The sequence below is a fragment of the Candidatus Poriferisodalis sp. genome, from assembly GCF_965237655.1.
In the GTDB taxonomy this organism is placed as follows: domain Bacteria; phylum Actinomycetota; class Acidimicrobiia; order Acidimicrobiales; family Poriferisodalaceae; genus Poriferisodalis.
Genome location: NZ_CBDEGB010000001.1, coordinates 1,533,926 through 1,590,618, shown reverse-complemented (window position 1 = coordinate 1,590,618; position 56,693 = coordinate 1,533,926). Strand labels below are relative to the sequence as shown.

Genomic DNA, 56,693 nt, shown 5'->3' with positions numbered 1-56,693 from the left:
TTCAGCAGCGACCCAGTCTGACCGGCGGCTCAGCGGCCTACTCGGCGCGCCGTGTTCAGACTCGAGCTTCGGCTGCGTAGATCTTGTTGTATCGCTCGCGGCAGATGTAGAACTCGTCGACGCTCTGAAAAGCGTTGTGCGCAATCAGTGTGTCCAGATTGCGCCGCACCAGGCGATCAGGTGCAACGCGGGTTGCGAGCACTTGAATCGCCCCGTATCCCACGGGGCCGGTTCCCTCTGCGGTGTCTCGTCCGTGCGTCACGCCAAGCAAGTACTCGATCTCGTCGAGCACGGCGTCAAACAAGGCGTCTTCGGGAGTCCTGGGGATGAACTCGTCAGTTATCGAACGCAGTGTCATCCACAGACGAAGCGAGGCCTGGATCGGAGCTTCGTCCGGTCTCTTGAGCTGGGCGCAGTTGACCAGGTAGGTGACGCGCCCGATGCTGCCGTCTTCCTCGGCTCGCACCGTCCCGATGATCCTCGCGAGAGGGTCGATCCGATCAGCAGCAGCGGCGCCGAAAGCGACTGCGTACATCGCCAGCAGCGTGACGTGGTGCTGCAGATTGATGACCGTGCCATGGGCAGAACTGGTGTACGGAATCCGATTTGCCAGCAAGCGGACCGCATGTGCCCACGCTTTGTCGTGGTCGGCGCAGTCGGAGAAATACGAACCGGTGACGAGCAGCTTGATCAGACCAGCAGATGCATGCTCGTAGGCCCGCAAGCACTCGTCGTACCCCTCGCAATCAGCGTTTCGAACGGCGTCGATCGTTCGCATCGTCTCGTCGCTGATGGCGTCGTGGAGCTTGATGCGGCTCGCTGGATCGGCGAGAAGGCTCTTGAGTTCGGCAAGAGTGACCGTTTCGGGCTGTGACGTCACGCGTCAAACAGTACTGTGCTGCGTCCCGAATCAACCCCCGCCACACACTCCGCTTTCCTCGACCATGGCCTTGAAGAGTCTGAGTTGTTTGCCGTCCGAGAGTCGGACAGCGACGCGAAGCAGAGGCGAGACCAAGCTCCACCACAGCCCCGTGATCTGACAGTTTGCGACCAAGGTGACTCGAGCCGAACCTTCGCCGAGTTCGTGGACTTCGTATGCGTAATCCGCCGTCACGCCACCCTGGATCGAACGCAGCACCATGGACCGACCAACGTCACATTGAACGATGGTGCTCGAGCGATCAGCGCCGCGAGCACGGAATGTCAGCCTCGTCCCTTCAGCGGTTTCTCCCTCGGCCGTCATCGATTCGACTCCGGGCATCCACCGGTGGGCGTTCGGCCAATCGGTGAGGGCCTCCCACACCTGGGGAGCGGGTCTCTGAACTACTTCTTCGACTGCGAACGCTTGCGCCATGGCCTGCCCCTCGCTGCCCATCGGTTTTAGCACCGCCGATCTACGGCGCTGCAGTCAGGAACGTACGGAGATGCCCCGCCAGCGCTTCTGGCTGATCGATCGGGACCGGGCGTACAGCACTTGGTGAACGCACGAGATGAGAAGATTCCTGCTCGGGCGTGCCTTGCCGGTGGAGGCGAACGGGCGATACTGAGTTCATGACGGTCCGAGTCGACGTGCGTCCTGCGCTGCTGCAGTGGGCTCGCGCGCGCTCGGGCATCGACGATGACATCTGGGGCTCGCGCTTCCCGCGCTTCGACGCATGGATAGCGGGCGAGACCCGGCCGACACTGCGACAGCTGGAGGAGTTCGCTCGAAAGACGTACACGCCGGTCGGGTTCTTCTTCCTCGAAGAACCACCGACGGAGGACATCCCCATCCCCGACTTCCGATCGATCGGCGACGGTCGCGACGCCGCCAGCAGAGGTCGCGGCTTCTATGCGAGAGGAATTGGCGTGGACGCCCCGCGCCCGCGCCCGGTTGCGCAGCACAGACGACGCTTTGACGGCCCTGCGGGAGAACGCAGAGGCGGCGGGTGTCTTGGTCATGATCAGCGGGATCGTCGGCTCGACTGCGCTGTCGGATGTCGACCCAGCCTCGGCACGCAGGTTCGACGAGGAGCGGTGGTGTAACCGGGTGGCCGCAGAACTGCTCGTCCCCATGGAGGAGTTCGCGTCCGTATTCGACACGACGGGCGACCTTCGATCTCAGTTGCATCCGCTTGCTCAGCACTTCCGAGTGTCAACGCAGGTCGTCCTCGCCCGGATTCGGGAGATCGGGGCGCTGAGCTGGGATGAGTTCATGATCGAGTTGCGCTTCGAACAGGAGCGAATTGCGGCTCTAGAAACCAAAGGCGCCAGCGGTGGGAACTACTACACGACGAAACCAGTTCAGGTCGGAAAACGATTCGCGCGCGAACTGATTGCCAGCACCCTTGAGGGCCGAACGACGGCGAACTCCATCGGTGGTTGCAAGTGAACGGTCATGATGACCGTTGCCAACACATGCAACCGACCGATGGAGGTGTCCAGTATGGCAGCGAGGCTGAGTTTGGATGAGCGGGTGTTCATCGAGTCGTCGCTCGGGGCGGGCCCTCGCGGGAGGTCACGACGTGGTGACACATGAGACAGTCAGTGACGGCCGGCGCAAGATCAAGATTCCAAATGCGGCGATCGCGCACGGCGTCCAACCCATTAGTCCATTTCAGATGCTGCGGGCCATGGGTGCCCGATTCGTACTCGAAGCGCAAACGCGACAGCTCAGCTTTTCGAGCCTTCGTCTTTTGTTGGGATTCGGGCTGCTGGGCTCGGCGGGGTCAGGTTAGTAGTAGGCCGCGGGCTTCGAAGTTGGTGTAGTTGGTGAAGCCGTGGGCTCGGCGTCGCAGGACTTGGAGCAGGTTGTTGGTTCCCTCGATGCGGCCGTTGCTGGGCCGCCCGGCTCGGTGCCAGTCGAGGATCTGGTCGTGCCAGGCGAGGAACGTGTCGACGGTGTCGCTGAACTCGGGTATTTGGCCGGTGCTGTACAGGTCGGCGAACCGGTCGAGCGCCTCGAGGGCGCCGTCGCGGTCCTTGGCGAGGTAGAGGCCGTGCAGCTCACCCAGAGCGTCCCAGGCGAGCTTGAGCCGGGGGTGCGCAGCGAACAGCGCGTCGAGCCGTTTCTGCTCGCTGGCGCCGAGCTTGTCGGGTCGGCGCATGAGCAGGAACCTGGCTCGGAAGACTTCGGGGTCGAACGCGGGCTTTGAGCCCTCGGGTCGGCGCTGGACGTCTCGGCGCACCGCTGTGAGCCCGGCGGCGAACCATCTGATGACGTGGAAGCGGTCCAGGACGTGGCGGGCGTGGCCGAGCCGTCCCTCTATGGCTGTCTTGTAGGCCTTGGAGCCGTCGGACACCACGACCTTCACCGCTCGGCACCATCTGTGTCCTTGGGACGCCAGGAACCCCGACAGCGCCTGGGAGTTGCGGTGGGGCACCATGGCGAGCACCTCGCCGGTGTCGCCGTTCACGAGCACGGTCACATAGCGGTGTCGCTTGCGGATCGAGGTCTCGTCCACCAGCAGCACCCGGCAGCGCCGCCGGCGGCGATGATCCGCGACCAGCCCCGCCCAAGCGACCACCAACGCGTTGACCAGCTTCCAGCCCACCCCGTGACGGCGCGCTGCCGCGTTCACCGTCATCTGGCGCGCGTCGGCCACCAGCCGGCGCGCCAGACGCGCCGTGACACGGCCCTCGAACGCCGGGTGGCCCTCCGCGAACCGGCTGGCGCACGGCTCGCACACCAGCCGCCGCCGGTCCCACACCAGCATCACCGGCCGCCCCGAGATCTCCAAGTCCCTCACCCGGTTGTCTCGGCGATCATGGGTCCTGCCGCTCGGCGTCCCGCAATCAGGGCAGCGCGGGCGACGCACCGAAGACGCCACCCTCACCACCAGCCGCTCGGGCGCGTCGACCAGCACCCCCACCACCTCGACGCGCGGCAGCCACAACCGCACCGACATAACATCACGCTTCATCGAGGCCCTCCAGGGTTCGGCGTCTCACAACACCGATCCCAGCAGGGCCTCGACCCCTACAAACGGACCCTCAACCCCCAGTCATCCCAACAAAAGACGAAGGGCCAGCTTTTCTGATCTCGATGGGGTGTAGGCGCGGCGGTCGGGCGCCACGTCGCGAACGCCGCTACCGCCGACCGTCAGTGCAAGGGAGGCCGCTAGCCCACAACCCACATGCGTCGCGAGCGGCCAAGAGTCCTGCAGCTCCGTGAGTCGAGGTGCTACCCGTGGCGGGCCATCGGCAGCGCCGGCTGCCACGTCCTCTCCGGCCCCATGCGCGGTCTCATCGGCCAGCCGAACCGTTCCTTCAGTGCTTGGCTGTCTGGCGGGTGATTCAGTTCAACGAGGCCAGACAGTGCTTTCGCCTCCAGCGCGACTTCAATCATGCGTTGAGCTGCCCCACCTTCAGGCCGGTGAGAAGTCAGCACGTAGTACGGAGTCTCATCCCCGGTAAAGCGCAGCAAGAACCCAGTCAGCAGCGCTTTCTTGACGGTGTCCGTGCGGCGCATGCCGGGCCGGGTCCCTTGAAACGAACCCTTGTACTCGAAGTACACGAGTTCGCCGTTCGGCGCTTCGGCGACATCATCGACCTCGCAGCCGATGTCAGCGAACTTCTGCCTGCCGTGAAGCTCGAACCCGAGCGCGTCCAGATACGCCTTCGCTTGCAGTTCGAACGCAGTGTCCTGCCGAACTGCATCAGCCTGGAAGTCGTCGCCGGCTTCGCGGAGCATCCTCACAGCCTCGCGCGACCTGCACAAATGCGCCAATCGCATGCCGATTTCCAATTGCAGTCACAGAAACCGCACATCGAAGCAGCTCGGTAGCGTTCAGTTCAGTCCGTCGGCCCTGATCCAAGTCCATTTGGGATCTGCGATGAACTACCACCAAACCGATGTGCGGGCAGCTCGGGCTGCGATGGACAAGTACCGGAGCGGTCTCGGCGGCGAGATTGCAGCCGCACTGGCGGTCGTCGGCCTCAGGTCACGCCGAGCGCCTGCGCCGACGGCTCAGTGAGGCGGCAGCGAGACCTGTGCAGAACGGCACGATGAGGATAAAGATCCCGACGGAGAGGATCGAGAGCCAGCCCGCCACGACCAGCAACGCCGTCGCCACATAGAGAGCGCTCACGCGTCGCTCCGGGAACACGATGGCCGCAGCGATCGCGCCGAGTCCCCCGACGAGGGACCCAAAGAACACGATCCCCAAGAGCGTTGCCATCCGAACCTCCCTCAGCGCTCAACGCACGAAAGACGCAGAGCCAGCATACGACCCGCACCCATGCGGTTCGAGCCATCCGAACGACCGTCTCGGCGGTCGTCGGTTCCGGTCCGGGTCGGGTGGCGCGGAACTAGGAATTCGCCGTCAAGAACTCGCGTAGACAGGCAGTCAGCGCCTCTGGCTGGTCGATCGGGATCAGTGTTCGACTGTCGTCGATCCACACCAGCTGTGCGTCGCCCCAGTCGTTGCACACCAGCGCCACGTCGCCGCCCGTATCGGAATACCTCAGACCGGCCGCACTAGAGAATTCAACCGGCATCAGGTCTCCATCACACGAAAGACCCCGACGTACAACGATCTTCGTCAGTCTTAGACGCAGTGCGCACTCATGCCGCGCACTACGATGCGAATCGCGGTGCCCACAGACAGCTGAACACGATTGGTCCCAAACGCTTCTGAGACGGTGCCGGACACATGGTTCGCTTTCTGACGCTGCGCTTCGCTTTGATCGTGGTCACCCTCTTGGTGGTCTCGGTGGTCATTTTCGCGGTTTCGGAGGCCCTGCCGAGTGATGCCGCGGAAAGATTGATGGGGCAGTACGCCACGGAGCAGAACGTCAAGCACCTGCGCGAAGAGCTGGGATTAGATCGCTCCGCCCCTGAGCGATACGGAAAATGGATCTGGGGCGCAGTGCGAGGCGATCTGGGCACCTCCTTGATACAGCGACAGCCAATAACAGGGATTGTGGGTCATCGTCTCTTACCTTCGATATATCTTGCTGTATCTGCGTTGCTGATTGCGGTCCCATCGGCAGTGCTGGTGGGCATATGGGCCGGGGTGCGTCCCAACAGCAAGGGCGACCGCGCAGTGACCCTGATCGGCATGATCGGCATTTCGCTGCCCGAGTTCGTGACCGGACTGTTCCTCACCATCATCGTCGCGTTAAAGCTTGGCTGGTTGCCGACTACCAGCGCCATACCCCGCGGCGAGACTCCGCTGACGAAGCCAGAAATCCTGATCTTGCCAACCCTCACCCTGACCATTGCGCTCTTTGCCTACATCATGCGTATGACGCGAGCCAGCATGATCGAGACGATGGACAGCCACTATGTGCGGTCGGCGACCCTGAAGGGACTCTCGAGAAAAAGGATCATATTCCGGCACGCCGTTCCCAACGCGATGCTGCCCACGATTACTGTCGTCGCAACCACCGTCGGATGGCTCCTGGGCGGCCTCATTATCGTCGAGAACGTCTTTGCTTATCCAGGCCTGGGTCAGCTGTTGTTGAATTCAATCCAGACCCGTGACGGTCCTCTGTTGCAGGCCTGCGCTCTCCTCATTGCAGTGGCGTATACCTTCAGCAACCTCTTTGCAGACATCAGCTATCGGATCCTAGATCCGCGCATACGGTTGACCTGATTGTGATGTGGCAGGACACGAGCGGGCCGCAAACTGAAGTGCCCGGCACCGTTCGGCACGCGCGATCGGCGATCGGTCGGGGGATCCGCACCTTCTTGCGACTTTCTCTCTCCACGACGGCTGGACGCATCGGATTGCCCATCGTCATATTCCATATATTGCTGGCGATTCTTGGCCCAATCGTGGCCCCATATTCGACTTCCGAGTTTCATGTGCCTCCGGACTTTCCCGCAACGCATCGCCTTGCGGGGCCGAACTGGACGTATCTGTTCGGGAGCGACCATTTCGGGCGCGACGTCTTCAGCCGCGTGCTGTCCGGCGGGGGCTCTCTGATCCTCCTTTCTCTCGCTGGTGCGCTGCTGGGTCTGTTCTGGGGCACGTTGATCGGGATGAGCAGCGGCTACAAGGGCGGCCGCGTGGACCAGGTGGTGATGCGCGTCATGGACGGGATGATGGCGTTCCCGGCGCTGCTGCTGGCCCTGTTGATGCTGACAACCCTGGGTGCTCGAGACGCCCCCTGGCGGTGGCTCGAGGCCTACTGGCAGGGCTCGCTGATCGTCGTCACCATCGGTCTCGTCTTCGCTCCCTCTGCGGCGCGGGTCATGCGAAGTGTCACTCTGCAGGCCAAGAACCTGGAGTTCGTGATGAGCGCCCGTCTGCGGGGCGAGTCGGCGACCTACATCGTCTTCAGGGAAATCCTGCCTCATGCAATGCCGGCGCTCGGCGTGGAGTTCGCGGTGCGGCTCAGCTACTCGATCTTGCTGGTGTCCTCCCTGGGGTTCCTGGGTCTGGGAGTCCAACCGCCTTCGCCGGATTGGGGCCTCATGATCGCGGAGGGCAGACAGTTCATCGGCAGCGCGCCATGGATCACGCTGGCGCCGGCAGGCGCGGTCGCCACGTTGGTGGTGGGCGTCAATCTGCTGACCGATGGCATCAAGCACGCCCGCGGGATTCCCCGAGAGGTCGTCGGATGAGCAGCAACGCATTCGGTGGAGCGCCGTTGCTCCAGGTGGAGCAACTGGGCGTCACCTTCCTCACGCCGCGGGGCACCGTCCGGGCCGTGCGGGATGCATCGCTGAACGTGCGACGCGGTGAAGTCTTGGGACTCGCGGGAGAGTCGGGATCCGGCAAGTCGACCACTGCCTTCGCCGCCATGGGCTACCTGCCGGGCACGACACGGGTGAGCGGCCGAATTCTCTTCGAAGGTCGAGAAATTGCGGACATGGATGCGGCAGAGCTGCGCCGCTTGCGGGGCAACCGCATCGCGATGGTGTATCAAGACCCCGCGACGTCGCTGAATCCAACCATGCGTGTTGGGCCGCAGGTCTCCGAGGTGCTGCGCGAACACCTGAACGCGGACGCCCGACAGAGCCGCCGCGCCACCATCGAGCTGTTCGAGAGCGTGCGGCTCGCCGAACCGGAGGCGGTTCTCCGACGATATCCCCACGAGTTGAGCGGCGGCCAACAGCAGCGCGTGGTGATCGCCATGGCGCTGGCCTGCGAGCCGGATCTGCTGATCCTGGATGAGCCGACGACGGGGCTGGACGTCACCACGCAGGCCACGATCCTGGAGTTGATCGTCAATCTGAAGCACCGCATCAACGCGGGAATCCTGTATGTGACACACGACCTAGGAGTGATCGCAGCCGTCGCAGATCGAGTCGTGGTGATGTACGCCGGCGAGACGGTGGAAGAGGCCTCGGTGCGGGAGCTGTTCAGAGATCCCAAGCATCCGTACACGACGGGGCTGCTGCACTGTGTGCCCAAGCCACCGACGGAAGACGGAGCGACCGTCGGGCTCACCCGGATCCCCGGTGCGGTGTTCCCGGCCAGCGAGCCGGCGCCGGACGCTTGCCTCTTCGTATCGCGGTGTCCCATGGCCACCGAGTTGTGCAGTCAGAAGGCTCCGCCGATGGCCGAACCAGTGGTCGGGCACTCGTCACGCTGCTTGTACCCGAATGACATCGCACCGGGAGTGTGGGGCGAGTTGGACACGAGTGTGGAAACTGGGCGCGTCCAGCAAGAACCGGTTCTGGGGGCCAAGGATCTGCGCCGTTTCTACGGAAGCTGGGGCCGCAAGTACTGGATGTTCGGCCCACGGACTCGGCCGCCGGTCCGTGCCGTCACCGATGTGGACTTCACGGTGGGACTGGGACGGACTCTGGGAATCGTGGGTGAGAGCGGCGCTGGCAAGAGCACCATTGCCCGGGTCATCGTCGGACTGGTGCCCCGTGACCAGGGACAGCTACGGCTCAAGGACGAGGAACTGGCGCCCGAGGTCGACGAGCGGACCGACGCTCAACGGGCGGCCATGCGCATGGTCTTTCAGAACCCGACGGCTTCCCTCAATCCGAGGCTTGCCGTTGGTCACGCCATTGTCCGGGCGCTGCGCAAGTTCTCAGGCTTGAACAAGCAGGAGAGTCAACAGCATGCCGAGGAGCTGTTGCGGGCAGTGGGCTTGGATCCGGCGTACTTGAACCGGCCTCCGCGGGAGCTCAGCGGGGGTGAACAACAGCGCGTGGCGCTCGCTGGGGCCTTCGCCGCCTCACCGGACATCATCATTGCCGATGAGGCAGTCTCCGCCTTGGACGTGTCCGTCCAGGCGCAGGTGCTCAATCTGCTGCGGTCTCATCAGGAAGAGACCGACACGTCCTACGTGTTCATCACCCACGACTTGGCCGTGCTGCGCTATCTCTCCGATGAGATCTTGGTGCTGTACGCGGGCCACGTGGTCGAGACAGGACAGGCCCACAAGGTGCTCGACACGCCGTCCCATCCCTATACCGAGGCACTGTTGTCAGCGGCACCAGTCCCTGATCCCGACGCGCAGCGGACGACGATCCGACTGCCGGGGTTTGTGCCCACGATGCGGGCCGAGTTTCAGGGTTGCGTCTTCGCCAGTCGCTGTCCTCGCAAGATTGGGGACGTTTGCGACGAGACACCACCGCCGGCACAGACGGCAGTTGGTGGAGATCATGTGCTGTATTGCCACATCCCGCTGGAGGAACTAGCCCATCTACAGGCAAATAGTTCTGTAGAACCCACAAAAACAGGAGGAGTCCCATGAACGCAATCGACCCTCAGCGACTGAAAAGGTTGATGGAGCGTGAGCAGCAAAGCTATCTAGCTAGCCACCCGAAATCAGTGGCCTTGTATGAGAGAGCAAAGAACTCGCTCTTGGGAGGAGTTCCGTTTTGCTTCATGAACGGTTTTATGGATCCGTCCTTTCCCTTGTTCATAGCGGAGGGCAGGGGAGCCTACGTGACCGATGTCGATGGCAACCGCTACCTCGACCTCCTTGCAGGTGATCTCGGGTCGATATTCGGGCATTCACCGCCGGCCGTTGCTGATGCGATAGCTCAACAAGCGCAGCGGGGCATTATGTTCACACTTCCCTCGGAAGACGCCATCTGGGTCGGCGAGGAATTGACGCGTCGCTACGGTCTGCCGTTATGGCAGCTCCATATGTCAGCCAGCGATTCGGTCAGGGCCGCGATCAAGATTTCGCGCGAAGTCACCCAACGACACCTCACGCTCATGTTCAATGGCAGCTACCACGGCACCGTCGAAGAAACGTGTGTCGCGGTCGTGGACGGCAAGATGATTACTCATCCGAAGGCCGTCCACTTCGGCATAGGGATGCTTCCCGACCCCGAATCGAGGACCCGTGTTGTTGATCCTTACGACCTCGATGCTGTGGAGAGAGCATTGTCCCCGCGGGACGTTGCCTGCGTCATTACGGAGCCAACGTTCTCTCAGGCTCTTCGTGGTCCTTTTGATCACGACTTCCACATCGCCCTCCGAGATCTGACGCGTCGCTATGGCACCAAGCTCATCATCGATGAGACGCATGGCATCGGCGCCGCCTGGGGAGGATGCACAGGTCTGTGGAACCTGGAACCAGACATTTTTGTCGCAGGCAAAGGGATCGCCGGCGGCATGCCTGCCTCAGTCATGGGCCTCAGCCAGGAGGTCGCAGACAGCGTCATGCCGCTGTTCGAGAATTTCTTCGTCGCGGGCATCGGCAGCACCCTGTCGGGCAACGCGCTGGCTGTTGCGGCGCTGCGGGCGAATCTGGAGCATGTCATGACCGAGTCGGCCTACGAGCGGATGATGGCGGCCGGTGAGCGGATGGCCAAGGGCTTGCAAGAAGTCGTCACGGCTGCTGACCTCCCGTGGAGAGTCAGCCGCTGGCTCGGCTATGGAGTGCGAGTCGGCTTCTCCTTGGAGAGGCCTCGTACGATGGCGGAGGCTCAGATCCGGGGCGACGGGCAAAGCTACAGTATCCGCGGCGATGAACTCATACAATATTTCCATGCTTTTTATGTCAATCGCGGTATTATCATTCTCGCCATGGCACTCTCGGCATTGAACTCGCCAGCGGTCACTGCTGAGGACGTCGACTACTACGTCGGCGTGTTTGGTGAGTGCGTGAATGAATTGATCGGCTAGTTCGCCGCTCTCAACAGTGCGTTTGACAGCACCCTCAAGGGGTAGTAGGCCGTCATTAATAATTGTCATCATCAGAATGATGATGACTGTACTATTTGTTTTGCCAATATAAGTATGTACCGATGTACGGGGCATACCAACAAAATACGGAATACCAACAAAATACTTTGATTCCGCTGCCGAAATCCCTTCGACAGTGGGGTAGTTCGAGGGGTGAATCGACATGGGAGCATCAAACCGACGATTCCTGAATTTGAGCGTGCCGCTAATAGCGCTAGCGCTCGTGGCTGGGGCCTGCACCGGCACCAGCGATACCGGCGATGACACTGCGGCACCGGCGACGACCGCCGCCGCAGCTGCTGCGCCCGAGACCACCGCCCCGCCCGACGAGGGGGGGCCGAAGTACGGCGGCACGCTACGGGTCGCGCTGGTCGCGGATACGCACACGCTGGACCCAGCTATCTCGGTGTCCGCGGTGACCACCGCTGTTACCCAGCACACCTATGACAACTTGCTCATGATCCAGCCGGATCTCACGATGAAGCCGGAGCTGGCCACTTCGTGGGAGGCCAACGACGACCTGACGTCCTACACCTTCTACCTTCGGGAGGGGGTGACGTTCCACAACGGAAAGGACTTCAGTGCGGAGGACGTCGTCTTCACGTTCGACCGTCTGCTGGATCCCGAGCTTGACTCACCGCTGCGGGCCATTCTCAACATCATCACGGACATCGTCGTCCTCGACGACTTCACCGTCCGCTTTGACCTCGATGGCCCCAACGGGTACTTCCCGAGCTACCTGCAGAAGTCCGAGGCACGGATACTCCCCGCCAACTTGGATCTCGCGGAGTTGGTCTTGGGAGCGGTCGGCACGGGGCCCTTCATTCTTGACGAGCACTTGCCGGGTGAACGCATCACGATGGTGCGGAACCCCAACTACTGGGAAGAGGGCAAGCCCTATGTGGATGAGATTGTCTTTCTGAACATCCCCGAGCCCGCAGGTCGGGTAGCGGCACTCCTGGCCGGCGACGTGGACCTGATTCAACACGGCATGGCCCCCTTGAGCGTCCCTGAAATCAACGCCAATCCCAACACCCACGTGTTGGTGTTGGAAGGCTGGGGCTGGCTGGGGCTGGCCATGGACAACGCCAGGCCGCCCTTCGACAACAAGCTGCTCCGCCAGGCCTTCCAGGCAGCGACGGACCGGGAACTTGTCAACCAGGTGGCGCTGTTGGGGTTGGGTGCACCCGGTTACGACCACCCGATCGGCACGAGCAACGCCGTCTTCGCGCCGGAATGCGCTCCGCCGCCGTATGACCCAGAACTGGCGAGGTCGCTGCTGGCAGAGGCCGGGTACCCGGACGGAATCGACATCGACCTGCACACGGCCGATATCACCACAGGTGCGATGGACATCGCGGTGGCATTCAAGGAGAGTGCTGAACCCGCGGGCATCCGGGTCAACGTCGTGGTGAATCCATCGGCTGGGTTCTGGGACACGGTTTGGCAGAACGAGACGCTGACCATCGACGCCTGGAGGGGCGCCGATCCGGATCAGGCCCTCAGCGAGCAGTTCCACAGTGCATCGCCCTACAACGCGCCGCACTACGTCAACACGTACATGGACGGGCTGATCGAGAAGGCCAAGGGGCAGGATCTCGCGGGCCAGAAGGCGTCATACGCCGAGGTCCAGTGCATCCTGATCGAGGACGTGCCGGCGATCGTTGCGGCCTTCCGGCCGGAATTGATCGCCGTGCAGAATTACGTCAACGGCGTGAGCCCGCATCCGCTGAGCTGGCCGCTCTTCCAAGACGCCTGGCTGGACTTGGATAACTGATATCGATAACTGATATCGGCAGGTGAGCTGGCCGCGACTGGTCGCGGCCAGCTCACCTCTTGCCGCCATCCACACGAACGCACCGCAGCTACGCCTGCCCAGGACGGTCGCAGTCACGTGTGACCAGCACCGAAGTGGCGTGTCGCAGCCGGCGCCCGTGGGTCCAGCAGGCTCTATCTGCGCTGGGAAGATAGACACTGGCGAAGCTGCCACGCAGGGCTGGAGGCAAGGTTGCTGGTATCTGATTTCGCGTTCAGGGCGGCCAACTGGCTGAACCGCACGGCGATCCGGCTCAGCGGCGGCCGTGTCGGCTGGATTCACAAGGGCACACCCATCATCGAGGTGACCACCACGGGCCGGCGCAGCGGCGAACCCCGCTCGACGCTGCTGTCCGTGGTCGCCCAGCCAGGTGATGCCTTCGCCGTCATCGGTTCCCGCGGCGGCGACACGAAGCACCCGGCGTGGTTCCTGAACATGCGCGACAACCCGGCGGTCACGGTTCGCAACCGCGACGGCACCCAGCAGATGACAGCCCGCCTCACCGGGGACGACGAACGCACAGCGCTGTGGGAACAGATCGCCGCCAAAGACGACCACTACGTCCGATTCCAGCGCAAGACCGACCGCCAGTTCCCCATCGTCCTGCTCGAACCCGCTGACGACAGCCCGGCCGACGGCACCTAGCGGCACCTCGGAGCGAGATCGTCGACAGGATCAGCCGACGATAGGGATCTTGCGCAGGTGCACGAACCAGTTGGCCAGCGACACCGCGGCGCCGCCCACAACGTTGCCCAGGGTCACGATCGCCAGGAAGCCTGCGAACCACGCCCCGTTCAGGCCGTCGAGCTGCGCCGTCGAGAGCCCAGCCGCGGCGACAACGTCTGACTGCCCGAGACCAGCATCCCAATCGGCACGAAGTACATGTCGGCCACGCTGTGCTCGAATCCGCCGGCGACGAATGCGGAGATGGGCAGCACCACCACAATCGCGCCGGCGAAGTTGCCCAGGTACACCGAGATCCAGTTGCGGACGAGTTGGCGGACCGTGATCTGGTGATCGAGCAGCCCGATGACCATCAGGTTGTTGCCGGTGAATAGCTCCGCGCCGGTGATCACCACCAAGAACAGGCCCGTCGACAAGCCGACGCCCATCAGGAGCCGTGTGGGGCCGATGCCGAGATTCGACGAGGCCGAGATGGTGCTGGTCAGCATCGCTCCGAGCGCAACGAACACGCCCGCCATCGCCGCCAGCACCGACATCGACCCGAAGCTGAGCGCCGCTCGGCGAATCGCGAGATGCGATACCTGCGCTGCGATGTCCGATGGCGTCAGCGGCACGACCGGATTGCCAGTCGGCACACGAGGTCCGATCGGATCAGACATCACCGGCCGATCCGCTCAAGATCCACGGACGACTCACGAAACACCACCGGGAACGCTAATTCGTTGGCCCTTCGTCTTTTGTTGGGATGAGGGTGGGTTGAGGGTCCGCTTGTAGGGGTCGAGGCCCTGCTGGGATCGGTGTTTGCAGACGCCGAACCCTGGAGGGCCTCGATGAAGCGTGATGTTATGTCGGTGCGGTTGTGGCTGCCGCGTGTCGAGGTGCTGGGGGTGGTGGTCGACGCGCCTGAGCGGCTGGTGGTGCGGGTGCGCTCGACGGTGCGCCGCCCGTGTTGCCCTGATTGCGGGACCCCGAGCGGGAAGGCCCATGACCGCCGGGACCGGGAGATCCGCGACCTGGAGGTGTCGGGCCGGCCGGTGGTGCTGGTGTTCGAGCAGCGGCGCATGGTCTGCGAGGTCTGCGGCGGCCGGCGGTTCATGGAGGACCACCCGGCGTTCGAGGGCCGTGTCACGGCGCGTCTGGCGCGCCGGCTGGTCAAAGACGCCCGTGCGATGACGGTCAGCTCGGCGGCCCGCCGTCATGGAGTGGGCTGGAAGCTGGTCAACGCGCTGGTGGTCGCCTATGCAGGTCTGGTCGGCGACCGCCGGCGCCGGCAAAGGTGTCGGGTGCTGCTGGTGGAGGGGACCTCGATCCGCAAGCGGCACCGCTATGTGACGGTACTGGTGAACGGCGACACCGGCGAGGTGCTCGCCATGGTTCCCCACCGCAGCCAGGCAGCACTGTCAGGGTTCCTGGCCGCCCAAGGGCACCGATGGTGCCCGGCGGTGAAGGTCGTGGTGTCCGACGGCTCGGCGGCGTACAAAGCAGCGATCGACGCCCAGCTCGGCCATGCCCGCCACGTCCTGGACCGGTTCCACGTCATCAGATGTTTCCAAGCAGGGCTCACCGCGGTCCGCCGAGACGTCCAGCGCCGCCCCGAAGGCTCCAAGCCCGCTTTCGACCGCGACGTGTTCCGGGCGAGATTCCTGCTGATGCGCAGACCCGACAAGCTCGACGCCGCCGACCAGGCCCGCCTTGACGCCCTGTTCGCCGCCCATCCACGGCTCAAAGCAGCCTGGGAAGCGCTCGGCGAGCTGCACCAGCTCTATCTCGCCGACGACCACGACGGCGCGATGGCAGCCCTGGACCGGTTCGCGGACATCTACAGCACCGGCCAGATACCCGAGTTCAGCGACACCGTCGACACGTTCCTCGCCTGGCATGCCCAGATCCTCGACTGGCACCACACAGGACGGCCCAGCAACGGACGCATCGAGGGAACGAACAACCTGCTCCAAGTCCTGCGACGCCGAGCCCACGGCTTCACCAACTACGCCAACTTCGAAGCCCGCGGCCTGCTACTAACCTGACCCCGCCGAGCCCAGCAGCCCGAATCCCAAAAAAAGACGAAGGCTCAATTCGTTCCGATGTTGGCCTAGGTACAAGAGGAAGCTGGCGTGCTGAGCGACTGACGACGCCGCCGCCGGTGCCGGCTAGAGCCGTTCAGACGATGCCAGCGAGGACCCGGCGCTCGAACCGCTGCAGGATCATGGCGTTGTCACGGGCTGCGGGTCTCTGCGGGTGTGACGGCGAACGTCATGTTGACCACGCGCCAGTCGGCGGGCGGAACCACTGGAGCCACATGGATCGGCATCGGCGGGAAGGCGGGTCTTGTGTGCCCGGGAAGCCAGAGCGACGCGAACATGCCGACCACCGCCAATGCTGCTGACAGCAGGAACACCGGTGTGAACGACCCCGTGGCGTCGGCGATGAAGCCGCCGAGCTGAGGCGAGATCATCTGGGCGACGCCGAAGGAGAACGTCGTGGCAGCGAACGAGGGCCCGTAGTCGTCGGTGGTGGTGTTCGTAACGACATAGACGGTCAGCACGCTCGGCATCGCCGCGAACAGCAACCCGATTGCGACCGACAAGATCAGCGTCGGCACGAACCATCCAGGCAGGATCAGCGTGGTGACGACCGCCCATCCGGCAAACGAGATCACCAGTGTCCGGCGCGCTCCGATGCGTTCTCCGAGCGCGATGAACAGCGGACCGCCGAAGATCATCGCCACCCCGACCAGGGTGAAGGCCAGCGACGCCTGTGAGCTCGTCCAGCCGTTGTCGTCCTCCAGCCGGGTCGTCAGGAACGCAATGACCAGCAGGTACAGCAGCCCGAAGACCGTAAATGCGCACACCAGCGGTACCCAGCCGTGCATGCGCCGCAGGATGCTGAACCCGCCGAGGCCGGACTTGGACGCCAAGCGCTCCTGGCGGTGGCCGATGAGCAGCAGCACCGCTGCGGCAACGACCGCACCGATCAGGAGCTGCACCAAGTACACGTTCCGCCAGGACGCGTCGCCCATGGTCGAACGGACGAAACCGGAAAGCTGGCCGGCGAAGACGACGCCGAGGCCCATGCCCGCGCCGAGGAACCCGATTGCGAGTGCGCGTTTGTCCGGAGCGATTGCGTCGGCCGTGACGACCGGGGCGGGGATCCACGTCAAGGCCCCGCCCAGACCCATCGAAAGCAGCCCTGCCCCCAGCACCAGTGGACCCGGGGCGATGGCCGCCAGCGCCTGGCCGATGATTGCGAGCACGATGCCGACACGCATCATCGAGAGCAGGCGGAAACGGCTCGAGGCCGCTGCGACGATCAGACTGCCCACCAGGTACGCCGCCATGTTCACAGTGGCCAGCGAGCCGGCGACGGTGTTCGACAGGCCGAAATCATCTCGGACTGCGGGAAGCAACACCCCGTAGGTGAACCGCCCGAACGACTGAGCGATTGCGGCCACCAGTGCCATCAGGACCACCGCGGCCAGGCCCGTCAGCCTGCGACGCTGAGGTCTCAGGTCGCCGCTGTCGGTGGTCACGAGTCTCAATGCAACACCGAAACGGCCTCGTCCGCGCAAGTGGCGTGGCGCGGGCTGCGACACTCAGGGGATGGTGACCGCTCGCGCGGCCTGTCGCGTGCTGCAATTGCTGCCTGGCCGACGCAGTGTCCGCCAGCGAGTCCTGTTGTGACACAGGGCCAATTCGCCGTCGCCGTGGCAGTTGTGGCCACGGCGGTGACGTTCGTGCAGGTCGTGCCCCAGATTGTGCGCCTCCTGCGAATCGGACGGACCGAAGGCGCCTCGCCCGCGTGGGCAGCGGTCGGCATGGTGATCAACACCGGCTGGATCGCTTATGTGATCGCAGAGCAATTCTGGGAGACGATCCCCGCCGTGCTCTCCGCGGTGATCAGCTACGGCGTGGCGCTGTACCTGCTGTACCGCAACGGCGCCAAGGTGCGTGCAGGCGTGCTCTCCGGCATCGCAGTCGGCGTGGCGTGCGTAGCACTCCAGCTGGTCGCGGGCTGGACAGTCCTGGGCACCGTGCTGGGATTGTCGAACGGGCTGTACCTCGGTCCATCGGTGGTCGCCGCGTGGCGTTCGTATGCCCCGGTGGGCGTAGCGCCGATGACATGGGTGCTGACGGCAAGCGAAGGCATCTTGTGGGGCTTCTACGGCGTACTCGTGGCTGCGGGGCCGATCATGGTCTATGGCAGCACCGCATTCCTGTGCGCAGCGCTCGTGCTCTTGCGCCTGTGGATCACCCGCCACCGGATCCGCGCCGCCCTCGCGGAGCCATCCTGAACGGGGATCTGGCCTGAACGGGGATCTGGCCTGAACGGGGATCTGGCCTGAACGGGGATCTGGCCTGAACGAGGATCTGGCGGGCCCGGATCAGGCGGGAATCGGGCAGGCGGTGGCGCTATAGCTGCGCAAGCGCTTGCGCAGCGTCCACAGCAGGAGGCCGAGAGCGATCAGCCCCACGACAGGCTGCACCGGCGCCCACCATGCCAATGCGCCCGAGACGCCCACGAGGGCGACGATTGCCTGGTTGCACACCGGGCAGCCGACGGCGAGGAATGACACGAACCCGCCCCAAAGAGTGGCGGTGCCCTGTCGCTCCACGGCCGCTTCGGTGCCAGCCTCGCTGCTCGGCGAAGGTCGGATGGCCAGTATCAGTCCGATCAAGGCTGAGGTGGCCGCCAAGATCACGTAGTCGAGCCAGCGAACGGCGACCGGTCGGCCGAAGATCGGCGTGTCGATCAGGTCCGAAGGCACCCCGATGAGCACCGCTGCGATGCCGCCGTACACCACGGCTCTGGGCCATACCGTCCGAGGCAGCTCACGCAGATCCTTCAGCACCGCGGCGAAGCTACCGCGCCCCGCTCAGGGTCAAGACGCGCCGATCCCCCCACCGGTATCCGTTGCAATTGTGGAAACATCTCGCGTGTGGCGCAGCGTTCAGGAGATTCGGGCTTGCCGCCGTGCCGCGCACGTCGCCGCGGAGCGAGGCATCGCCCCAGCCAGCGAATGATCCGCTGTGCGGCGGCCGCTGCACTCGTCGGGGCGATGACTGCGGGAGTGGCGGCATCCCCGCTCGGAGCCACCGAAGACTCGCCCGCAGAGACGGCCTTGGCCAAGGTGAACGTCGTGCGCTACGGCGGTGCCGACCGCTTCGAGACCTCGGTGCTGACCAGCGTGGCGCTGGCGGACTATCTCGCCGGCGAGCCTCAGTACCGCGGCACCCGGTCAGTCATTGTGGCCAGCGGCCAGGTGTTCGCAGATGCGCTCGTCGCCGGTCAGCTCTCGGGGAGGTTTCACCTGCCGATCTTGCTGAACCCTCCGCATGCCTTGCACTCGAAGGTGCGTGAGCACCTGACGTCCAACGACGTCAAGCAAGTCATTCTGATGGGCGGAACGGCCGCGCTCTCCGAGGACGTCGAGGAGTCAATCGAGAAGCTCGGCATCCGGGTCCTGCGATTCGCCGGCGAGACGCGGTTCGAGACTGCCGTCGAGGTCGCTCGCATTACTGGGCTGGGGTCCTGCCACCTCGGCGGCAGGAGTCTCGCTGTCGGCCTCACACGGGCATGGGTGCCGTACGACGCATTCAGCGCTACGCCCATGCTGGCGCGTTACGGCGCGCCGCTGTTGCTCACCGCCCCCGACGAGCTGCCCGCAGCAACGATGGCCTATCTCGACGAGGCTCGCGCAACTCAGGCCGGGTGCAACAACGACCCACTGATGCTCATCGTGATCGGCGGGGACGCTGCCGTCTCCCAAGAGGCCATCGACGCCTACCTGCAACGAGGCGAAGAGGTCGTCACGACAGACGACTAGTCGTGAACCGAAGGAAACCCAGGATCAAGTCGTACCGAGTCCGTTGCGGCTGCTGGCTCGGCTTGGTCCGGCATCGCCTTGGGGGCTGGTGGGGCCGCCTTACGCAGGCGCTGCAACGTACTGCTGTAGAAGCGCTCGACTGCTTCGGTCACCGAGTCCGCAAATCCGAGTTTGCGTGTCGTCCGCCGCCCTTGGCCCATCTCGCTTCGCTGCGTAACCCTGAATCTCACGGGAGGGTTATGTCTGCTGCGCAACACGAGCGCAGTGTCTTCCCGAAGATCTTCAAGTGTGGCGATCTCCGGCGACTTGGAGCCCCGAGTGAATGCCTCGACGATCAAATCATCTGGCGCTTCGCGCAATTGCCGCGCGAGCCAGCCAACCCGACCCTTCGCACCCTTGTCGGAGGGTGCCGCGAATTCGGCTGAAACCACAAGCCGAGACGCACGGAGGTCCGCGCTGACATCCATGTCGGCTATGGCGTCAGGCACGCGTAAACGGCCGTCAAGCACGCCCTCCTGGCAGAGCCGCTGCGCGAAGTCTCGTTCGCGTAGAGCCGGATTCTGTCGATGTGCGCGGGACACAACTTCTTGGACGTCCGAGCCGAGCTGTGCACCCAATCCCATCGCGTTGGCGTGCAGCAACTGGTCCCAGCGCCGACACACATCGGCGACTTCGGGCGTTGGTCGAGGCAGCAGACCGTCGCGTGCTCTGCCCCGAACGTCGACCCAGTGCTCACCCATGTCGCTGGCGTGTGTGATGCCGGAACTTGGATGCTCGAGATATCGAATGAGTTCGGCCAACAACCAGGCTTGCTCAACGTCTTCCACGCCGCGGTGCGCGTGTTCCTTGATCGATACGGACAAGATTCGCGTCCACGACAAGTGATGGAGCTGCACCTTGCCACCTGCGGGCACTTGAACACCAGCTGTGGGATGGGCTCCATCGAAGGCAGCTATCTCGGCCGAAATGGTGAGTACACAGTCGTAGCCCTCTTGACGCGCTAGGCGCAGGTACTTGTTGATCTGGTCAGCGTCCAACTTGGCTTCACCCACCTTCGCCTCGACCAAGGCCGTGAATGCGTGTTGACCCGACGTGACCCGAACGACACCGTCCGGGCGCAGCTTCTCGCCATCCGTTGATTTGAATGTCACCTCAGTAAAGGCCTGAACCGACGCGCGATCAGCACGGCTTGCGCCGAGCGGAGCAAGCAATCGCTTCGACAATGGACGGACGACCGAGAGTACGGATAGCAAGGCCGAGGTTGCTCTTAGCTCTGCTTCTCGTTCTCCTCGAATTCCCGATACCGAGAACAGCCGAGCCTGGTGTGACTCATCCAGCATGATCTTCCCCGCAACAGTCGATTCCGGTGGGCGCCACAGTAGCTATGAACGGATGCGCAATTCAGCATGACGCCGATGGATACTGAGGGTCTTAACGCGAATCCTCAGAGCTGCCGATGAGTCTGTGCAGTGTCTCCACGGCCCGCCGGGCTTGCACATGCTGGCTCTGGCTGAGGCCTTGACTGAGAACGGCCGCCTCGAATTGCGCCAACTGTGCCAAAGCCACGGGTGCCGACGGCAGGCCATCAGTTCTTGTGAACCGTGCCGCCATATTGGCCGTCACGACTCCGAATCCGGTGATTCCGGCCAGCATCAGAACTACGGCGATGGACCTCCCGAGCCACGTCACCGGTGCTACGTCGCCGTAGCCAACTGTGGTGATCGTGGCCGCTCCCCACCAGAGCGACTCGCCGAGCGTGTCAATCTGCCCGCCGCCCGCTCGTTCAACGAGCCAGACCAGTATCGGGGCGACGACAACCACCACGAAGACGACGATGAGGGCATTGCCGCCGCGGAGGCTTCTCCAGGCGCGCCTGCCTCGGCCATGCCACAGGGCCGCGAGAAAGCTCATGCCGGTCGTCAAACGCAAGAGGCGCAGGACGCGTGCGCTACGCAGCACACGCAACGGTCTCACGACCGGAATCAGCGCGAGCACCACGATCGCTACATCGAACCAGTATCGACGGAGGTAACGCGCCGGGGCCATTTCCGTGAGGACGAGGCGGACACCGAGGTCAGCGGCGAAGAAGCCCCAGATTGCCCAGTTCGCAATCTGAACCGCGGTCAAGGCGGACGGACCGACACGGCTCTCCATGAGGAATAGCGGGACGCTGGCGACGGCGGCTGACACGAGCCACGGATCGGTCCAACGAATCCACGCATCATGCTTGCGATCTTGAGCGGAAGCAGCGCTCTCCACTGGTGATGTTTGCTCAACTGACATGTCCGACAGTTTGGCGACCCGCGGGGCGTGGGTGATTGTCCGGCCGCCTCGCCTGATTCTTGGATGTGATCAGAGGACTGGCTACGCCGACCCGATCGCTCGGTCAACTTCGTCTTGGATGTCGGGCCATTCGACTGGTTCGGTGAGTCGATCGAGTGTCGACAGCCCAGCCGTCTTCTGCGATCCGAGCTCATCGTCGAGAGACTGAGTCGCAATCACCCAGAACTTCCAGGATGAAGGGTCGAGGACGTTCTCGTTCGTCGCCGGAACGGGCTCGTGAAGGCAGAACACGTAGACGTCGGCCAGTCGGGCCGGTGGGTCGTGCTCAAACCACTCGTCAGTGACGGCCACCCATGAGTACCTACGGGGGGCGATGTCAAAGCGTGGCGTCGCCGATTCGTTTGGGTTCCACGTTTGACTGCGGCCAGATGCCTTCACCTCAATGCGAATACTGCCGTACGCCAGATCGAAGGCATCCCATTCCCGACGGGGCTCAGCCTCGTCAACCGCCTCGAGCGCCTGGCCGACCAGCCACTCCGCGAACAGCCCCCGGTTCCTGTTGTCAGTGAGGTCGCCGAGCGCCCAGCGCCGGAAACCCTCGATATCCAGTGCCCCAATCGATACCGCACGCGCTTGGGCTGCGCGCAGGCCGGCGTCGAGTTCAGAGGGCTCCCATTCATAGAGGGAATCGAGCTGGGCCGTGACATCAGGACGATTGGAGTCCTCGATTCGTCCCGTCACTTATCTGGGGATGTTCGAGTAAGCAAAGCGATCCAGCGCCACGCAATGCGCGGTAGCCGCGATCACCTTGTGCAATTCTCTGACAGACAGCATCACCCAGACAAAACTAGCTGTGATAACTGGAACGGCGTGGCAGCGCGGTGGCCCATAGGCACGTGTTTCGCTCCCGCAGTTACTCGTGGAGAGGCTCCTCGTCGACATTGAGTTGATGCGGGCTCAGCGCTCGAGCTCGCGGATGGTCTCGAGGAGCGTCGCCGTATCGCGCAGCCAGCTCACGACTCGATCAACGCAGTCCGGGCGGGTCACGTCGAGCAGCAGGGCAGCGACCGCCACGGTGTCACCCGCCTCGTCATCGGCGACCATCGTGGTGGTCGGCCGCAGCCGTGCGTCGGATGCGATGAGCACTCCTGCGGCACGCAGCTCACGGCGCTGCAATTCACCGCCGTCATCATTCAAGAGCTCTTCATCCATGGAACTTGAATATATTTCGATATTTACCGAACACCCAAGCGATTTCTGTCGTACGGGCACTGAGGCCCGGCGAGAACCGCCGCGTCGAGGACTCGCTGGCAGCGCACCGGGGCCCTAGTTCATGTTGCGGCCCGTAGAGTCGCGGGCCAATCTCTTAGGCATTGCCGAGTCGCGGAGTGAGATCGTCCCTATGGCTGCCGACAACGCTGCTGAAGACGATGCCGAGGCGAGTTCGGTGGCGACCGGACATCGATTCGCCGCTGCGCTGCGGGAAAAAGGACTCTCGGTAATCGCCGAGATCAAACGCCGCTCGCCGTCACGCGGGGCGTTGCGGGCCGACGCGGACGCCGCCGATCTTGCGTCCGAGTACAAGGCCGGCGGGGCGGCGTGTCTGTCGGTGCTGACCGAGAGCGAACGGTTCAGCGGCTCCCCCGAGGACTTGCAGGCCGCCAAGGCCGTCACCGGACTGCCGGTCCTGCGCAAGGACTTCCTGCGCACGCTCGACGATGTGCGCGACAGCCACGCCATGGGTGCCGACGCATTGCTCGTCATCCTCGCCGATATCGACCCGTCGCAGCTGCCGCCGATGCAAGAGCTTGCGCTGTCGCTCGGCATTGACGTGCTGACTGAGGTGCGAGACGAGGCCGAGTTCGAAGTGGCAGTCGACGTCGGTGCCTACATGATCGCGATCAACCAGCGGGACAACCCCGAATCAACGAAGTTCACCGTGGACTACGACAAGGCCGTTCGGGTCAGCCGTCGCTTCGAAGGGATCGACGACGGGATCCTGCTGGTGGCGGCGTCAGGCATCGGCGTGCCAGGCGGAACGCCGATGAAGGCAATTGTGGAGGCCGGCTACCACGCTGCGTTGATCGGCGAAGCGCTGGTCACCGCAGACGATCCTCCCGCTCTCCTGCGTGAACTGCTGGCCGACGCCGAATAGCCGAGCCCGGATCAGCCGGGGGCTCCAGGGGTGAGGGCGTCTTGGACGATGCTGTCGGGTGGGACGCCGCCGCCAGGTTCCTCGGTGCCGTCGGCACGGATCAGCAGCCAGCGGGGCTGGTAGCTCACGCCGAACCTCCTCCAAAGGTCGCCGTTCTCGTCGGGTAGGTGCGGCATGTTTCCGACGCCGTACGTGCTCACGCAGCGCGACATCGCAGCTGGGGTATCGCGCCCGGGAATGCCGACAAGGACGAGGTTGTCTCCGTGCTGTGACTTCAGCGCTGCGACCGCAGGCGCTTCCCTCCGGCAATTCGGTCACCACGGCGCCCAGAACCACAGCAGTACGTCCCTGCCGGCCACCGCTTCGATGTCGAAGGTTGTGCCATCCAGCTGTGGTACGGCGAGCGCCAGCACTTGGGCCCGATTTTCGGTCGGCTCGGGTTTCGTGGTGACGTCTTCGGCTTCGCCGCCGGCGTCCGTCTGGGCGTCCTCAGACTCGTCGTCCTCAGAGTCTGGTTCCGTGCCCTCCCCCGGCTCATCGTCGGATGCTTCCGCTGCGTCACCATCTGCCTCGTCGTCAGCCGCGTCGCTTGCGTCGTCCTCTTGGCGGTCCTCATCCTCATCCGTGGCGGGGTCGTAATCAGGATTCTGATCATCACTGGACTCGGCTTCCCGATCATCTGACTCGCCGGCTTCGCCACCGTCATCGCCGTCATCGCTTTCGGCACCGTTCTCATCGACGTCGTCATCGGAACGATCATCCGAATCGTCATCAACCGACTCTTGGCCATCGCCGGTGTCGTCGTCTTCGCGGCCGTCCTCCCCCTGATCATCATCCTCGTGACCATCGTCATCGGAACGATCATCCGAATCGTCATCAACCGACTCTTGGCCATCGCCGGTGTCGTCGTCCTCGCGGCCGTCCTCCCGAGACGAGTCATCGGCGTCGCCGCCTTGCTCATCCTCGTAGCCATCGTCATCGCCGTCGTGACTATCGCCCCCGTCCACGCCGCGTGACTCAAGGTCATCGCCGTCTTCGTCGTGGCGCTCTGCGTCGCTTCCCTCATCAGGGTCGGGTGCCGAGGTGTCGCTCACCGGGGATTCCGTGATCGCTGCGGCCGGCGCGGCTGTGCCCTCGACTACCGTTTGCGGTGTCTCGTCACTGTCGCTGCTGCAGCCAGCCACGAGGCCCGTACTCGCAAAACAGCAGACGACGAGAGTTGTCGCGCGTCGCAGGAGGCGAGTCACGGTTGGGAGCGTAACCCTCCGACAGGCGGCCTCGGATGCCGCAATAGGCCACTAGTTTCACGCCGTGCCGCGCTTGTTCGTCGCCGTGTGGCCGCCCGAATCTGTCGTCGATAAATTGGCTGGGCTTGCTCGACCGGCCGCTCCGGGAGTCAGCTGGACAAAGCCGCACCGTTTGCACATCACATTGCGATTCCTCGGCGAGTGCGACCAGGACGAGACGTGCAGCACCTTGGAGTCGACGACGTTTCCCGCTGCTCAGGTGACGCTTGGTCCCGCTCCAGAACGACTAGGTCGGGGTGTGCTCATGCTGCCTGCCGAGGGCGTCGACGAGCTGGCCGCCTCGGTCATCGAGCCCACCCGGTTCATCGGCGACCCGCCGCCGGACCACCCGTTCGTAGGCCACCTGACCGTGGCACGGTTCCGGCGCCGCCCGCCGCAGGTGGACTGGCCACGGCTCCACGAAGCGTTCGACGTGACCCAGATCAGCCTCGTCGAATCGGCGCCCTGGGGCGAGTACGTGGACGTCGCGACCTTCCCGCTCAAGTGACCTAGACCGCTGCGGGCCGACTTGGCGAATCGGCCTGCAGGAATGTGACAGCCTGAGACCGCGTGTTACGGCAAAGCCAGTGTTCGCGCATCGACACGGCAGAACGCCATCGCTCGCAGAAGGGCCGGTCACAGCAGGGGGAAGCATGGGACTTCATCACGTCGCATACGCAACGAAGGACCTCGAGGCGACGCACCACTTCTATGAGGAGCTCATGGGGTTCCCGCTGGTCCACGCCGAGCAGGACGAGCGCCCAGACCCTGACGGCGGTCCGACGGGCTGGATCAAGCACGTCTTCTATGACATCGGCGACGGGGAGTGCATTGCGTTCTTCCAGATTGCCAACATGGGCGAGCAGGCCGACTTCAGCACTGATCTCAGCAAGTCGGTGGGACTGCCGGTTTGGGTCAACCACGTCGCAGTGCGGGCCACACCGGAAATGCAAGAGACCGTCCGCAACCGCATGACCGGCGCCGGGATGAACCCGCTCATGGACATCGACCATGGCTGGTGCCAGTCGCTCTACTACCTCGACCCGAACGGCATCATGGTCGAGCTGTGTGCGGATACGACCGGCTTCGAACCCGACCCCGAGGGGGCACTTGCGGTGATGCGCGCCCCGGTGCCCACTGACGCCTCGGCCTGAACAAAGGCCAGCCTGCAGATGGCCATCACCCGTGAGTTCGTCGCGCTGCCGAGCGCTAGCGCCCCCCGAGCCGGCGTCGGCGGGCATCCCTGCCAGGGCGTTTACTACCGGCCCGAGGGCCACGAACCTCGCACAGCACTGATCGCAACCCACTACAACATCGATTTCAGCGAGCACTACTTGGCCGAATACATCGCCGAGCGCGGGCTAGGATTCCTCGGCTGGAACACCCGCTTCCGGGGTGCCGAGCCGTACTTCCTGGCCGATCTGGCACTCGCGGACATCGATGTCGGGGTCCGATGGCTGCGCGGCCAAGGCGTCGATTGCGTTGTGCTGCTAGGCAACAGCGGCGGGGGCTCGCTCATGGCCACCTATCAAGCCCAGGCCACCGCACCCAACTTGGTTCCCGAGTACAGCCGGCGAAGTCTCAGCCCGGCGATCGACGATATGGCGGGGGGTAACCTCTACGTCTCCATCGTGGCGCACACCGGCCGCGCTGAAGTGCTGACGAACTGGATGGACCCATCGGTCACCGACGAGAACGATCCCCTCAGCGTCGACCTAAACCTTGACCCCTACGCCGCGGACCGGCAGCCCCCGTTTGATCCTGAGTTCATTGGTGCGTACCGGAGCGCGCAGCGTGCGCGCAACGCCCGCATCACCGCGTGGTGCAAAGACGAGCTGGATCGACTGGCTGCTGCGGGACACCGCGAGCGCCTGTTCGTGGTCCCGCGACTGTGGGCCGACCTGCGCATGCTCGACGGCTCGATCGACCCCAGCCAGCGAAGCGTGCCCGATTGCTACCTCGGCGATCCGCGCCGTGCCAACTACGGGATCTTCGGTGTCGGCACGGTCAGCTCCCTGCGGACCTGGTTGTCGATGTGGAGCCTCAGCGACTCGCAGTGCAGCACCGATCAGGCGCAGCACATCACGCTGCCGGCGATCGTCATCGACGCTGACGCCGACACGGGCATCTTCACCTCCGACACGGCCAAGATCGTCGACGCGCTACGCGGCCGACCCGGTGCGCCCGACGCGCCGGTGCACAGCATCGCCGGCGACCATTACCTGCGGCAGCCTTCAGGCGCGCGGGCCGAGGCAGCCGATCTGATCACCGACTGGGTGCGCACCCACACCGCTTAGAGTCTGAACGGATTGGCGGCGAAGTCGGGCAGCCCCGCCGTTCTCGACTTTGGGCAGAAATGCCGCGACAGGCGGCAATATTGCGCAGAGAATTGCTTGGCGTCGGACTTTGCGCAGAAATGCCGCCACAGGCGGCAAATTTGCACAAAGAACGCTCGACGGCAGCTTTCCGAGACGTCACCTCTCCACGCGGCCGCTTAGGCTGCGGCCCGCCCGCCACAGGCACCGACTGGTGCGTCCGCGTTGGCGGAACGCAGGTCGCAGTCCCGAGGAGCAGCGACATGCCGCAGCAGAGCTACTCCACCACGGTCACCGAAATCGACCTGACGACTGCCGACGGCACCATGAACTGCCAAGTGATCACGCCCGAGCGGGACGGGACGCTGCGAGCCGTAATCGTGTACATGCCGGCGTCGGGCATTCGCTCCGAGCTCGTTGGCATCGCCGAGCGCATTGCCTCAGCGGGCCACGTTGTCGTGCTGCCGAACTCGTTCTACCGGCTGGCTCGACACGTCGACATCGACGCCAGAACGGTCGGCGGTGTCGGCTACTGCATGGGCGGGCGGCTCGCGATGGCCTCTGCCGGGGCCTACCCGGACCGCTTCGCCGCTGCCGCATCGCTGTACGGGGCGGGCATTGTGACTGACGAATACGACTCGCCGCACTTGCGGCTTGGAGAGGTGGCAGGCGAGCTGTATTTCGGCCTCGCCGAGAACGACATCTACGTCAGTGAAGAAGAGACCGCTGCGCTGAAGGCCCACCTGCCCTCGATCGACGTGCGGCACGCCGTCGAGACGTATCCCGGCACCGAGCACGGCTTCGTCTTCCCAGAGCGCTATTGCTTCTCGCCCGAGGGCGCCGAGTTGCACTACCAGCGGCTGGCAGACCTCTTCGCCCGCACGCTCGGCTGATCCCGGTCCGGAGTCTCTTGCCGATGCCTGACTTCCTCGACTCGCAGCACACCGAGGTCCTACGCACGGTCGAGCGCCTTGCCGACGAGTTGGCGGCGCTTGCGGCACGGGTTGACGCGGAGGATCTCGGCCCGGCGACCCGGCAGGCATCCAAGGCGGCGGGCGTGTTCGGCATGACCCAGCCAGCGGCCTTCGGCGGCACTGAAGCGGGAGCGCTGGCGCTGACCATCGTGCGCGACACGCTCGGCAGCCGCAATGTGGGTCACTTGCCAGGAATACTCGGCCCGTCACCGGGAGTGCTCGCCAACGTCGGCGAGCCAGTGCGCACCCAGTTCCTGCTGCCGTACTTGGCTGGAGAGCTACGCAGCGGCTTCGGCTTCACCGAGCCCGCCGACGCCCCCCGCCACACCTGGGCAGTACATGACGGGGACGACCTGGTGATCAACGGCCAGAAGTCGTACGTCACCGGCGGGGCCGACGCCGCCTTCATCAATGCGCTCGTCGAGATCTCCGGGACCGGGCCGGCAATGGTGCTCATTGAGACTGACAGGCCTGGCGTGACGCTGACCAAGCGGTTCGGGACGCTCGATGGCAGCCACCACGCCGCGTTCACGTTCTCCGATGTTCGGGTGCCGGCAACGCACGTCATCGGCGAGGCCGGACGCGGGCTCGGCAGAGCGCTGAGCCAGATCAACGCCACACGGCTATCGATTGCAGCCGACTGCGTCGGCCAGAGCCGGTTCGCCATCGACCTGGTCGAGCAGTCGCTCGCAGAACGATCGGCGCGGCGCAGCGATGGGGATACCCCGGCGCGGACCGGGACCGATGTCGAGAGGGTCAACCTTGGCGACATGCGCATCGCCGCCTACGCAGCCCGCAGTGCGCTCTACCGCACGGCGCGTCTGGTCGATGCCGGCGAGAACGCCGTCAATGAGGTCATGGCAGCCAAATCGCTCGCGACCGAGACGCTGAGCCGGGTCTGCGATGATGCGATTCAGCTCGTCGGCGGAACGGCGCTCGTCGACGGCCACCCACTTGCCGGCATCCTGCGACGGGTACGGGCGATGCGACTCGCTGAAGGTCCTACTGAGGTGCTTGCTGCGAACGTTGCGCGGGGCCGGTTGGATCTCGGCCTCGGCCGCATCTGAGGTCGCCGAGCGGGAGCGTTCTGGAGCGGCAACGCGACCGAGGTCAGTCCCAGCCGAGTTCGTGCAGCCGGTCGTCGTCGATGCCGAAGTGGTGCGCGATCTCGTGCACCACCGTCACCAGCACCTCTTCGACGGCCTCATCGGCCGTCTCGCACATCTCCAGGATCGGCAGCCGGTAGATGACGATGCTGTCAGGCATGGCCAGCCCGCCATAGTCGTGGCGCTCTGTCAGCGGGATGCCCTCATAGACGCCGAGCAGATCGGGATCGTCTCCGCGGTCCTCAACGAAGATCGCGACGTTGTCCATGAGCGAGCGCAGCGCGTCGGGGATGTCTTCGAGGGCCTCCTCGACCAGCTCAGCGAACCTCGCCTCGTCCATCTCGAGCACGCCCCCATCCTGCCGGACTCCGCAGCCAAAGCAGTGTGTTGCGCGGCGATCGAGGGCCAACATCGGGTTGGGCAGTGCCCGGGGGTCAGCACTGCGTTGCGCTGTGTTTGATGCTCGGCACTAACGTGCTGGCGTGCTTGAGCTCGTCGTCACTGGCAACGATCCGGACGCCGCATCCGAGGTAGCGGCCAACGTCAACGGGGTCTGCTACGCGGCCGATCCGGACGACCGCCGCGACTTCCCGTTCCGCACGCTGGTGCGGGCCATGACCGACTCCCCCGACGCGCTCGCGCGCGCTGCGACAATCGGCACGTACCTGGGTTTCTCACGCATCATCCGCGAGCGCCCCTTGGGGGCCGACCCAGGCGCGGCGTCACCAGGCTTGACGGCGATCTTTCCCATGGTCCACCACCCTGACCTGACCCACATGCAGGGCGACAACCACTGGCGCGACACCCACGCCCCGCTTGCGCTGAGGCATCACCCGGGCATGTGGGACTACACCCAGCTCAGCGTCGTCGCCACGCTCAACGGCCCGCCCTACGACGGCTTCGCCCTGGTCTCGTTCGCTTCGCTCGAAGACCTGCGCGAGCGATTCTTCGGTGACGACCACGACCGGGACGTCATCCGCGCCGACGTCGCGAAGTTTGCAGACATGCAGCGTTCGCCCCGCCGGGTGATCACCACCGAGACGATCTACCACCAGCGTCCCCCGGTCCCCGCCGTGACCTGGCCGCACGACTAGGCCGCACGCCGCGCCGCTCACAGGATTGCGCCTGTCTGACGCCATGAGCCATACGGCGAGCTGACCTTGACGACCGCTGCCCATACCGAATCGTTCAGCCGCGCACGGCGAATCGCCACGCTGCTGACGTTGGCGGCAGCGGCGGCAGTGTCGCAGTCGTTCGGCCGCTTCACCTACTCGCTGCTGTTCGCAGACCTGCGAGACGGGTTCAGCCTGTCCAACACCGTCGCAGGCGCGCTCGGTTCGCTGAACCTGCTGCTGTACGTCGGGGGCTCGCTGGTGGTCGCAGTGACGGTCGGACGCACGGGCCTGAGCGGAGCCGTTCGGATCGGCCTGGCAGGCAACGTGGTCGGCTTGGCGTTGCTGGCATGGAGCCCGAACGTGGGAGTCGCGGCCTTTGCACTCGCGCTGACGGGCTTCTGCGCGGCCGGCGTGTGGGTGGGCACGCCCGGGCTCGCAGCCGAGCTGCTGGGGCCCGAACGCAGGGGTGCCGCCGCTGGCTGGATGACCGGCGGCGTCGGCAGCGGCATGGTCGCAGCGGCCGCCATCGATGCACTCCTGAGCGATCCGGCCAGCGCCGGCTCGACCGAGGCCGTGCTCGCCACTACAGACCTCAGTCATCCGCGCAACGTGTACCGGATCGAATTCGTCATTGGCGCGGTGGTGCTGGTGGCCCTCGCTATCGCCGTGCGCAGGTGGTCGCGCACACCTGGCCGCACGGGTTTCGGCGGCGCCCGCGCCGCGCTCGGCAAGGTGCCCCAAGCCGGAAGGCTGATCGCCGCCTACACGCTGCACGCCTTCGTCGTGACGACGGTGCTCACGTTCATCGTGAGCCACCTCGAGAGCTACGCAGACCTCTTCGACGCGAGGGGCGCTGCGATCGCCTTCTCGTCCATCGGCATCGGCAGCATCGCCGGCGGTCCGATCTTCGGCCGCATGGCCGACCGACTCGGCAGACGACGCACGGTCACCATCGGCTTTGGCGTCTCGCTGGTCTCGATCATCACCTTGACGGCATACCCAGTGCTCGCGCTCGGGGGGCCGGCGGTCGCATGGGCGTCGGCATTCGTGTTCGGCACCGCCTTCACCGGCATCATCGCTTCCATCGCCGCCCGCGTCAGCGACAACCTCGCCGGCGACGAGTTCGGTGCTGCCTACGGGGTTGCGACGATCCTGTTCGGCTTCGGCCTAGCGGCAGGGCCGCAGATCGGCGGCCTGCTCGCCGACTGGTTCGACAGCTTCGGGCCCGCCTTCGGACTCGCGGTCGCTGCCTGCGTCGTAGGCATCCTGCTCACCGGCTGGGGCGACGACCCAGCGCCCTCGGCGGGATCCGGGGCCCGGCCCGCTTGACGCTGGGCCAGCTGAATTGGGGCTAGCTGAATTCGGGCTCGTCCCACCACGGGACGTACTCGGGCAGGTCCTGGCTCGGACGAAGCGTGAACTCGGGAGGTCGCTTCTCGAGAAAGGACGCCACACCTTCATGCGCGTCCGCGCCTCGCCCGAGGTGGTAGATCCCCCGCGAGTCGATCTTGTGGGCCTCCATTGGATGGTCGGCAGCCAGCATGCGCCACAGCATGTGGCGGATCACCGTCACCGAGATCGCCGAGGTGTTCTCGGCAATGTCGGCAGCGATGGCTCGGGCTGCGGGCAGCAGATAGTCGGGCTCGTGCAGGCTGCGTACGAGCCCACCTTCGAGAGCTTCGGCTGCATCGAAGACGCGGCCGCTGAAACACCACTCCAACGCACGCGACAGCCCGACCACGCGCGGCAAGAAGTACGACGAGCAGGCCTCGGGCACCAGTCCCCGCCGGGCGAACACGAACCCGATGCGCGCCTTGGTCGACGCCAGCCGGATGTCCATCGGCAGCGTCATCGTGACTCCCACGCCTACGGCGGGGCCGTTGATTGCCGCGATAAGCGGCTTGTTGCACTCGTACAGGCGCAACGCGAGCAGCCCGCCGCCATCACGCATCCACGACAGATCGTCGCTCTCGCGTCGCTCTGCGGCCCGTTCGGCCTTCTGCTCATCGGTCTGATTGTCGAAATCGAAGGCGGCGGAGCCCCCACCGAGATCCGCACCGGCGCAATAGCCGCGGCCGGCGCCGGTGAAGATCACTGCCCGAACGTCGTCGTCGGCGTCAACGAGGTCAATGGCGTCCATGACATCGCAGAGCATCTGGCTGTTGAACGCGTTCAGTCGCTCCGGCCGGTTGAGAGTGATGGTGGCCACGTGGTCGTCAACCTCGTACAGGATCGTCTCAAACTCCGGCATGGGGCCTCCGCGGGTCGTAGCGCTTCATGTCCGCCGCCTGATGCCACGGCCCCGGTGTTTCTACACGTCGAGGAAGCGACTCGCTGCAAAGGCGGAGCCGAGCATGCCCACGAGCACGCCGGCGATCACGGTGACGAACACCACGGTCGTGAACTGGTTGGACGTCACCACGAACGACCTGAAGAACGCCAGGATCTCCGAGCGAGAGAACAGCCCCTCGACATGGCCGCGCAATGCGCCTGCCGCAATGGCTCCGATGATGCCGCCGATGAGGCCGTGCAGCATGCCTTCGAGCATGAACGGGAACCGGATGAAGCTGTTCGTGGCACCGACCAGCTTCATGACCTCGATCTCGCGGCGGCGGGCGAACATGGCCACCCGGATCGAGTTGAAGATCAGCATGACGCTGGCACCCGACAGCACGATCGACAGCAGCAGCACAATGCCCTGGAACGACGTGAACCACGTCCGGATGGCGTCGACCTCTTCACGCCCGGTCTGGACGGACAGGACGCCAGGGCGCTGGCGGAATTGCGCAGCGAGGGACTCGATCAGCTCTGACTCGACTGATCGGGGCACCACCCGGTAGGACGCGGGCAGCGCCTCGGGCGACACCTGAGCGAGCAGCTCGGGCTGGTCGGCCATCTGCTGGGACACGAGCGCGTAGGCCTCATCGGCGCTGAAGAACTCGATGCGGTCGATCTCAGGGTGCGACTGCAACTCGATGCCGAGTGCGTCGATCTGGGTGGGATCGATCTGCGGGTTCAAGAACACCTCGAACTGGACGCCGCCCTCCCAGCGGTCGAGCGCGTTTCCGCTGGCGTAGCCCGCCATGAGCCCCATGCCCACCAGCATCACGCCGACAGCTACGGTGAGAATCGCAGCGAACGTCAGCGTGAGGTTGCGCCGGATGTTGGTCCAAGTCTCCCGCGCGAAGTAGCGGATCCGGCTCACGGATCCACCCATTCGGGGGGCCGGGAGGCGACAGCCTCCAGCGACTCCGTCTCGCTGCCGTACGCGCCCCGCTGCTCGTCGCGCACCAGCTCGCCGTGCCGCAGCGCCACTACCCGGCGCCGCATGCGGTCCACGATCGTCTGATCGTGGGTTGCCATGACCACAGTTGTGCCGGTGCGATTGATCCGGTCCAGCAGCGAGGTGAGCTCCTCAGAGGTGTCAGGGTCGAGGTTTCCGGTGGGCTCGTCTGCGAGCAGGATGAGCGGCCGGTTCACGAACGCACGGGCAACGCTCACGCGCTGCTGCTCGCCACCCGACAGCTCGTCAGGAAAACGCTTGTGCTTGTCCTCCAGCCCGACCAGCTCCAAGATGGCTGGGACCTGCGTGCGGATGACGCTCTCAGGACGGCCGATGACCTCGAGCGCGAACGCCACGTTCTCGTAGACGGTCTTGTTGGGCAGCAGCTTGAAGTCCTGGAAGACCGAGCCGATGTTTCGCCGCAAGTAGGGCACGCGCCAGCTGGTCAGCTTCGACAGGTCCTTTCCGGCCACGTGGATGTTGCCGTCGGTGACCTTCTCCTCACAGGTCATGAGGCGCAGCATCGTGGACTTGCCCGACCCGGACGGCCCGACCAGGAAGATGAATTCGCCCTTCTCGATATTGAGGGTCACGCCGTTGACCGCTCGCGTCTGGCCCTTGTAGATCTTCGTGACGTTGTCGAAGCGGATCATGCGCGCCTTCGGGCTGTGCGGTCGGGTCGAGACTCCGGCATCACTGTGTCGGTTATTTCCGGGATTGGATTACAGCAGATCTGGATGAGATTGAGCTGAGTCCTACGGTACGCCAGCGTCCTTGTGAAACCCGTTCACCGCCTGCGGCCCGCACACAGCTGCGGTGTCGAAACCGCAGCCGGCGGCGCCTAGTGCAGTCGGTTCCTACGCCACCCTCAGGACGGCGCTTCGAGTCGGATGCCTTCGAAGCGATTGAAGCCGCGATCGAACGAGACGATCTCGCAGCGATGCTCAATCGCCAGCGCTGCAAGATGCGCGTCGTTGACGAGGTTCCCGCCGGACCCTGACGACGCCAGCAGCTCCGAGACGATGCCGAGGTGCCGAGCCGTGGGTTCGACGACAACGCCGGCTGGCTGAGCGATCCACTCCCGTGCCTGTGCGATGGCTTCCGCTGGTGTCAAGGGCTGAGAGAAGACGCCTCGGTGAGTGGACACGCGGACGAACGCCAACAACGCCAGCCATGCGAAAGCAACCGTCGCACCGCCGTTCAATGCCCAATCGAGCCAACGCCTCGATTCGCGGTGACGGTCGGCGTCCTCGTTGACGGCATACAGCAGGACGTTCGCATCGACGAGCTTCACGAACCGGTTTCCATTCGCCGGGCCAACTCGGTGTCTTCGAGCTGCCCCGCAAGCTGAAGCGCCTTGGTCAAATCGACTTGCGGCGGGCCCAACGAGCGCGTCTGGGTGGCGAACGGTCGCCGGCTCGCACCCTTCGGACCGGCCTCACGCAGCAAATCGTTGAGTGCCTGCTTGAACGAGACCTTGCGCTCGGACATGCGGCGCCGGATGATCTGCTCTGCATCGGTATCGAGTGTCACCGTGGTCCTCATGTTGACAGCATAGCATCACCTATTTTGATGCTCTGCTGTCAATGCCTTCGGCGGCGTCAAGCCCCGCCGTCTGCGCCTCGTTGGGAGCGCTGCCAGCGCAGGTATGCCTCCATCAGGCCGTTCAAGTCGCCATCGAGCACGGCGTCGACATTGCCGACCTCGACGTTGGTCCGCAGGTCCTTGACCTGCTGGTACGGGTGCAGCACGTACGAGCGGATCTGGCTGCCCCAGGCCACGTCGCGCTGTTCGCCCGCCAGTGCTGCTACTTCCGCCTCGCGTTCGGATCGCTGCAGGTCGGCGAGCTTGGCGGCGAGCATCTGCATTGCCCGGTCTTTGTTCTGGTGCTGGCTGCGCTCGTTCTGGCACGCCACGACGATGCCCGTGGGCAAGTGCGTGATGCGAACGGCCGAGTCGGTGACGTTGACGTGCTGGCCGCCGGCCCCCGACGACCGGTACGTGTCAATGCGCAGATCGCCCTCGTCGATGGGGACCTCGTCGGAGACCTCTTCGAAGAACGGGACGACCTTCAGCGAGGCGAACGCCGTGTGGCGGCGGGACTGCGCATCGAACGGAGAGATGCGCACCAGACGATGCACGCCTCGTTCGGCTGCAAGGAACCCGAAGGCATGGCGCCCCTTGACGAGAAAGGTTGCCGAGCTGATCCCAGCCTCTCCCCCGTCGGTCGCCTCGGTCAGCTCGACGGAGAAGTCGTTGCGCTCGGCCCAGCGCTGGTACATGCGCAGCAGCATCTCGGCCCAGTCGCAGGCGTCGGTGCCCCCGGCACCCGAATTGATCTCGCACACGGCGTCGTTCTCATCGTGCTCGCCGCTGAACAGCGCCATGAGCTCGATGTCTGCGAGCCGGCGTTCGGCGGCTTCGACGGCCTCTTCGATCTCGGGCAGCAGCTCGGCGCCGTCCTCCTCGGCCGCCAGCTCGGCGAGCGCTGTGGCGTCGTCCACTTCTGCGCGTGCCCGCTCCCAGCGCTCGATGTCGTCGCGCACGCGTGACAGCCGGGTGGTGACTGCACGAGCACGGTCGGGGTCATCCCACAGCGACGGCTCTGACGCCTCGGCCTCCAGCCCGTTCGCCACCGCACGGGCCTCGTCGATCCCCAGGTACTGATGCGCCTCGGACACGCGCCGGACCAGATCAGCCAACGCGTCGGCATAGTCGCTCAAGGATCGGCTCACGTTGGCGCCTCAGCGGCCGTGGCAGTGCTTGAACTTGCGGCCCGAACCGCAATGGCACGGATCGTTGCGGCCCAGCTTCTCCTCGGCTGACTTGACCACGGTGCCTGTCGAAGCTGCAGCAATGCGTCGCGACTGCGACGGACCACCGGGACCGCGCGGCGCTGAGGCTGCAGCCCCACCAGATGGTGCGCCGTTGCCAGCACCGACAGTCGACGGCGTCAGATCCGGCGCGGTGTACTGCACATCTGTGGCCCCAGCAGCACCGTCGGCTGGCCTCGAGGGCACAGGCCCCGTTGTCGACGTTGATCCGGCGGCGGCCTCCGGCGATGTGACCTGCACGTGCATCACGTAGGTAACGAAGTCGCGGTAGACCCGCTCGAGCAGGCTGGCGAACATGTCGAAGCCCTCTCGCTGCCACTCCGCCACGGGGTCCTTCTGGCCGATCCCGCGCAGGTGAATGCCCTCGCGCAGATGATCCATGTCTGCGAGGTGCTCCCGCCAGCGCTGGTCGATGAGACGCAGCAGCACTTGCCGCTCCACCTCGCGCATCGCTTCGGATCCGATCTCGGCCTCTCGTGCGGTGTAGTGGTGCTCGCCGTCGGTGGACACCAGCTCGACCGCATCGGCGACCCCCCAGTCCCGCTGAGGTTCGCCCGACAACTCGGCAACCGTGAGCTCGGTTGGCCAGTAGGTGCCGATCGTGGCCAGCAGCCCGTCGAGATCCCACTCGGAAACGACATCGCCTGTGCAGTGATCCAGCACTGCTGCTTCGGCGGCGTCGTGCAGATAGCCGAGCGACTCGGCGCGCAGATCGTCGCCACCGAGGATCTGCTCCCGCCGCGCATAGATCACCTTGCGCTGCTCGTTCATCACCTCGTCGTACTTGAGGACGTTCTTGCGGACCTCGGCGTTCTTCTGCTCGACAGTGTTCTGCGCCCGCTCGATGGCCTTGGTGACCATCTTCGCCTCAAGCGGCACGTCGTCGGGCAACGTGCGATCCATCACCCAGTTCACCGCTCCGGTGGCGAACAGGCGCATCAAGTCGTCCTCCAGAGAGAGGTAGAAACGGCTCGCTCCCGGATCGCCCTGCCGCCCCGAACGGCCTCGCAGCTGATTGTCGATGCGCCGTGACTCATGGCGCTCGGTTCCCAGCACGTAGAGGCCGCCCAGCTTGCGCACCTCGTCGCCTTCCGCCCGGCACTCGGGCTCGTAGCGCTCGACACGGGCTGACAGCTCCGCTGCGTTCTCCGGCTCGTCCGGATCGAGCTTCTCGCGCAGCAGGTCGCGGCGCGCCAGACCCTCAGGGTTGCCGCCGAGCAGGATGTCGACGCCGCGGCCGGCCATGTTCGTGGCCACGGTGACCGAGCCCAGCCGACCCGCCTGGGCGATGATCTCAGCTTCGCGCGTGTGCTCCTTGGCGTTGAGCACGCTGTGGTCGATGCCCCTGCGATCGAGCGCGGCTGCCAGCTTCTCGGAGTTCTCCACGCTGACGGTGCCGACAAGAGTCGGCTGGCCCGCGCCGATGCGCTCAACGAGGTCGTCGACGACGGCCTCCAGCTTGGCCGCCTCGGTCTTGTAGATGAGATCGCCCTGGTCGTCCCGCACCACGGGAAGGTGGGTCGGCACCGGGACGACGTCAAGTCCGTAGGTGTTGCTGAACTCGGCGGCTTCAGTGGCGGCCGTGCCCGTCATGCCGGCGAGCTTGTTGTAGAGGCGGAAGTAGTTCTGCAGCGTGATGGTGGCGAGCGTCTGGTTTTCCTCTTTGATCGCTACCCCCTCCCTAGCCTCGACTGCCTGGTGGAGGCCCTCGCTCCAGCGCCGCCCTTCAAGGATGCGGCCCGTGAACTCGTCGACGATCTTCACCTCGCCATGAGAGACGAGATAGTCCTTGTCGCGCCGGTAGAGCTCCTTGGCCCGCAGTGCGGCGTTCATCTGGTGAACCAGGTTGGCCGAGACCTCGTCGTACAGGTTGTCGATGTTGAGCGCCCGCTCGACCTTGGTGATGCCCGGCTCGAGCACTGCCACGTTGCGCTTGTCTTCTTCGACCTCGTAGTCGACGTCGCGGATCATCGTCGCGGCGATACGAGCGAACTGCTGGTAGAGCTTGGCGGCGTCCGCAACCCGGCCGCTGATGATGAGCGGCGTCCGCGCCTCGTCGATGAGGATCGAGTCGACCTCGTCGACGATGCAGTAGTTGTGGCCGCGCTGGACTTGGACGCTGCGATTCGGCGCCATGTTGTCTCGCAGATAGTCGAAGCCGAACTCGTTGTTGGTGCCGTAGGTGATGTCGGCGGCGTACTGGCGACGCTTGTGCGCAGCGTCGTAGGGGCCGGGCACCACGAGCCCCACCTCCATACCCAGGAAGCGGTGGATGCGGCCCATCCACTCGGCGTCGCGGGCGGCCAGGTAGTCGTTCACGGTGACGATGTGGACGCCCTTGCCACTCAGCGCATTGAGGTACACCGGCAGGGTCGAGACGAGCGTCTTTCCCTCGCCGGTGCGCATCTCGGCCACCCAGCCGAAATGCAGCGCCGCCCCGCCGATGAGCTGCACGTCGTAGTGGCGCTGGCCGATGACACGGCGCGCCGCCTCGCGCATGACCGCGAAGGCATCGACGAGGACGTCGTTGAGGTCGGCGCCGCGGTCGAGCTCAGCGCGAAACTCGCCCGTGCGAGCCCGCAACTCGTCATCGGAGAGCCGCTCCACCTCTGGCTCGACGGCGTTGATCTCGGGAGCCAACTCCTCCAGCAGGCGCAGCTTCTTGCCTTCCCCGGCACGGAGCACACGCTGAAACAGAGCCACGAGCGCAGGCTACCGCTGGCCCCCAGCACCAGAGCCGAGGATTAAAGAAAGGTTCAGGCGTCGATCTCGATGAGCCCAGCGTCTCCGTCCGAGCGCAGGTACACCACGCTCGGCTTGTCGCTGTCGACATTCACGAACAGGAAGAAATCGTGGTCGAGCAGCTGCATCCGGGCGACCGCTTCGGCGGGATCCATCAACTCCAGCTCGAACGTCTTGCGGCGCACGATACGCGGGACCCATTCAGGGTCGTCGATGTCCGCCGCCTGCTCGGGAGCCACAGCACCGTTGACCAGTTCGTTGTCGAGGCGAGCCAGCGGATGGTGGACCTCATCGCGTCGCAGGTTCGGGCGCCGGCGCCGTACGACACGAGTCTTGAGCTTGCGCAACTGCTTGCCGAGCTTGCCGACTGCGAGGTCGACCGCCTGGTGCTGGTCAACGCCGGACACTGAGGCGCGCACACGGTGTCCGTGCCCGAGCAGTGTGACCTCCACCTGCTCACGCTCGGCGATGCGCGGGTTTTTCTCCTCCCGGAACACCACCTCGGCCCGATCCAGATCACCGACGAATCTGTCCAGCGCCCCGATCTTCCGCTCCACCGCAGCCCGCACATCGTCGGGAACCTGAACTTTGCGACCCGTGATGATGATCTGCATTGCCTCGGCTTTCTGGGCAGCGGCCCGGTGAGACGTTCCTGCCCGAAGTGAAGGGATTGCCATGTTAGGCAACAGACGCGGCACCGTCGTGACCCCGCCGAGCACACGCTGCCACGTGCACGGAGGCTGCGCGCGCATCCAACAACGCAGCGGTCGCGGCGCGCAGCGTCGCCCCGGTGGTGAGCACGTCATCGACAAGCAGAATCCGGCGCCCCGCGACACGAACGCGTGCATTGAAACGGGGACCGTGGAGACGTTCGGTCCTGCTGGCGCCCGACTGTGCTCTCGTGCCGATCCGCCGCAACAACCGCGCCGGGCGCACACGCAACGCCTTGGCGGTTGTTCTCGCCAGCGTCTCAGCCTGGTCAAAGCCGCGCGAGCGGCGGTGAGCTGCCGTCGTCGGCGCCCAGGTGACTGTGTCGATGCGCGCCGCCAGAGCCGGAGCTATGTCGATGCGCGCCGCCAGAGCCGCCGCTGTGTTGATCGACCCCTGTGACGGCGCTGCGAGGTGTGCGAGGGCGAGCGATTCTCCGAGCCATCGTGCGATGGCTCGCTCGCCCCGGTACTTGAGCGCATGGATGAACTCGCGACCGACGCCATCGTGCGAGAAGAGCAGGGCGACCGATTCAGCACCTGGTACCGACGCCGGTTCGGGATCGCTCAGTGCCCCGATGCACTCAGCGCACGGGCACCATCCCAATGTGTGGCAGCCAGGACAGCGCACTTCGAACAGCATGACGCGGACCGTAGGTGCGCGGCCGCCCGGTGCTGAAGCGAATTTGGGCGTCAGTAGCGGTAGCGGTCTGCCTTGTAGGGGCCCTCAGGGTCGAGGCCGAGGTAGGAGGCCTGCTCTGAGGTCAGGCGGGTGAGCTTGGCCCCGAGCTTGTCGAGGTGCAGGCGCGCCACCTCCTCGTCGAGGTGCTTGGGCAGCACGTGGACGTCCGCTTCGAGCTCTTCTGCGTGTGCGTGCAGTTCGAGCTGAGCGAGCACCTGATTGGTGAAGCTCATCGACATCACAAAGCTCGGATGTCCGGTCGCACAGCCGAGGTTCACCAGACGGCCTTCGGCCAGCACGACTACCGAATTCCCGCCCGGGAACACGAATTCGTCGACCTGCGGCTTGATCGAACGTCGCTGGACATCGGACATCGCAGCCAGGCCCGCCATGTCGATCTCGTTGTCGAAATGCCCGATGTTGGCGACGACGGCCTGGTGCTTCATGCGCGACATGTGCTCGGCGGAAATGATGTCGCGGTTGCCGGTGGCAGTGACGTAGATGCCAGCAATGTCCAGCACATTCTCGAGGCGGTCAACTTCGAAGCCCTCCATGGCGGCCTGCAACGCGTTGATCGGATCGATCTCCGAGACGATGACCCGGCAGCCTTGGCCCCGCAGCGCCTGCGCGCACCCTTTGCCCACATCGCCGTAGCCCGCCACGAACGCCACCTTCCCACCCAGCATCACGTCGGTGGCCCGGTTGATGCCGTCGATCAGGGAGTGGCGGCAGCCGTAGAGGTTGTCGAACTTGGACTTCGTCACCGAGTCGTTGACGCTGTAGGCAGGGAAGGTCAGCTCTCCCCGCGCTGCCATGTCGTAGAGCCGGTTCACGCCGGTCGTCGTCTCCTCAGAGACCCCGCGGATTCCTGCCGCAATCTCGGTCCACAGGCCCGGCTGCGTCTGCTGGAACTCGGCGAGCAAATCGTGCACGGCCGCCTCGTCGGGCGACGCTGCATCCGGGCCGTCGACCGCGAGGTCGGGCACGCCGCCGTCGCCCTCATAGCGAGCGCCGAGGTGGACCATCAAGGTGGCATCGCCGCCATCGTCGACGATCAATGTGGGCCCGGGCCCGTCCGGCCAATGCAGCGCGCGGTAGTTGCAGTGCCAATACTCGGGCAGCCTCTCGCCCTTCCATGCGAAGACCGGCACGCCTCGTGGCTCGTCCGGCGTCCCGCCTCGCCCGACAACGACGGCCGCCGCGGCCTCGTCCTGGGTCGAGAAGATGTTGCAGGACGCCCAGCGCACCTGTGCACCGAGGTCAACCAGGGTTTCGATGAGCACGGCGGTCTGCACGGTCATGTGCAGCGAGCCGGTGATGCGGGCCCCCAGCAGGGGCTGCGCATCGAAGTGCTGGGCGCGCAGGGCCATAAGGCCGGGCATCTCGGTCTCTGCCAGTTCGATCTGCAGTCGGCCCGCTGCCGCGAGGCTGAGATCAGCAACCTCGAAGTCATCGATTGGCGTCATTGCGTTCGGCGCAGATTGCGCAGAAGGACGGTGACATCTTCGAGCGAGCCACCACAGGCACGTAGCCATGGCGGCTCCTCTCCCGGGACGACTGGCAGCCAATCTGTTTCCGCCGCGCCCCTTCCGGTGTGTTGACCCATACGCCCAATTACGTGCTCACGAAGCACCGTCTTGGGGATCACCCATCCGTGAATGCCGTGGGGAGACAGGCCCAATGCGAAGAGGAACTCATAGTTCTGATCTCGGATCTGCTGGAAGCGATACTCGCCGTTCTGCCAACGGGTGGAGAACTTGATTTCGAACCGTCGACCCTCAACCAGCCGGTCGGCCTCGCTGTCGCCTGAGCGCACCACATCCAGGCCGAGGTCCTCACACCAGGCCGCGACGAGCTTCTCTCCGATGGCGCCGACAGTCCTGGACTTCTTGGTTCGGATCCAACCGAAGGGGCTGGCCGACCACTCATCGTCTGCGCTTCGATACAGGCCGTGGATTTCCTCAGCTATCTCCGCGAACCGCCGAGATAGCGCATCATCGAGACTCATTATCGACACTCCGTGCTCATCGAATTCCAATTCCGAGTTAGAGACTTAGAACAGCGTCCCGGCTGAGATGTCATCATCCGCTCCCGACGTGATCGGATTACCCGCTTCGTCGATCCACTCGGTGCCGCTGCCATGCAAGCGACGCCGCATGACTTCGATTGCCTCAGGGTTGTCGTCGATGAGCACGAAACGGCGCCCAAGTTGCTGCGCGACCGCGCCCGTCGTGCCTGAACCCGCAAAAAAATCAAGTACGCGTTCGCCAGGGCGCGATGAAGCTGACAGCACGCGGCGCAGGATGCCTTCTGGCTTCTGAGTCGCATAGCCCGTGCGCTCACTGCTGTTTGTGGGAACGATCGTGTGCCACCAAACGTCCGTCGGCAACTTGCCGCGTGCTGCCTTCTCCTTCGTCACCAAGCCGGGCGCCATGTACGGGATGCGCTCGATTGCGTCCTGATCGAAGAAATAGGTCTCCGGATCGCGTACGTACACGAGGATGGTGTCATGCTTGGCCGCCCAGCGACGCTTGGAGCGACCTCCGTAGTCATAGGCCCAGATGATCTCGTTGAGGAAACACTCGCGGCCGAAGATCTCGTCGAACAAGATCTTGCAATAGTGAGCCTCTCGATAGTCGATGTGGAAGTAGATCGTTCCTTCCGGCGTCAGCAGACGGTGAGCTTGTTCGACACGCTCGGAGATAAACACCAGGTAGTCGTCAAAGCTGTCGGCGAATGAAGTCGAAGCTCTGTTCACCGATGCGTAGCGACGACCGCCAAACCCGGTGCGGTCCCCGGTCTCGTCGCGCACGACCGAGATCGATGTGCGTCGCTGCTCGCGGCCGCTATTGAAGGGAGGATCTACGTAGATGAGCGGAAATGAGGCGTCTGGCAACTTTGGCAGCACCTCGGCATTGTCTCCATAGACGACCCAATTGAGATCACGTTCAAGATTGAGCATCAACAGTCCTTCTGCAGTGTCTGCACCGACGACGCAGATTCGTACGAAGCGACATTGCCCTTCAGATGCCGCTGGATGCAAGGTAGGTCTTGAGTTCAGTGAGCAGCGGGATAGGGCCGGGGTCGCGCCGGGCTGCTGCGGCGATCCGCAGGCTCAGGACATCGACTTGGTAGATGAGGTCGAACAGCTGCGCCATGGCGCCATCGCCGCCGGCGCGCAACTCTGCGTAGGGCACAGCGACGCGGGCGCCGTCCAGCACGCGGCGGGTGAAGTCGTAGCGGCGCCGGATCTGAGGGTGTTCGAAATCGTGCCGCAGCGCGATCACCGCCAGAGGCGAGCCATCAATGAGACGACCTGCCTGGTCCCATCCGGCCAACTCGTTGTGGCACAGATCGGGCATCGCGCTGGCATACGCCGGGATCTTGACGTTCTCGTTGATCTGGGCCTTGGCTCGGCCCGCGGCGACGTCCCCCAGCGCGCCGCCGCCGTAGAAGACCGGCAGCATCTCGCCGTTGCCGATCGCGCTGATGAGCTCGTCAAGCGAATCGACCTCAGCGCCGGTGCTGTCCTGGCGCGCACGCAGCTGAGCAACGGTCGCGCCGACCCAGCCGGCGACACCCGACAGCAGACCAGCACGTTCGAGCGCCACGAGGGGCGCGACCGAAATGGCGCCGACCGCCGCTCTCGGCATCGGGATGCTGCTGTCTACTTCATAGAGCGGCGCACCCCAGTGGCGGGCCAGCTCGGCCAGCTGGCCGCCTGAGGTGACTGCGACAATTGAGGCGCCGGCGTCACGCGCGGCCGTGGCCGCTTCGAGGGTCTCTTCAGTGTTGCCGCTGAATGAGAGCGCTATCGCCAGCGTCTGTGGACCGACGAACGCAGGACACTCGTACCTCTTGACAACGGTCACCGGCACACGCATCTGCGGCGCCGCGAGCGCCGAGGTGATGTCCCCGGCGACCCCCGAACCTCCCATGCCCATGGCGACGACATTGGTGATCGGGTCGCCCCCTGCTGGGCCCACCACCTCCTCGGCCGCGGCTAGCGCTGCTTCGAGCTGCGCCGGCAATTTCTCGGTGGCGGCCGCCATCCCCATCGAGTCGATGCCGGTTCGGTCATGCCCCGTCGACTGAGACCCTGCTGACTGACTCATGGCAAGAGCCTCCTGGCGCCGGAAGCTGACCAGTGTGCGTCGTGGGTCACTGTTCAAATGTCGGACTGAGTTCACCGCTCGTGATGCGAGCGCCCAGCGCTGCGGCGGTGGCCGGATCTGCGTCGGAACCCTCGTTGATCAGCAACACGGGAATGCCGTTGTCGATGGAGTAGGTCCGCCCCAAGCGCGGGTTGTAGAGCAGATCCTGCTCCGCCACGAAGTAGAGCGGTCCCTTGTCCTGCGGGCATGCCAGGATTTCTGACAAGGCCGGATCAAGTCCCATGTGTACCTCTTGGACGCGGCCGGAGCCAGCCGTCCGACGTCGGTTGCGGATCCACGTGGCGATCATGCCAGCAGCGCCCTGATTTCGCTCACTCGTTCTGCGACAGCTTCGGCGTCGGGCGCTTCGAGATTCAGCCGGAGCAACGGCTCGGTATTGGACGGCCGCAAGTTGAACCACCAGTCGCCTGCGTCGACGGTGAGACCATCGAGGTGGTCCTGGGAGTATCTGGTGAAGCGCGCCGATACCCGGCGAAGCACTTCGTCAATATCGGCAACACGAGTGTTGATCTCGCCTGAGGACGCATACCGGTCCAAGGGCGCAAGCAGCTCCGACAACGGCACTGCTGCGGTGCTCAGCTGTTCGAGCGCGACCAGCGCAGCGATCAGACCGGAGTCGGCACGGTAGTTGTCGGCGAAGTAGTAGTGGCCGCTGTGCTCACCACCGAAGGCGGCCCCAGTGCGCGCCATTTCTGCCTTGATGAAGCTGTGACCCACCCGGGTGCGCAGTGGCTGGCCGCCCGCTTCAGCGATCGCCTCGGGCACGGCGCGGGAGCAGATCAGGTTGTAGAGAATCGGCCCCGGACCGCAGCGGCGCAGCATGGCTTGCGCGACCAGAGCGGTGAGCAGCGATCCGCTCACCGCGCCGCCGCGTTCGTCGGTGAGAAAGACCCGGTCCGCATCGCCATCGAACGCGAGGCCGACATCGGCCCCAACCTCCAGCACGCGCTTGCTGAGATCGACGAGGTTCTCGGGCCGGATCGGGTCGGCCGGGTGGTTGGGAAAGGTGCCGTCGAGCTCGCCGTACATCAGCTCCCACTCGAACGGCAGCGGCCCGAAGACCGCCGGCAGCACGTGGCCCCCCATGCCGTTGGCCGTGTCCGCCACCACTCGCAAGGGGGCAAGCGACTCGACGTCGACGAACGATCGGACATGGATTGCGAACGTGTCGAGCAGGTCACGCGAGTGGCGCCAGCCCCCGCCGGCAGTCGACGTAGCACCCTGTGCTGCCCGCTGAGCAATGTCGGCGAGACCGCTGTTGGCACCTACCGGTGCAGCGCCGGGTCCGCACAGCTTGATGCCGTTGTAGGCGGCCGGATTGTGCGATGCCGTCAGCATTGCTCCTGGCAGGTCCAGGTGGCCCGAAGCGAAATAGAGCAGATCCGTCGAAGCCAGCCCGATGTCGATGACGTCGACCCCGGCTGCCTGGGCACCGCTGGCGAACGCATCGGCCAACGAGACACCGCTCGGACGCATGTCCCGCCCCAGGACAAGCTGCGTCGCACCCGACCACTCAGCGAAGGCGTAGCCGATGCCACGCGCTGCCGACGGACCCAGCTCGTCGGGACAAATGCCACGTATGTCATATGCCTTGACGATGCCCGCCAAGACATCGGCTGGCACCGGATCAATGCGTCCCGCCATATCGCTTGCAGAGCCTAAGCGGCGCGTCCCGAAGTGCTCTCTACGACCGTTGCGAGGCCTCCGAATCTGCCGGTTTCTGTGGGGATGCAGACCTGAGTTGACGTGGCTTTCTCCCCCTTCGAACAGCACATTTCCGCGCAGCGGCGCGCGGCCGTTTTCTGCAACCCCCTTGCAATTTGCACGCCCACCTACCTAGGGTGGGAGCAGAGAGTGGGATGCGAACCTGTCTGAAGCAAGCGGACGAGGCGATGATGAAGAGTAAATACCAGGCAACAAATCGTGAACAATTGGTACTTGACAAGGTCGAGAATCCTAGGTACGACCGTCAGATTGTCAATGGTCTTGACCCCTTTATGAGTGGCTCTGCGCCTGAAGATTTCCAAAATTTCTACACGGCACAAGAACTCGATGATTTACGCCAATTACGCGACACTGAACGCGATGTTGAAACACGAATGCCGGTCAAAATTACCCGGCACTACTTCGAAATGGCGAAGTCCAGTTCCGCACTGAAAAAACTCGTCAAGGCATCCGCGGACGAGACTGCGGATCTTGAAGGTGATCCTGACCCCGCTAATCAACTTGATTACAGCCCTATCGAAGGTCTGTTGCATAAGTATGAAATGGGCTTGCTGTATGTTATTTCGACGTGCTCAGCACATTGCAGATTCTGCTATCGCGAGGAATTGATTGGGCGTAAAGAGATTGAGCGCTCTGACGGCACGGTCAAGAAGAAGGGCCTTGCACATGTGGGCGAAATCACCGACTACATCCGGGCACACAATGCCGCTGTCGCAGCAAACGGAGGGACGCATCCGGAGACCGGTCGGCCCAAATTGCGCGAGATCCTCCTGTCAGGCGGCGACCCCATGGTGCTGCCGAATTCCAAGCTGGCAGCGTGGTTTACAGCCTTGGCGGAAGCAGGCACCGAGGTCATCCGGATCGGAACCAAGGAGCTGGCGTTCTATCCGGATCGTTTCGACGAGGCCTTCTTCTCGATGATCGATCGCTTCCACGACGTCTACCCCGATGTCTCGATGCGATTCATGATCCACTTCAACCACCCCGACGAGTTCTTGATGAAGGACTCCGACGGGCAGTACATCAGTGACGACAAGGGCTTCTTGCAATGGCGTCCCAACACACGGCGTGCGGTCGATGAGCTCGTAGGACGCGGCTGGATCAGCGTGGAGAATCAGACGCCGATCATCGCGGGCGTCAACAACGATGCGAGTGCACTGCGAACCCTGCAACGAACGCTCAAGAGTGTCGGAGTCGAGAACCACTATTTCTTCTGCGGACGCAACATCGTCGCCTACAAGGCTTTCAACGTGCCCATCGAGACGGCGTGGGCGCTCCTCAACGAATCCCAACGCGGATTGTCCGGGGTGGAGTCTCACGCCCGGCTCACGATCGTGCACTACAAGGGCAAGACAGAGGTCTCCGCAGTGACCGGCGGCCCGATCGCCGGTCTGCGGGGCGCCGAAGACGGCGTCGTGATCTTCAAGGTGTTGCGCAACCCAGCTCACGCTCCCGACCGGGGCAAAGTCACGATCGTCGGTCGCAACCCAGAGGCCTTGTGGTTCGATGACTACGAAGACCGGGTGCTTGTTGATGAAGCCGGTCTGTTCAGCCAGCAGCGACCGAGCGGTGTTGCCGCCCCGCGCTCCCGATCACGACACCACCCGACGCCCAAGAAGGGTCTGACACCCGGCCAAGCACGGCCGGCGCCGCTCATGGCCGTCGTCGCCAGCAACGAGCGCAGGGCGCACCCGAAGAGTCCGGCCGGCGAACCAGCACCAGCGCTACGCGACGCCGGGGCCTAACCACCTCACGCCGGCGTTTCAGCCGGGAGCGTGTAAGCCCCCAACGCGCCATACGCGCCATACGCGCCGGCCGCTGCCCGGTGGCGGATGCGCCAGATGTCGGCGATCACCCTCAGCGATTGAGAGGTCAGCCGGACCGTCGTGTCGGCTGAGTGATCCACGACTACAGGCACCTCAGTGGCCGTCAGTTCGAAGTGTTCGACGAGATACAGCACTTCCACGTCGAAAGCGAACCCGTCGATGACGGAGCGGCTGAAGATCTGCCGTGCTGCGGTCGCCGTAAAGCCCTTGAAGCCGCACTGCGTGTCTCGGTAGCGGCGCAACAGCACCAAGCGAGTGAAGACATTGAACATCCGGCTCGCGAGTGCCCTCATGGGCGGTGCCGGACTGATGGTGCGTGCCTCGGCGTGGCGGCGGTTGCCGAGCGCCACGTCAGCACCTCCCTCAAGCGCATCGATGAGGAAACTGAGCTGGCCAGGCGGGTAGGCCAAGTCCACATCGGTGAACAGACGCAGTCGCCCGCTCGCAGCGAGCATTCCCATGCGCACGGCTGCGCCCTTTCCGCGGTTCGCCTCCGACGACACCACCACATCGGCACCGGCTCGCCGGGCCGCCTCCGCTGTGCCGTCGGTCGAGCCGTCGTCCACCACCACGATCTCGAGTCGACCGTCCAGGGCTTCGTTGCGCAGGAAGGCAGCGCTGATCTCCGTCACCGCCGCTCCGACGAGGTGTGCAGCTTGGTAGGCCGGCAGCACGACAGACACCTCGGGTGCTTCGTCGAGGATTTCAGCGATCTCGCCGGCAATTGGTACAGCCGTAACGCTGGGTTCGGTCCCGCTGCCAGCGGGCTTCGGCTCGTCCAGCGGGGGCATCCACGGATCCCGGTGACGCGATCCAAGCGAGCGGCGGCGGTCGAACCGTACCGGGGGCCGCACTGCGACGACCGCCAGCGCGATCGCCCCGAGCACTGTTGCCAGCCAGGCGAGGTATTCGACGGCCGTGGCGCCATAGGTGAGCTCAACGTGCTCGTCGGTGGGAATCACCACCATCCAGTTGGGCGTCACGCGGTAGGGCCCGTCGGCGCCGCGTGCGGACCAGTTCGGAAAGTAGGACACCTTCACCAGCACTGGAACACCGGGCTGGTCCACCGAGAACGACAGCCAGTCCCGCCCAGTGTCGATGTCGCTGACCTGCACCGGCGGCAGCGCGCGCCGCGGTGCTGCGCTGAACCTCGCCAGAGAACCCGGCGCACCGCCGTCGCCGTCGGGCGGCGGCAGCAGCGCCACCCGGGACCAATGCTCCGGCCCTTGTGCCGCGATCGGCACATCCCACGCCTCTGGGTCGTTCCACCAGATCGCGGCCGGGTCGGTCCAGGCTCGCCCGGCTTGGGACACATCGGTGGCAACTGCAGGCTCGAAGGACAGCGGAGATACCACGTCGCTGTCTGCGACGAGGTAGATCGACCATGGGCCTGCCGAAGTGATGTGCTGCAAGCCAGCGGATTGATTTGCCGCTGCGGTCGCCTCGGAGCTGAACGATGCGTAGTACCGAATGCCCGACATCTGCAGGTGCGGAACTCCCAGCGCGAAGTCCAGGGCGTTGTAGGGAAGGCCGCGCATCGGACGCGATGGTGAGGCCGACATCTCCGACTGCATGAGGAAATGGAACGGCACCGTCGGTGACGATTCGAAATAGAGACCCTCCATCGACGCGATGCAGCCGTCGGTCCAGTGCGGCAGCAGCATCGGGGCCATCGGCGTGCCGTATGCACCCACGATCTCGCGGTCGTACTCCCACAGCAGACGCCCGCAGCCGCGCCGATCGCCGACATCGCTCATCGCGGTGATGAACTCGTAGTACTCGGGGTACGACGGTCGCCCCTCGTAGCCGCGGAAGTTCCAGCGCGCCCAGCCCGAGACGAAATTGCGGTCCTCTGCAGACACCGTGAGCGGACCCCAGCGGTAGGCCCCGCTGGCATCGAGCCTGCCGCCCGGAGCGTCGCCGAAGCGCAGTGCCAGCAGGCACACCGCCGCCACCAATGCGGCGACCGGCACCAGCATGCGCACCCAGCGCGCCGCCGGGACCAGCTGCTCGCCGCCGGGGTGGGGATGGTCCGAGTCCCTGCGAGTCAGCCCTTCGATGACGAGCCAGAGGCCTATCGCTGCCAGCAGGTACAACGCCAAGTACCAGAAGGGCAGGATGCGCGCGTTCCACAGCCGGTGCTGAGGCCAATGGACAAATGCGAGGGCCATCGTGATGGCGATGGCCGTCCACATCAACGCTGGGCGGTACCAGCGCGCCAAACCGACCGCAGCGCCGATGCCTGCGAGCACGAGCAGCCAGGTGATGTTGTGATGGGCTCCGTCGCCGCTGATCTCGTCTGCAAAGAACAGGTGCTCTCGTACGGAGGTGAGTCGCTCCCAGCCCATGTCATTCAAGAACGTCCGGCGGGCCGCGAACGGCACCGTCCAAAACGCCGACAGGAGCCCGCCGATGACGCCGATGGCGAGTGCATGGGTCGCCCGCCGCCATTCGAGCACTACCAGCACCATGACGGCCGCAGCCGGTACGGCCAGCCGAGGCAGCGCAGCGTCGGTGAGATTCCACACAGCGGCCCACAACACGATCGCAGCGATCGACGAGCCCATTGCCCGAACTCGGCCGATGCGATCGGGCAGCGCATGCAGGCTGCGCACTGCGACCATCAAGATGCTTGCCGTGACGGCGAACGCCAGCGGGATGGGGTGGCACAGAGCCACGAACGCCAGGGCCACGCTTGCCCGTGCGCGCCCGGTACCCCGCTCGAGCGAGCGCCAGAGCATGCCCAGGTAGACAAGCGTCGCCGACAATGCGATCGAGAACGCGAATTCCCCCGCCAGCGTCGACGCGGCGTTCCCGCCATAAATCGTGAAGTTCACGTCGAAGACGAACAGCAACAGGGCTACCGCAGCCAGTACCCGCAGCGGACGTGCCCAGCCCGCCAGCAATCCCATCAGCCATGCGGCGGCAGGCATCGAGACGACACCGCTGATCGCAATGAGCTTGAACGCCACGCCGAAGGGCAACACCACATCTGCTGCCACGATCATCAGGTACGGCAGCACCATGTAGAACTGCATGGCCGGCATGCCCGCGTACCACTCCGGTGTCCAGCCGCGCAGCGAACCCGCTGGCAGGAGCTCATCGCGCAGGAACGCCGGGCCCCAGACGTGAGCGCCCATGTCCCCACCGGTGGGCGTCGCCACCGACAGGACCCCGCCAGGGTCAAGCCACACAACAACGGCCGTGCAGCTCGCCAGGACCACTGCCGCTTCGATCCACGCCGGCAGCACCGCCCCTGCGCGCGAGGGGCGCATGGTCAGTGCGGCCACCCGCGCAGGTTAGTGGTCTGGCCTGCGACCATCGTCAGCGCTGTGGGTCCGGTGGTGCCGCGCGGCTACTGGTAGCCGGAGCGCCGCCATAACATGAACCCATGGCTTCTGAGGTTCCCTCGGGCGAGCGGCACTCCCGCGCGCGCAAGCCGCGCGCCAGCGAGCCCTCCGACGCGCCGGCCGACGACGACTCGAACGAGCGCTCCCGCCCCGAAAGCCCGTCTTCATCAGGATCCGGCGTTCGCCGGCGTAGCGAACGCTGGCCCCGCTGGTCGATCTGGCTGCTCGCCATCGTGCTGCTTTCGGTGATGTTCCTGCCGGGCATCCTGGGGAACGACGACAGCGAGCCCATCGACTACAGCGCTCTCATCGCTGAGGTGTCCGAGGGGAACGTCAACAGTGTCACCGTCACCAACGGCACCGGCGAGATCACCGGCGAGTTCGTCAACGGCACCACGTTCTCCTCCGAGGGGCCTGTCGAACTCCCCGAAACCGATCTCGCCTTGCTGAGAGAACGTGGCGTCGCCATCGAGTTCCACACCGACAGGCCCAACCTCCTCGTCAGCCTGCTGCCGTTCCTGCTGCCATTCGGCCTGATCTTCCTGCTCTTTTGGTGGATGCAGCGGCGTGCACAGGGGCAGATGTCGGGGATCATGTCGATCGGCCGCAGCAAGGCCAAGACCTACACCACGGAACGTCCGTCGACGAAGTTCGACGACGTCGCCGGCTATGAGGGCGTCAAGCAGGAGATCACCGAGGTGGTCGACTTCCTGAGCGCGCCCGAACGCTTCACCGCCATCGGTGCCAAGGTTCCCAAGGGCGTGCTGCTGGTGGGCCCGCCAGGCACCGGCAAGACGCTCATTGCCCGCGCTGTGGCCGGAGAAGCCGGTGTGCCGTTCCTGTCGGTCACCGGCTCGGACTTCATGGAGATGTTCGTGGGCGTCGGTGCCAGCCGCGTGCGCGACCTGTTCCAGAACGCCCGCAAGCTCGGGCGGGCGATCATCTTCATCGACGAGATCGACTCGATCGGCCGCAAGCGAGGCGCCGGGCTTGGCGGCGGACACGACGAGCGTGAGCAGACGCTCAACCAGATGCTGGCCGAAATGGACGGCTTCGAAGAGAGCGGCGGCATCGTGATGATGGCCGCAACCAACCGGCCCGACATCCTGGATCCCGCGCTGCTGCGGCCGGGTCGGTTCGACCGCCAAGTCGTGGTGCCACTGCCGGAGTACTCCGAACGGCTGGCCATCTTGGCGGTGCATTCCAAGGACAAGAAGACCGACGACGACGTACAGTTCGACACCCTGGCGAAGGGCACTCCCGGCATGAGCGGCGCCGACCTGGCCAACTTGGTCAACGAGGCTGCCCTGCACGCGGTCCGGCGGGAATCGGAAACGATTGCCCAGCTAGATTTTGAAGCGGCGCGGGACCGGGTGCTGATGGGCCAACGTCGCGAGTCGGTGGCGCTGACGGAGCACGAGCGGGAAGTCACCGCCTATCACGAAGGCGGGCACGCGCTCATTGCCACGCTGTTCCCGCATGCCGACCCCGTCCACAAGGTGACGATCCTGCCGACCGGACAGGCGCTCGGCGTCACCATGCAGCTGCCCGAGGAGCGCCACGCTTACAGCCAGAACTACATCGAGGACCGGCTGGCAGTGCTCTTCGGCGGACGCATGGCCGAGGAAACCGTCTTCGGCGTGACCTCGACTGGAGCGGCCAACGACCTGGTTCAAGGCACAGAGTTGGCTCGCAAGATGGTCTCGGAGTGGGGCATGAGCGACCGGGTGGGACCGATGGCCTGGGGATCGCACGCGCAAGTGTTCCTCGGCGAGGATCTCGTCTCGGGGCGCGACTACTCCGACGAGACCGCCCGGGTCATCGACGAGGAAGTCGAGCGGATCCTGCGGACCCAGCAAGATCGGGCTCGCCGCGCGCTCGTCGAGAACCGCCCGGCGCTGAACCGGATCGCCGCCGCCCTGCTCGAACACGAGACCATCACGGGCAAACAGATCGTGGCGCTCGTTGCCGATCGGGATCCCGACGAGACCGCCGCGGCTGGCAATGGGCAACTCGACGCCCCCGAGGGGTCCGACACGGACGACCCCCTCGTGACAGACGATGCGCAGGACGCGCCGACGATTCCCCTCATCGAGCAAGCTGCTCCCCCGCCGCAGGTGGCCGACTAGCCCGCTGACGAGCCCTGCGGGGGATCGGAGCGGCGCACAACCTGTGCGAGCGCCGCGGTCAGCCCAGACAGATCAACACGGCCGACCCAGCCGTCGATGACCTGACCGTCAGCGTCGGTGACCACCGTCGTGGGCACGGTGTCGATGCCGTGCTGGCGATGCAGCTCCCGTTCAGCCCCGAATGGCACTTCGGCGACCGGCAGCCCAGCGCCGGCGGGTCCCCGGATGACAGCCAGCGCTGCTGCACAGGTGCGGCATGTCTCCTCGGTAAAGACCACCAGTGCCGGGCCGGAGGTGATGCCCACCGCCGTGAGATCTACGGCCGCGGGCAATTCCGATCTCGTCACTGATGTGGCCGCTGCGCCTCGGCGGCGCTGGGCCAGATAGGCCACCGCGAGCGCGACGACGACCAACACCGCAGCAATGGCGAGACGCTCCATCAGCGCTTCACCACCTCAGCGGATGGGCCACGCTCAAGCCGACGCTGCCGATCCGTGATTGCCACAGCAACACTGCGAACGGCGTGTCGGACGCCAGGAGGCGGGTCGTGCCGCTGCCGAGCCGGTGCGTGACCACACCCGATGCTGGCACGTCGATGACGGCGACCGTCTCACGGTTCAGCGTTCCGACCACGACCCGGCGGTCGCTGCCCCCTTCGACTGCTGGATCAGCGTCGGGGTCAGCGCTTTGGGCGGCAGTGGCCAGCGGATCGACCATGATCGTCAGAAACGCCTCAGCGCCGGGTTCGGGCCCGACGACGACCAGCCATCGATCGCTCGTCTGGACGATGCCGGGCACGAATGCCAAACCCGACTGCGCCCTCAGCACGGGCGGGCGGATCTCGACCACGGCCTCTGCGTCAGCATCGTCAGATTCAGGGTCGCCGGTCTGCGTGCCGGCCGAAGCCGATTCGTCGGTCTGGGCGACCACCGTCGAAGACTCGCCGCCGGAAAGCTCGGAGACAGACTCGGCGGCAGCGTCGACACGATCTGAGGCAAGCGCGATGTCGGTCAGCGGGCTCGCTGCAGTGCCGACCAGCGTCTCCGCCCACACGACGATAGGAACATCGTTCTGCGAGACAACGGAGACTCCGAATGGGAGGCCGGGCGGGGCGAGGAGCGTGTCGAGTCCAGGTGCCAGTTCGCCAGGCGCGGAGATCGTCAACTCCGTGACATCGTGCGATGCCACCGCGAAGGCCACACGGTCACCCGCTAAGCCCTCAGCCACCACCGATGCGGCGACTTCCGCGACCTCATCGGAGGGATTGAAGACCCGTACCCACAGGTGTGTTCCATCGTCGATACCGGCCACCGGCACGAGCCAGCGTCCGCCGAGGTTCACCGAAGCCAGCTCCGCAGCAAATCCACGCCGGCCGATGCTCCCGTCGTAGGCCACGAAGGAATCGACCGCGACGCGACCTGTGCGGGCCCGCACCGATGCAGCCACTACATCCCTGCGACGTGCATGTTCGCCGACATCGACGACAACCGTGCTCCACGCGGGTACCACCATCCCGGTCAGCGCTGGTGCGACGAACGGTCCGAATTCCGCCTCCGAGGCAAATGTGACGTCGACGATTGCGTCCCGCGGCAGTGGATTCATGATTGCGAGCAGTCCCAGCGCATCGGCCTGGGTGTCTCCGACCGGGATGTACCAGTTCGGGGCCAGCACGCTTGAACAGCGAGCCTCGTCCACCCCGTGCGGCGACACGAATCTCCGCGTCACTGCCAGACCGCCCGAGGAGGCCTCCACCAGCGCCCCGATGACCTCGTCACGCGCATAGTCGGAGGTGTTCACGACTCCGGTGCTCTGCGGTGCAACTTCAGCCATCACGAATTGGCGGCCCGTCGTACGGCCGCGCAGCTCGACTGACACCGATGCCGTTGCACCGGTCATGTTCGTGAGCAGCACCTCTGTGGTTGTCTCGCCGAATCCCCGAACCGGGTCCCTCATGCCGACGACCGGGCAGAACCAGCTCGACGTCAATGCGTCAGGTGGCGGTACCACGACTCGCGTCAGCGCCTCACGCCCGTCGACCGCGGCCGTCGGCGGGTCCTGATCGATGCGCGCGTCGATCACCAAGGCCGCGGCGATCAGCAGCGGGATCACCAGCCGCGGCAGCCAGCGGATGATCCTCATCGTCGTACCAACCGCTTCAAGGAGGCAGTCACGCGATCGGCGAGCGGCGTGGGTTGGCCGATCGCAACCCAGACCATCGCCAACCAGATCAGCGCTTGAGCCGCCGTCCGGTTAGAGACGGCAGCCGAACGCTCATAGCTCAGCTCAGCCTGCCCAGCGTGGGGAGGATCGAACCGCATCGCCCAACCCAGCGCCGGAGTCGGCTCCGTCCGTGTGTCCCCGATCTGGAGATACCAGCCCGGGTCGTAGGACTCAGCCACCAGTACAGGTCCGGCGCCCACAGACCCGAATTGGCTCGTGGCCGACCGGTAGTCGGTGAGCACCCCGATGCCGTCGCTCAAATCGCTCACCACGAGGTCGACCGGATCAGTGGCGAAGCTGGCCGGGATCGGCTGTTCGAACTGCGAACGCGAGGACCACCACGCCTCGTTGCGGAACACCTGCACCGATGGA

At 64.9% G+C, this 56,693-nt stretch carries 57 protein-coding genes (1 of these 57 cut by a window edge); 22 read left to right on the top strand and 35 right to left on the bottom strand.

Translation table 11 applies throughout. The features are described from left to right. Positions 1–55: 55 nt before the first annotated feature. Complete coding sequence (locus ACPXYO_RS07690; RefSeq protein WP_423918482.1) at positions 56–880, bottom strand: hypothetical protein; 825 nt, start codon at positions 878–880, stop codon at positions 56–58. Positions 881–910: 30 nt separating this feature from the next. Further along, complete coding sequence (locus ACPXYO_RS07685; protein ID WP_423918480.1) at positions 911–1,354, bottom strand: SRPBCC family protein; 444 nt, start codon at positions 1,352–1,354, stop codon at positions 911–913. A gap of 197 nt (positions 1,355–1,551) precedes the next feature. On the opposite strand from ACPXYO_RS07685, the gene ACPXYO_RS07680 reads away from it, so the two are divergent. The 3 genes from ACPXYO_RS07680 (at position 1,552) to ACPXYO_RS07670 (ending at position 2,717) form a co-directional block, all read left to right on the top strand. Continuing rightward, positions 1,552–2,025, top strand: a complete 474-nt coding sequence (locus ACPXYO_RS07680; RefSeq protein WP_423918478.1) for a hypothetical protein — start codon at positions 1,552–1,554, stop codon at positions 2,023–2,025. A 4-nt stretch (positions 2,026–2,029) separates the two neighbouring features. Then, positions 2,030–2,371, top strand: a complete 342-nt coding sequence (locus ACPXYO_RS07675) for an ImmA/IrrE family metallo-endopeptidase (RefSeq protein ID WP_423918475.1) — start codon at positions 2,030–2,032, stop codon at positions 2,369–2,371. Between the two features lie 76 nt (positions 2,372–2,447). Further along, the gene (locus ACPXYO_RS07670; RefSeq protein ID WP_423918472.1) at positions 2,448–2,717 is read left to right on the top strand and encodes a DUF4411 family protein; all 270 of its coding nucleotides are present in this window, start codon (positions 2,448–2,450) and stop codon (positions 2,715–2,717) included. Here ACPXYO_RS07670 and ACPXYO_RS07665 read toward each other — a convergent pair. The 4 genes from ACPXYO_RS07665 to ACPXYO_RS07650 form a co-directional block, all read right to left on the bottom strand. After that, positions 2,709–3,902, bottom strand: a complete 1,194-nt coding sequence (locus ACPXYO_RS07665; RefSeq protein ID WP_423918469.1) for an ISL3 family transposase — start codon at positions 3,900–3,902, stop codon at positions 2,709–2,711. The two genes, ACPXYO_RS07670 and ACPXYO_RS07665, sit on opposite strands and share 9 nt — an antisense overlap. Positions 3,903–4,162: 260 nt before the next feature. After that, complete coding sequence (locus tag ACPXYO_RS07660) at positions 4,163–4,672, bottom strand: hypothetical protein (RefSeq protein WP_423918466.1); 510 nt, start codon at positions 4,670–4,672, stop codon at positions 4,163–4,165. Between the two features lie 250 nt (positions 4,673–4,922). Further along, positions 4,923–5,159 (bottom strand): hypothetical protein, encoded by a 237-nt coding sequence (locus ACPXYO_RS07655; RefSeq protein ID WP_423918464.1) that lies wholly within the window; start codon positions 5,157–5,159, stop codon positions 4,923–4,925. A 130-nt stretch (positions 5,160–5,289) separates the two neighbouring features. Continuing rightward, positions 5,290–5,478 (bottom strand): hypothetical protein, encoded by a 189-nt coding sequence (locus ACPXYO_RS07650; protein ID WP_423918461.1) that lies wholly within the window; start codon positions 5,476–5,478, stop codon positions 5,290–5,292. Between the two features lie 155 nt (positions 5,479–5,633). Between ACPXYO_RS07650 and ACPXYO_RS07645 the strand changes: the two genes are divergently transcribed. From ACPXYO_RS07645 to ACPXYO_RS07620, 6 genes are all read left to right on the top strand, one after another. Continuing rightward, on the top strand, positions 5,634–6,578 hold the full coding sequence (locus ACPXYO_RS07645) for an ABC transporter permease (protein ID WP_423918458.1): 945 nt from the start codon (positions 5,634–5,636) through the stop codon (positions 6,576–6,578). A gap of 182 nt (positions 6,579–6,760) precedes the next feature. After that, a complete protein-coding gene (locus tag ACPXYO_RS07640) occupies positions 6,761–7,552 on the top strand; it encodes an ABC transporter permease (protein ID WP_423918455.1) in 792 nt (263 codons plus the stop codon). After that, positions 7,549–9,645, top strand: coding sequence for a dipeptide ABC transporter ATP-binding protein (locus tag ACPXYO_RS07635; protein WP_423918452.1), 2,097 nt, complete (start codon positions 7,549–7,551; stop codon positions 9,643–9,645). The genes ACPXYO_RS07640 and ACPXYO_RS07635 overlap by 4 nt, the downstream gene beginning before the upstream one ends. Then, positions 9,642–11,030, top strand: coding sequence for a transaminase (locus tag ACPXYO_RS07630; protein ID WP_423918449.1), 1,389 nt, complete (start codon positions 9,642–9,644; stop codon positions 11,028–11,030). Before ACPXYO_RS07635 ends, ACPXYO_RS07630 begins: the two co-directional genes overlap by 4 nt. 223 nt (positions 11,031–11,253) lie before the next feature. Then, positions 11,254–12,867: an ABC transporter substrate-binding protein gene (locus ACPXYO_RS07625; protein WP_423918447.1), complete on the top strand. Its 1,614-nt coding sequence runs from the start codon at positions 11,254–11,256 to the stop codon at positions 12,865–12,867. A gap of 231 nt (positions 12,868–13,098) precedes the next feature. Beyond that, on the top strand, positions 13,099–13,551 hold the full coding sequence (locus ACPXYO_RS07620; protein ID WP_423918444.1) for a nitroreductase/quinone reductase family protein: 453 nt from the start codon (positions 13,099–13,101) through the stop codon (positions 13,549–13,551). Between the two features lie 149 nt (positions 13,552–13,700). On the opposite strand, the gene ACPXYO_RS07615 is transcribed toward ACPXYO_RS07620, so the two are convergent. Continuing rightward, positions 13,701–14,249 carry a formate/nitrite transporter family protein gene (locus ACPXYO_RS07615; protein ID WP_423918442.1) on the bottom strand — a complete coding sequence of 183 codons (549 nt, stop codon included), beginning with the start codon at positions 14,247–14,249 and terminating at the stop codon, positions 13,701–13,703. Between the two features lie 171 nt (positions 14,250–14,420). Between ACPXYO_RS07615 and ACPXYO_RS07610 the strand changes: the two genes are divergently transcribed. Beyond that, a complete protein-coding gene (locus ACPXYO_RS07610) occupies positions 14,421–15,617 on the top strand; it encodes an ISL3 family transposase (RefSeq protein ID WP_423918439.1) in 1,197 nt (398 codons plus the stop codon). A 188-nt stretch (positions 15,618–15,805) separates the two neighbouring features. Here ACPXYO_RS07610 and ACPXYO_RS07605 read toward each other — a convergent pair whose 3' ends face one another. Beyond that, positions 15,806–17,119 carry a CynX/NimT family MFS transporter gene (locus ACPXYO_RS07605; RefSeq protein ID WP_423918436.1) on the bottom strand — a complete coding sequence of 438 codons (1,314 nt, stop codon included), beginning with the start codon at positions 17,117–17,119 and terminating at the stop codon, positions 15,806–15,808. A gap of 147 nt (positions 17,120–17,266) precedes the next feature. Here ACPXYO_RS07605 and ACPXYO_RS07600 point away from each other — a divergent pair, with 147 nt between their 5' ends. Then, positions 17,267–17,881, top strand: a complete 615-nt coding sequence (locus ACPXYO_RS07600; protein ID WP_423918433.1) for a hypothetical protein — start codon at positions 17,267–17,269, stop codon at positions 17,879–17,881. A 90-nt stretch (positions 17,882–17,971) separates the two neighbouring features. Here the strand turns inward: ACPXYO_RS07600 and ACPXYO_RS07595 are convergent, their stop codons facing one another. Continuing rightward, positions 17,972–18,439, bottom strand: a complete 468-nt coding sequence (locus tag ACPXYO_RS07595) for a hypothetical protein (RefSeq protein ID WP_423918430.1) — start codon at positions 18,437–18,439, stop codon at positions 17,972–17,974. Positions 18,440–18,646: 207 nt separating this feature from the next. Between ACPXYO_RS07595 and ACPXYO_RS07590 the strand changes: the two genes are divergently transcribed. Next, positions 18,647–19,414, top strand: a complete 768-nt coding sequence (locus ACPXYO_RS07590; protein WP_423918427.1) for a cell wall-binding repeat-containing protein — start codon at positions 18,647–18,649, stop codon at positions 19,412–19,414. Here the strand turns inward: ACPXYO_RS07590 and ACPXYO_RS07585 are convergent. The 4 genes from ACPXYO_RS07585 to ACPXYO_RS07570 form a co-directional block, all read right to left on the bottom strand. After that, entirely contained in the window at positions 19,411–20,466 is a 1,056-nt protein-coding gene (locus tag ACPXYO_RS07585) for a hypothetical protein (protein ID WP_423918425.1), read from the bottom strand. The genes ACPXYO_RS07590 and ACPXYO_RS07585 overlap by 4 nt on opposite strands. A gap of 379 nt (positions 20,467–20,845) precedes the next feature. After that, positions 20,846–21,697 (bottom strand): potassium channel family protein, encoded by an 852-nt coding sequence (locus ACPXYO_RS07580; protein ID WP_423918422.1) that lies wholly within the window; start codon positions 21,695–21,697, stop codon positions 20,846–20,848. Between the two features lie 81 nt (positions 21,698–21,778). Further along, a complete protein-coding gene (locus ACPXYO_RS07575; RefSeq protein WP_423918420.1) occupies positions 21,779–22,438 on the bottom strand; it encodes a hypothetical protein in 660 nt (219 codons plus the stop codon). A 216-nt stretch (positions 22,439–22,654) separates the two neighbouring features. Beyond that, on the bottom strand, positions 22,655–22,909 hold the full coding sequence (locus ACPXYO_RS07570) for a hypothetical protein (RefSeq protein WP_420623138.1): 255 nt from the start codon (positions 22,907–22,909) through the stop codon (positions 22,655–22,657). 190 nt (positions 22,910–23,099) lie between these two features. On the opposite strand from ACPXYO_RS07570, the gene ACPXYO_RS07565 reads away from it, so the two are divergent. Then, on the top strand, positions 23,100–23,852 hold the full coding sequence (locus tag ACPXYO_RS07565) for an indole-3-glycerol phosphate synthase TrpC (RefSeq protein WP_423918417.1): 753 nt from the start codon (positions 23,100–23,102) through the stop codon (positions 23,850–23,852). 11 nt (positions 23,853–23,863) lie between these two features. Here ACPXYO_RS07565 and ACPXYO_RS07560 read toward each other — a convergent pair whose 3' ends face one another. Together ACPXYO_RS07560 and ACPXYO_RS07555 are read right to left on the bottom strand one after the other, a co-directional pair. Further along, positions 23,864–24,052 carry a hypothetical protein gene (locus ACPXYO_RS07560; protein ID WP_423918414.1) on the bottom strand — a complete coding sequence of 63 codons (189 nt, stop codon included), beginning with the start codon at positions 24,050–24,052 and terminating at the stop codon, positions 23,864–23,866. Positions 24,053–24,166: 114 nt separating this feature from the next. Continuing rightward, positions 24,167–24,946 (bottom strand): hypothetical protein, encoded by a 780-nt coding sequence (locus tag ACPXYO_RS07555; protein WP_423918411.1) that lies wholly within the window; start codon positions 24,944–24,946, stop codon positions 24,167–24,169. A 217-nt stretch (positions 24,947–25,163) separates the two neighbouring features. On the opposite strand from ACPXYO_RS07555, the gene ACPXYO_RS07550 reads away from it, so the two are divergent. From ACPXYO_RS07550 to ACPXYO_RS07530, 5 genes are all read left to right on the top strand, one after another. Beyond that, positions 25,164–25,646, top strand: coding sequence for a 2'-5' RNA ligase family protein (locus ACPXYO_RS07550; protein WP_420623134.1), 483 nt, complete (start codon positions 25,164–25,166; stop codon positions 25,644–25,646). A 145-nt stretch (positions 25,647–25,791) separates the two neighbouring features. Then, positions 25,792–26,292, top strand: a complete 501-nt coding sequence (locus tag ACPXYO_RS07545; protein ID WP_423918408.1) for a VOC family protein — start codon at positions 25,792–25,794, stop codon at positions 26,290–26,292. Positions 26,293–26,310: 18 nt separating this feature from the next. Beyond that, positions 26,311–27,435, top strand: coding sequence for an alpha/beta hydrolase family protein (locus tag ACPXYO_RS07540; RefSeq protein WP_423918406.1), 1,125 nt, complete (start codon positions 26,311–26,313; stop codon positions 27,433–27,435). Between the two features lie 281 nt (positions 27,436–27,716). Then, complete coding sequence (locus ACPXYO_RS07535) at positions 27,717–28,346, top strand: dienelactone hydrolase family protein (protein ID WP_423918403.1); 630 nt, start codon at positions 27,717–27,719, stop codon at positions 28,344–28,346. 23 nt (positions 28,347–28,369) lie between these two features. Next, on the top strand, positions 28,370–29,494 hold the full coding sequence (locus tag ACPXYO_RS07530) for an acyl-CoA dehydrogenase family protein (protein WP_423918400.1): 1,125 nt from the start codon (positions 28,370–28,372) through the stop codon (positions 29,492–29,494). A 43-nt stretch (positions 29,495–29,537) separates the two neighbouring features. Here ACPXYO_RS07530 and ACPXYO_RS07525 read toward each other — a convergent pair whose 3' ends face one another. Further along, the gene (locus ACPXYO_RS07525; protein WP_419552485.1) at positions 29,538–29,882 is read right to left on the bottom strand and encodes a metallopeptidase family protein; all 345 of its coding nucleotides are present in this window, start codon (positions 29,880–29,882) and stop codon (positions 29,538–29,540) included. 133 nt (positions 29,883–30,015) lie between these two features. On the opposite strand from ACPXYO_RS07525, the gene ACPXYO_RS07520 reads away from it, so the two are divergent. Together ACPXYO_RS07520 and ACPXYO_RS07515 are read left to right on the top strand one after the other, a co-directional pair. Beyond that, positions 30,016–30,627: an EthD family reductase gene (locus ACPXYO_RS07520; RefSeq protein ID WP_423918397.1), complete on the top strand. Its 612-nt coding sequence runs from the start codon at positions 30,016–30,018 to the stop codon at positions 30,625–30,627. 66 nt (positions 30,628–30,693) lie between these two features. Next, positions 30,694–31,977 carry an MFS transporter gene (locus tag ACPXYO_RS07515; protein WP_423918395.1) on the top strand — a complete coding sequence of 428 codons (1,284 nt, stop codon included), beginning with the start codon at positions 30,694–30,696 and terminating at the stop codon, positions 31,975–31,977. Between the two features lie 22 nt (positions 31,978–31,999). Here ACPXYO_RS07515 and ACPXYO_RS07510 read toward each other — a convergent pair whose 3' ends face one another. The 15 genes from ACPXYO_RS07510 to manB all read right to left on the bottom strand — a co-directional run bounded on the left by ACPXYO_RS07510 (position 32,000) and on the right by manB (position 46,715). Next, entirely contained in the window at positions 32,000–32,899 is a 900-nt protein-coding gene (locus ACPXYO_RS07510) for a crotonase/enoyl-CoA hydratase family protein (RefSeq protein WP_423918393.1), read from the bottom strand. A 60-nt stretch (positions 32,900–32,959) separates the two neighbouring features. Then, on the bottom strand, positions 32,960–33,853 hold the full coding sequence (locus ACPXYO_RS07505) for a cell division protein FtsX (protein WP_423918391.1): 894 nt from the start codon (positions 33,851–33,853) through the stop codon (positions 32,960–32,962). Next, positions 33,850–34,584, bottom strand: a complete 735-nt coding sequence (gene ftsE / locus ACPXYO_RS07500) for a cell division ATP-binding protein FtsE (protein ID WP_423918388.1) — start codon at positions 34,582–34,584, stop codon at positions 33,850–33,852. Before ftsE ends, ACPXYO_RS07505 begins: the two co-directional genes overlap by 4 nt. A gap of 215 nt (positions 34,585–34,799) precedes the next feature. Further along, entirely contained in the window at positions 34,800–35,225 is a 426-nt protein-coding gene (locus tag ACPXYO_RS07495; protein ID WP_423918385.1) for a type II toxin-antitoxin system VapC family toxin, read from the bottom strand. Then, on the bottom strand, positions 35,222–35,476 hold the full coding sequence (locus ACPXYO_RS07490; protein ID WP_419552478.1) for an antitoxin: 255 nt from the start codon (positions 35,474–35,476) through the stop codon (positions 35,222–35,224). Before ACPXYO_RS07490 ends, ACPXYO_RS07495 begins: the two co-directional genes overlap by 4 nt. A 56-nt stretch (positions 35,477–35,532) precedes the next feature. Continuing rightward, complete coding sequence (gene prfB / locus ACPXYO_RS07485; RefSeq protein WP_423918743.1) at positions 35,533–36,654, bottom strand: peptide chain release factor 2; 1,122 nt, start codon at positions 36,652–36,654, stop codon at positions 35,533–35,535. Positions 36,655–36,675: 21 nt separating this feature from the next. Beyond that, positions 36,676–39,468 (bottom strand): preprotein translocase subunit SecA, encoded by a 2,793-nt coding sequence (secA, locus tag ACPXYO_RS07480; protein WP_423918382.1) that lies wholly within the window; start codon positions 39,466–39,468, stop codon positions 36,676–36,678. 53 nt (positions 39,469–39,521) lie between these two features. Beyond that, positions 39,522–40,184 (bottom strand): ribosome hibernation-promoting factor, HPF/YfiA family, encoded by a 663-nt coding sequence (gene hpf / locus ACPXYO_RS07475; RefSeq protein WP_423918379.1) that lies wholly within the window; start codon positions 40,182–40,184, stop codon positions 39,522–39,524. A 1-nt stretch (position 40,185) separates the two neighbouring features. Next, positions 40,186–40,857 (bottom strand): ComF family protein, encoded by a 672-nt coding sequence (locus ACPXYO_RS07470; RefSeq protein WP_423918376.1) that lies wholly within the window; start codon positions 40,855–40,857, stop codon positions 40,186–40,188. Between the two features lie 50 nt (positions 40,858–40,907). Continuing rightward, positions 40,908–42,362: an adenosylhomocysteinase gene (gene ahcY / locus ACPXYO_RS07465; RefSeq protein WP_423918374.1), complete on the bottom strand. Its 1,455-nt coding sequence runs from the start codon at positions 42,360–42,362 to the stop codon at positions 40,908–40,910. Next, complete coding sequence (locus ACPXYO_RS07460; RefSeq protein ID WP_423918371.1) at positions 42,359–42,904, bottom strand: hypothetical protein; 546 nt, start codon at positions 42,902–42,904, stop codon at positions 42,359–42,361. Before ACPXYO_RS07460 ends, ahcY begins: the two co-directional genes overlap by 4 nt. Positions 42,905–42,949: 45 nt before the next feature. After that, positions 42,950–43,858, bottom strand: a complete 909-nt coding sequence (locus ACPXYO_RS07455) for a DNA-methyltransferase (protein WP_423918369.1) — start codon at positions 43,856–43,858, stop codon at positions 42,950–42,952. Positions 43,859–43,919: 61 nt separating this feature from the next. Continuing rightward, entirely contained in the window at positions 43,920–45,011 is a 1,092-nt protein-coding gene (locus ACPXYO_RS07450) for an SIS domain-containing protein (protein WP_423918366.1), read from the bottom strand. 46 nt (positions 45,012–45,057) lie between these two features. Further along, positions 45,058–45,294: a Trm112 family protein gene (locus ACPXYO_RS07445; RefSeq protein ID WP_423918363.1), complete on the bottom strand. Its 237-nt coding sequence runs from the start codon at positions 45,292–45,294 to the stop codon at positions 45,058–45,060. Positions 45,295–45,356: 62 nt separating this feature from the next. Continuing rightward, a complete protein-coding gene (manB, locus tag ACPXYO_RS07440; RefSeq protein ID WP_423918360.1) occupies positions 45,357–46,715 on the bottom strand; it encodes a phosphomannomutase/phosphoglucomutase in 1,359 nt (452 codons plus the stop codon). 215 nt (positions 46,716–46,930) lie between these two features. Between manB and ACPXYO_RS07435 the strand changes: the two genes are divergently transcribed. Beyond that, on the top strand, positions 46,931–48,541 hold the full coding sequence (locus tag ACPXYO_RS07435) for a KamA family radical SAM protein (protein ID WP_423918357.1): 1,611 nt from the start codon (positions 46,931–46,933) through the stop codon (positions 48,539–48,541). A gap of 5 nt (positions 48,542–48,546) precedes the next feature. Here the strand turns inward: ACPXYO_RS07435 and ACPXYO_RS07430 are convergent, their stop codons facing one another. Then, complete coding sequence (locus ACPXYO_RS07430) at positions 48,547–51,912, bottom strand: glycosyltransferase (RefSeq protein ID WP_423918354.1); 3,366 nt, start codon at positions 51,910–51,912, stop codon at positions 48,547–48,549. 101 nt (positions 51,913–52,013) lie between these two features. Between ACPXYO_RS07430 and ftsH the strand changes: the two genes are divergently transcribed. Then, on the top strand, positions 52,014–54,101 hold the full coding sequence (gene ftsH / locus ACPXYO_RS07425; RefSeq protein WP_423918352.1) for an ATP-dependent zinc metalloprotease FtsH: 2,088 nt from the start codon (positions 52,014–52,016) through the stop codon (positions 54,099–54,101). Here ftsH and ACPXYO_RS07420 read toward each other — a convergent pair. The 3 genes in view from ACPXYO_RS07420 to ACPXYO_RS07410 are tightly spaced (at most 7 nt apart) and all read right to left on the bottom strand, a layout consistent with a single transcriptional unit that may run on beyond the window. Then, positions 54,098–54,541: a thioredoxin family protein gene (locus ACPXYO_RS07420; protein WP_423918349.1), complete on the bottom strand. Its 444-nt coding sequence runs from the start codon at positions 54,539–54,541 to the stop codon at positions 54,098–54,100. The genes ftsH and ACPXYO_RS07420 overlap by 4 nt on opposite strands. Before the next feature lie 7 nt (positions 54,542–54,548). Further along, a complete protein-coding gene (locus ACPXYO_RS07415) occupies positions 54,549–56,240 on the bottom strand; it encodes a hypothetical protein (RefSeq protein ID WP_423918346.1) in 1,692 nt (563 codons plus the stop codon). Further along, positions 56,237–56,693, bottom strand: partial view of a hypothetical protein gene (locus ACPXYO_RS07410; protein WP_423918343.1) — the 3' end only. 2,780 nt of this gene lie beyond the right edge of the window; 457 of the gene's 3,237 nt are visible here — the last part of the coding sequence; the start codon falls outside the window, past its right edge — the gene reads right to left on this strand; it ends in the stop codon at positions 56,237–56,239. Before ACPXYO_RS07410 ends, ACPXYO_RS07415 begins: the two co-directional genes overlap by 4 nt.

Coding starts and splice junctions, on each gene's coding strand:
- ACPXYO_RS07685 (WP_423918480.1), bottom strand. CDS start 1,354: ATGGCGCAAGCGTTCGCAGTCGAAGAAGTAGTTCAGAGACCCGCTCCC.
- ACPXYO_RS07680 (WP_423918478.1), top strand. CDS start 1,552: ATGACGGTCCGAGTCGACGTGCGTCCTGCGCTGCTGCAGTGGGCTCGC.
- ACPXYO_RS07670 (WP_423918472.1), top strand. CDS start 2,448: ATGAGCGGGTGTTCATCGAGTCGTCGCTCGGGGCGGGCCCTCGCGGGA.
- ACPXYO_RS07665 (WP_423918469.1), bottom strand. CDS start 3,902: ATGAAGCGTGATGTTATGTCGGTGCGGTTGTGGCTGCCGCGCGTCGAG.
- ACPXYO_RS07660 (WP_423918466.1), bottom strand. CDS start 4,672: ATGCTCCGCGAAGCCGGCGACGACTTCCAGGCTGATGCAGTTCGGCAG.
- ACPXYO_RS07655 (WP_423918464.1), bottom strand. CDS start 5,159: ATGGCAACGCTCTTGGGGATCGTGTTCTTTGGGTCCCTCGTCGGGGGA.
- ACPXYO_RS07650 (WP_423918461.1), bottom strand. CDS start 5,478: ATGCCGGTTGAATTCTCTAGTGCGGCCGGTCTGAGGTATTCCGATACG.
- ACPXYO_RS07645 (WP_423918458.1), top strand. CDS start 5,634: ATGGTTCGCTTTCTGACGCTGCGCTTCGCTTTGATCGTGGTCACCCTC.
- ACPXYO_RS07635 (WP_423918452.1), top strand. CDS start 7,549: ATGAGCAGCAACGCATTCGGTGGAGCGCCGTTGCTCCAGGTGGAGCAA.
- ACPXYO_RS07630 (WP_423918449.1), top strand. CDS start 9,642: ATGAACGCAATCGACCCTCAGCGACTGAAAAGGTTGATGGAGCGTGAG.
- ACPXYO_RS07625 (WP_423918447.1), top strand. CDS start 11,254: ATGGGAGCATCAAACCGACGATTCCTGAATTTGAGCGTGCCGCTAATA.
- ACPXYO_RS07615 (WP_423918442.1), bottom strand. CDS start 14,249: ATGTCTGATCCGATCGGACCTCGTGTGCCGACTGGCAATCCGGTCGTG.
- ACPXYO_RS07610 (WP_423918439.1), top strand. CDS start 14,421: ATGAAGCGTGATGTTATGTCGGTGCGGTTGTGGCTGCCGCGTGTCGAG.
- ACPXYO_RS07590 (WP_423918427.1), top strand. CDS start 18,647: ATGACTGCGGGAGTGGCGGCATCCCCGCTCGGAGCCACCGAAGACTCG.
- ACPXYO_RS07580 (WP_423918422.1), bottom strand. CDS start 21,697: ATGTCAGTTGAGCAAACATCACCAGTGGAGAGCGCTGCTTCCGCTCAA.
- ACPXYO_RS07570 (WP_420623138.1), bottom strand. CDS start 22,909: ATGGATGAAGAGCTCTTGAATGATGACGGCGGTGAATTGCAGCGCCGT.
- ACPXYO_RS07565 (WP_423918417.1), top strand. CDS start 23,100: ATGGCTGCCGACAACGCTGCTGAAGACGATGCCGAGGCGAGTTCGGTG.
- ACPXYO_RS07545 (WP_423918408.1), top strand. CDS start 25,792: ATGGGACTTCATCACGTCGCATACGCAACGAAGGACCTCGAGGCGACG.
- ACPXYO_RS07540 (WP_423918406.1), top strand. CDS start 26,311: ATGGCCATCACCCGTGAGTTCGTCGCGCTGCCGAGCGCTAGCGCCCCC.
- ACPXYO_RS07535 (WP_423918403.1), top strand. CDS start 27,717: ATGCCGCAGCAGAGCTACTCCACCACGGTCACCGAAATCGACCTGACG.
- ACPXYO_RS07530 (WP_423918400.1), top strand. CDS start 28,370: ATGCCTGACTTCCTCGACTCGCAGCACACCGAGGTCCTACGCACGGTC.
- ACPXYO_RS07510 (WP_423918393.1), bottom strand. CDS start 32,899: ATGCCGGAGTTTGAGACGATCCTGTACGAGGTTGACGACCACGTGGCC.
- ftsE (WP_423918388.1), bottom strand. CDS start 34,584: ATGATCCGCTTCGACAACGTCACGAAGATCTACAAGGGCCAGACGCGA.
- ACPXYO_RS07490 (WP_419552478.1), bottom strand. CDS start 35,476: ATGAGGACCACGGTGACACTCGATACCGATGCAGAGCAGATCATCCGG.
- hpf (WP_423918379.1), bottom strand. CDS start 40,184: ATGGCAATCCCTTCACTTCGGGCAGGAACGTCTCACCGGGCCGCTGCC.
- ACPXYO_RS07470 (WP_423918376.1), bottom strand. CDS start 40,857: ATGCTGTTCGAAGTGCGCTGTCCTGGCTGCCACACATTGGGATGGTGC.
- ahcY (WP_423918374.1), bottom strand. CDS start 42,362: ATGACGCCAATCGATGACTTCGAGGTTGCTGATCTCAGCCTCGCGGCA.
- ACPXYO_RS07460 (WP_423918371.1), bottom strand. CDS start 42,904: ATGAGTCTCGATGATGCGCTATCTCGGCGGTTCGCGGAGATAGCTGAG.
- ACPXYO_RS07455 (WP_423918369.1), bottom strand. CDS start 43,858: ATGCTCAATCTTGAACGTGATCTCAATTGGGTCGTCTATGGAGACAAT.
- ACPXYO_RS07450 (WP_423918366.1), bottom strand. CDS start 45,011: ATGAGTCAGTCAGCAGGGTCTCAGTCGACGGGGCATGACCGAACCGGC.
- ACPXYO_RS07445 (WP_423918363.1), bottom strand. CDS start 45,294: ATGGGACTTGATCCGGCCTTGTCAGAAATCCTGGCATGCCCGCAGGAC.
- manB (WP_423918360.1), bottom strand. CDS start 46,715: ATGGCGGGACGCATTGATCCGGTGCCAGCCGATGTCTTGGCGGGCATC.
- ACPXYO_RS07435 (WP_423918357.1), top strand. CDS start 46,931: ATGCGAACCTGTCTGAAGCAAGCGGACGAGGCGATGATGAAGAGTAAA.
- ftsH (WP_423918352.1), top strand. CDS start 52,014: ATGGCTTCTGAGGTTCCCTCGGGCGAGCGGCACTCCCGCGCGCGCAAG.
- ACPXYO_RS07420 (WP_423918349.1), bottom strand. CDS start 54,541: ATGGAGCGTCTCGCCATTGCTGCGGTGTTGGTCGTCGTCGCGCTCGCG.
- ACPXYO_RS07415 (WP_423918346.1), bottom strand. CDS start 56,240: ATGAGGATCATCCGCTGGCTGCCGCGGCTGGTGATCCCGCTGCTGATC.